The sequence below is a fragment of the Allofranklinella schreckenbergeri genome (assembly GCF_003703475.1).
Lineage (GTDB): Bacteria > Pseudomonadota > Gammaproteobacteria > Burkholderiales > Burkholderiaceae_C > Lampropedia > Lampropedia schreckenbergeri.
The window spans coordinates 57,672-113,912 of record NZ_RDQM01000009.1 but is presented as its reverse complement, the minus strand read 5'-3'; the positions used below and the strand labels follow the sequence as shown (position 1 = coordinate 113,912).

Below are 56,241 nucleotides of genomic sequence, written 5' to 3'. Positions count from 1 at the left end.
CCGTATCCTCGGTCAGCCAGGTTTTGCTCTCGCGCCTCTCGCCCGGCATCGGGTTGAGGTCAAAGGCGGGCGACAAACGCCAGCCGCGCTGGCGCGCGTCGTACAGCAAGCTGGCCGCTGGCCCCCAGATGGACTTCAAGGTCCGGGCGGCGGGCGGGCTTGGGCCTAGCCATCAAAAGCCCTCCAGTTCATCGCCGTGCCCGAGCGCGCCGCCTGCGCCAGCCACCGCCTTCGAGCGGAGCGCCGAGCGTTTTTTGCCTGCCGAGGTGCGCACACGCTGGGGCAACTGCTGGCGCACCAGCTCCATGCCGAGCGCGTCGTGCTCCAGGCTCATCGCCCGGGACAGCTCATCGAGCCGCCCCAGCACGTGCAGGGCACGCAGAAAGGTGTGCAGCGCGGTGCCTGCGTGGCCATCCTCCATGCGCCTGACGGTGCTCAGGGACGTGCCGATGCGTTGGGCCAAATCGTCCTGGCTCAGCCTGCGCATGCGCCGCGCCACCGAAATGTCCTGCCCCAGACGGCGCAGCGCACGCGCCACGGGCTGCGGCATCGCCACCTGCGCGCCGGAGCGTTTTTGCTCGGGAGATGACATGTTTTATTCTCTCAAATATGAATTTTATTTTTAGTTAACCGCTCATATTTGAATTCATGTACAGCAAACGGTCAAGCAAAGCACCCAGCAACCCCCATGAGAGTCCGCAAAGGATCGCAGCAACCCTCAACAAAATCCCGGGCTTGCAACCATGAAAAAAGCCGCCTCAAACGAGGCGGCTTTTTAATATTCAATCAAAGGAAAACCGATTCATTTACCATCATGCCGAAACATGCCTATTTGTTTTCCTTTTGATTGGCAAATCAAACATTCCCCAGCTTATTGCAAAGCCTGCAAGCCGGCCACCAGCCAGCCGGAGCTGCCGTTTTTGGCTTTGGTCATGTTCCAGACTTCGCGGAAGGGGTTGGGGCCTGCGGAGGCGTCTTCACGGATCATGCCGGAGAACTCCACGCTGGCCATGTAGTCGTGTTCCAGCTCCTCGATGCCCAGCAGTTGCGCATCCAGCGTGATGACTTCGGTGTGGTTGGGCTTGCCGCCATTGGCCGCGTCGCGCTCGGCCAGTTGCTGGCGGATTTCGGCCAGCATTTCGTCGGTCATCATGGCGCGCAGGGCGATCAGGTCTTTCTCGTCCCAGGCTTTTTGCAGGCTGACGAAGTTGCGCTTGGCTGCGGTCAAAAAGCCTTCGGTGTCAAAGCCTGCGGGGATGCCCCAGTTTTGCGAGCCGGACAGGGCCGAGCCGATCATGGAGCCGCCTTGCTCGAACGGGCGGGCGGAGGCGTCGTTGCCCACATTGTTGGGGCTGTAGCTGCGTGCAGCGGCTTGCACGGGGGCTTGGGGCTGGTTGCCCGCAACGCCCGCGAAAGGCGATGCGCCCGCGCCTTGCATGGCCGCGCGGTTGCGCGAGCGCATGAAAAACCCGATTGCGGCCAAGGCCACCATGCCCAGCAACATCATCAGCATGATGGAGCCGAACTCCTCACCCAAACCCAGCGAGCTGGCCAGCCAGGCCAGGCCCAGACCAGCGGCCAGGCCGCCGAGCATGCCCATCATGGGGCTGCGCGGGCGCGCTTGCGGGGTGTTGGCGGCGGGCGTGCCGCGCTGCGCGGCCGGGGGCGTGGCCTGGCGCTGCGTCACGTTGCTCGATTGGCGCCCGACCGAACTGCCGCCGCCCATGCGGCGCGCTTCCGCGTCCACATGCGCGAACATCAAAAAGGCCAGGAAAAAAGCCGCCAGCAGCGTGCCTACTTTTTTCATCGTCAAGGTCATCGTCTCTCCTGTATAGATTGGACTTGGGGCGCAGCCAAACCCTTCGGCCAGCGCATGGGGGCGGCATTCTTCCAAAACCTGAATACCCGTTGGTTTTTGGGGAGTTGGCGCCGACTCGGGCGGCCAACGCCCGCTGCATCAGGCTTCGCTGCGGCAGGAGCAAACCTCTGTAGAATCGGCCGGTTTTACCGGGTGCGGCCCGCCCATTGGCTTTTTGGCCTGGGCAGGCAGGCACCGGGAGCAAAGACTTGCGCGGGTGGCGGAATTGGTAGACGCATCAGGTTTAGGTCTTGACGCCGTAAGGTGTGGGGGTTCGAGTCCCCCCTCGCGCACCATCCATACAACGATCATTCGCGGGCGGCCGCACGCGGCGCGCTTGATTCCTTCCTCCCCGCAGCGCGGCTTTTGCCAGCCGCGCCGCAGCCACTCAGGACTACACCCATGACCGTCAACGTAGAAGTACTGGATAAGCTCGAACGCAAGATCACGCTGAGCCTGCCTGTGCAAGCCATCGAACAAGAAGTGCAGGCGCGCCTGAAGAAGCTGGCCCGCAACGTCAAGATGGACGGCTTTCGCCCCGGCAAAGTGCCCATGTCCGTCGTGGCCCAGCGCTACGGCGCTTCCGTGCATTACGAAGTGCTGAACGACCAGGTCGGCCAGGCCTTTAACAAAGCGGTGGAAGAGGCCCTGCTGCGCGTGGCTGGCCAGCCCCGCATCAGCGAAAAAGCCGGCGCTGCCGAAGGTTTTGTGGATTTCGACGCCGTCTTCGAGGTGTACCCCGACGTGCAAATCGGCGATTTGAGCGATTTGGAAATCGAGCGCGTCAACGTCGAAGTGGACGAAGCCGCCATTGAGCGCACGCTGGACATTTTGCGCAAGCAGCGCCGCACCTTTGCCCAGCGCGGCAAGGACGACGCCGTGCAAACGGGCGACCGCGTGACGGTGGACTTTGAAGGCAAGATCGACGGCGACGCTTTCGCTGGCGGCCAGGCCGAGGATTTCGCCTTCCTGGTGGGCGAAGGCCACATGCTCAAAGAGTTTGAAGACGCCGTGCTGGGCATGAAAGTGGGCGAGAGCAAGACCTTCCCGCTGGCTTTCCCGCAGGACTACCACGGCACGGAAGTGGCGGGCAAGACGGCCGACTTCCTCGTCACCATCAAGAAAGTCGAAGCGGCCACGCTGCCCGAAGTCACCGACGAATTCGCCAAATCCCTGGGCGTGCAAGCCGCCACGGTGGACGGACTGCGTGAGGACATCCGCAAAAACCTGGCGCGCGAAGTCAAGTTCCGCGTGCAGGCGCGCAACAAGCAAGCCGTGCTGGATGCCCTGCTGACCAAGGCCGAGATGGATCTGCCCACGGCCGCCGTGCAAGGCGAAATCGCCCGCCTGGAGCAAGGTATGCGCGAAGACCTGCGCCAGCGCGGCTACAAGGATATCGACCAGCAAACCATCCCCGCCGACGTGTTCCGCCCGCAAGCCGAGCGCCGCGTGCGCCTGGGCCTGGTGGTGGCCGAGCTGGTGGGCGCCAATGGCCTGGAAGCCACGCCCGAGCAGTTGCGCGCCCACGTGGAAGAACTGGCCGCCAGCTACGAGAAGCCCGAGGAAGTGGTGCGCTGGTACTTTGGCGACCGCCAACGCCTGGGCGAAATCGAAGCGGTGGTGATCGAGAACAACGTCACCGAGTTCGTGCTCAAGCAGGCCAAGACGGTGGACAAGACCATCAGCTTCGAGGAGCTGATGAACCCCGCCCCTGCGCCAGAAGCCCAAGCCGAGCAGGAACAAGCCGAGGCTTGATTCCCTCCCTCCCCCAGGGAGAGCATGCAGGGCGCCTCAAGCCCATGCAAGGCCCCCACGGGGCTTGGCTCAAAGCCTGAAAAACCGCCGTTTGCGCACTGCGCCACGGCGGTTTTTTCTTTCAATCAAAAGGAAGAACGATTTCCCACCCACCATGCCAAAACAAGGTAGTTTTATTTCCTTTTGATTTATAAAATACCATCTCAAACCGCTTCATCCGCGCCGATCAAGGCCTCCAGGGGCCGACGGCTCAAGCGCAGGCGCAAATCCGCGCCCAACCAGGCGCGATCCAGCCAATGCCAGTCGGGGGCTTGGTCAAGGGCGTCCAAGCGCAGGCCAGCGGCCATCGGGCGGCCTGCGCCCAGCAGCTTGGGGGCCAGGTACAGCAGGCATTCGTCGATCAAGCCCGCGCGCAGCAGGGCGCCGTTGAGGGTGGCGCCCGCTTCCACATGCACTTCGTTGGCGGGCATGCGGGCCAAGTGTTGTACCACTTGGGCCACATCCAGCCCGCGCGGCGCATCGGGCACCAGGATCACGCGCGCGCCCAGCGCCTGGAGCGCCTGCTGGCGTTGGCGCTGGGCTGCGTCGTTGGCGGTTTCGGCGCTGGCAAACAACCAGACCTGGCGGCACGGCACTTGCCACAAGCGCGCGCCGGGCGGGGTGCGCAGGCGGCTATCGACGATGGCCAGATGGGGCTGACGCGCGGCAGGCCCGGCGGCGGCTTCGCGCACGTTGAGCAGCGGATCGTCGGCCAGCACCGTGCCCACGCCGGTGAGCACCACGCAGGCGCGCTGACGCCAGCGCTGGCCGTCGCTGCGGGCCTGGGAGCCGGTGATCCACTGGCTTTGGCCATCGGGCAAGGCGGTGAGGCCGTCGAGCGAGGCGGCGATTTTGCTGCGCAGCCAGGGCCGGCCAGTGCGCATGCGTTGCAAAAAGCCGAGGTTGAGTTCTGCCGCCTGGGCCGCGCCATCGCCCAATTCCACCGCAATGCCCGCAGCGCGCAAGCGGGCCAGGCCCTGACCTGCCACTTGGGGATGGGGATCGACCAGCGCGGCCACCACTTTGCCCACGCGCGCGGCGATGAGGGCATCGCAGCACGGGGGCGTGCGGCCGTGGTGGGCGCAGGGTTCGAGGGTGACGTAGGCGGTCGCGCCCTGCACGCTATGCCCGCGCGCGGCAGCGTCGCGCAAGGCCATGACTTCCGCATGCGGGCCGCCCACGGCCTGGGTGTGGCCCTGGCCGATGAGTTGCCCGTCAGGTGCGATGAGGACGCAGCCGACGGCCGGGTTGGGGTTGGACAGGCCCACGGCCTGCGCGGCCAGCGCCAGGCTGCGCTGCATGGCCGCCGATGGCTGCGGCAAGGGGGATGGGGTATCGGTCATAACGGCAAGGGATGCTGGGGCGCTTTGCTTCCGATGGGCGCTTTTTTGCGCGGGTTCACGCCCACGCTCACCCGTCGAACTTCACGCGCGGATCAACCCAGAGGTAGCACAAGTCGCTGACCAGCTTGGTCAGCAGGCCGATGAGGGTGAACAGATACAGGGTGCCCAGCACCACGGGGAAGTCGCGCCGGATGATGCTTTCATAGCCCAGCAGACCCAGGCCGTCGAGCGTGAACAGGGTTTCAATCAGCAGCGCGCCGGTGAAGAACGCGCCAATGAAGGCGGCGGGAAAGCCGGTGACGATGGGGATGAGCGCGTTGCGAAACACATGCCGCCACAGCACCTGCCCTTCGCGCAGGCCCTTGGCGCGCGCGGTGAGCACGTATTGCTTGCGGATTTCCTCCAGCACGGCGTTTTTGGTCAGCAGCGTGGTGACGGCGAAGCTGCCCGCCACCATCGAGGCCACGGGCAGCGCGATATGCCAGAGGTAATCGACCACGCGCTCGCCCCAGCCCATTTCGGCCCAGTGCGGCGAGGTCAGCCCGCGCAGGGGGAACCATTCCAGTTGCCCGCCAAAAATCACCAGCAGCGCCACGCCCAGCACAAAGCCGGGCACGGCGTAGCCCAGCAGCACCAGCAGCGTGGTGACGAAGTCGAAGCGGCTGCCCGCGCGCACGGCCTTGGCCACGCCCAAGGGCACGGCGATGAGGTAGCTGATGAAAAACGTCCACAGCCCCAGGCTGGCGGAGACGGGGAGTTTTTCCCGAATCAGCGTCCACACATCCTTGTTGTGCATGAAGCTGCGGCCCAGGTCAAAGCGGGCGAACTGGCCCAGCATCTGGAAAAAGCGCTCGTGGGCCGGTTTGTCAAAGCCGTACAGCGCCTTGATTTCGGCCAGGCGTTGCGCGTCCACCCCCTCGCGGCCGCGGTATTGCAGGCCCGCGCCTTCGGCGCCCAGGCCCGAGCGCGCTTCGGCCAGATACTGCTCCACCGGCCCGCCGGGCACGAACTGCACGACGATGAAGGTCAGCAGCAGCACGCCCAGCAGCGTAGGCAGCATCAGCAGCAGGCGTTTGAGGATGTAGGCGAACATGGGCGGCGGGGCATCAATGCCTCATCACTGCGCGAGCGAGGTGTGAGCGAGGTGCAATCGCTACGCAATCAGTGCCCGTCAAATTGCAGCAAGGTCAAGAGCGGATGGCCCAGCTCGCGCACCTTGGCCGAGCCGCCCAGCTCGGGCAAATCGACGATGACGGCGCACTCCATCACCTGCGCGCCCAGGCGCTCCAACAGCTTGATGCCGGCAATCATGGTGCCACCCGTGGCGATCAAATCGTCGATCAGCAGCACGCGCTGGCCGCGCGTGACGGCATCGGTGTGCAGCTCCACCGTGGCGCTGCCGTATTCCAGCTCGTAAGTCTCCTCCACCGTGGTGAAGGGGAGCTTGCCTTTTTTGCGGATGGGCACAAAGCCCACGTTCAGCTCATAGGCCACGACCGAGCCGATGATGAAGCCGCGCGCATCCAGCCCGGCCACCACATCGGGCTGCATGCCCGGCGCCATGTAACGGTGCACGAAGGCGTCGATGAGCACGCGAAACACCAGCGGATCCTGCAGCAGCGGCGTGATGTCGCGAAACTGCACGCCGGGGCTGGGCCAATCGGGCACGGTACGGATGTGCTGGCGCAAAAACTGGGGGACGTTCAAATGCAAGGCGTCTGTCATGGCGGGGCGAGAAGTCAAAAAGCAAGAGGGGCCAGGCGCGCAGCGGCAAGGCGGGCGTAGTGTAAAGTCAGCCACGCTTGGCGCGGGCGCAGGCTTTGGGGGCCACGGCCCGCGCGCCAGGCGTTTTTTGTTTTTTCGATTCCCCCCTCTTATCTCTTCCAGAAAGAAGCACATGAGCATCCAGACAGTAGGCATCATCGGCGCAGGCACTATGGGCAACGGCATCGCCCAGGCGGTAGCGGCTGCGGGTTTACAGGCCATCATGGTCGATATCTCTGATGCGGCCGTCAGCAAAGGGCTGGCCACCATTGCCTCCAGCCTGGATCGCCAGGTCAAGAAAGACAAAATCACCGAGGCCGACAAGGCCGACACCCTCGCGCGCATCAAGGGCAGCACGCGCTACGTCGATTTGCAGCCCGCCCAGCTCATCATCGAGGCGGCCACCGAGAACTACGACCTCAAGGTCAAAATCATCAAGCAAATCGAGGAAGTGGCCACGCCGCGCACCATCATCGCCACCAACACCTCCTCCATCTCCATCACCCGCCTGGCGGCGCAAACCAGCCAGCCCGAGCAGTTCATTGGCATGCACTTTTTCAACCCCGTGCCGATGATGGCGCTGGTGGAAGTCATCCGCGGCCTGCAAACCAGCGACGCCACGCACGACACCGTGGCCGAAATGGCCCGCAAGCTGGGCAAAACGCCCGTTTCCGTGCAAAACGCGCCCGGCTTTGTGGTCAACCGCATCCTCGTGCCCATGATCAACGAAGCCTTCTTCGTGCTGGCCGAAGGCGTGGCCAAGGCCGAAGCCATTGACGAGGCCATGAAGCTCGGCGCCAACCACCCCATCGGCCCGCTGGCCCTGGCCGACTTGATCGGGCTGGACGTGTGCCTGGCCGTGATGGAGGTCTATCTGCAAGAGTTTGGCGACAGCAAATACCGCCCCGCCCCGCTGCTGCGCGAGCTGGTCGCCGCTGGCCGCCTGGGCCGCAAGAGCGGGCACGGCGTCTATAAATACTGATTCTGGCTTTTGCAGCCCCAGAGCCTGCTCAACAGGCTCTCTCGCCTGGCCGCCGCGCCAGGCGTTCTCTTTGGCCCCGGCCGCCCCTCTGCCCCCCTCTTGCCGACCGCCCCATGAACGCTTCCCCCGCCTTCCCCGCCGAGCAGCTTGCCCAATCGCTCACCGAGCTGCTGGACAAAGCCGATCGCCTGCTCAACCGACTGGACGCCCTCATCCCCCAGCCCCTGCGCGCGCCCGACGACTGGGGCCAGGCCATCGCCTGGCGCTACCGCCGCCACGCCAGCGGCGGCGGCGTGCTTGAGGCCGTGCAACACATGGCCGCCATCGCGCTGGAAGATTTGATCGAAGTCGGGGCGCAAAAAGACAAGCTCGTGGCCAACACCGCCCAGTTCGTGGTCGGCCGCCCCGCCAACAACGTGCTGCTCACCGGCGCGCGCGGCACGGGCAAATCCTCCCTGGTGCGCGCCTGCCTGCACCACTTCGCGCCGCAAGGGCTGCGCCTGATCGAAGTCGATAAAGACGACCTCATCGCCCTGCCCGACATCGCCGCCGCCATCGGCCAGGCCCCGTGGCGCTTCATCATCTACAGCGACGATTTGAGCTTTGACGAAGGCGAGCGCGGCTACAAAGCGCTCAAATCCATACTGGACGGCTCCATCGCCGCCGCCTCGCCCAACATGCTCGTGTACGCCACCAGCAACCGCCGCCACCTGCTGCCCGAGTACATGTCCGACAACCAAAGCTACCGCCCCGGCAGCGACGGCGAAATCCACCCCGGCGAAGGCGTGGAGGAAAAAATCTCCCTCTCCGAGCGCTTTGGCCTGTGGATCAGCTTCTACCCCTTCAGCCAGGACGAATACCTCGCCATCGCCGAGCAATGGCTGCGCCACTTGGGCTGCCCCGAGCCGCGGCTGGCGCAGGCCCGCCAGGAGGCGCTGGTCTGGGCGCTCGAGCGCGGCTCGCGCAGCGGGCGCGTGGCCTACCAATTCGCGCGCGACTATGTGGGGCGCGATGGCGCAGACGCCAACACCTGAATTTTCCAATTCAAACCGCAAAAAAATTGGCATGTTTCGGCATATCAATAAAAAATGCTATTTTCCTTTGATTGAAACACCCGTAAAACCCCAGCCATGAGCCAAGCCCCCCGCACCGAAGTTGCCGTCGGCATCCTGCTGCGCCCCAGCCCGGACGATGGGCGCGAACAATTCCTGCTGGGCACCCGCCCGGCGGGCAAGCCCTACGCCGGTTATTGGGAATTTCCCGGCGGCAAGATCGAAGCGGGCGAAACCGTCGAACAAGCCCTGCGCCGCGAATTCCAGGAGGAGCTGGGCATCACCATCGGCGCGGCCGAACTCTGGCGCACCACCGAGCACGATTACGAACATGCCCAGGTGCGCCTGCACTGGTGCAAGGTGCGCGACTGGAGCGGCCAGTTTGAGATGCGCGAAGGCCAGCAAATCGCCTGGCAAAGCCTGCCGCCCAGCGTCAGCCCCATCCTGCCCGGCGCCTGGCCCGTGCTGGACGCGCTGGCCCGCCAAGCGGCTGAAAACACCTGAAAATTATTGATCAAAAAGAAAATAAAATACCCTGTTTTGGCTTGATGACAAACAAGTCGCTTTTCCATTGATTGGTAAAATGCCGCGCCTTGCACGCCCCCCTGGCAGGCCGCCCGAATCGGCCGCACCAGCCGCCCCCATGCCGCCTGGACGCCGCCCCGTGCGCGCCTGGGCCATCTGGCTGGCCTGGATGGCCGTCATCGGCGTGCTGTACCTGTTCATGCAAAACATGTTCGCCAGGCCCAGCGTCTTTATCGCCGAGGCGGGCGAGCTGCAATTGCCGCGCCAGCGCGACGGGCATTTTTACGTCGAGGGCGCCATCAACCGCACGCCTGTGATCTTCATGATCGACACCGGCGCCAGCCTGGTAGCCATCAGCGAAGCCACCGCCCGCGCCGCTGGGCTGGAGGGCGGCGCGCCGCGCACTTTTGCCACCGCAGGCGGCACGCGCCAGGGCCGGGTACAGCGCGCCGACGCCATCAGCCTGGGCGCGCCGGGCGGCTTTGTGCTGCGGGATATCGAAGTGGGCATCGGCCTGGAGATGGGCAGCAGCGGCCAGCAGAGGCAGAAAGGGCAGCGGGGCCAAACCAGCCACGCCCTGCTGGGCCAGAACGTGCTGCGGCACTTTCACATCACCATCGCGGGCGACACCATGCGGCTGCAGCGCAAATAACAGCGCAAATAACAGCGCAAAGGTGCAACAACCGCTGCCGCGCCGCACGCGCCAAAACCCCTGGCCGATGCAGGCTTGAAAGCGGCAACGGCGGCATCACATGTCATCATCACGGCAGCGCCAGGGCCTGCGCCCGCGCGCGCCACACCGCTTTTGTCTCACCATTACTCAAAAAGGACCTCCCACGATGCAGCGCATCCTCTTGTTCGTTGCCACCAACTTTGCCGTGCTGTTGGTGCTCGGCCTGGTCACCAGCCTGCTGGGGCTGGACCGCAATAGCCAGGCGGGCCTGCTGGTCATGGCCCTCATCATGGGCTTTGGCGGCTCCACCATCTCTTTGCTGCTCTCCAAAACCATCGCCATGCGCAGCATGGGCGTGCGCCTGATCAACGAGCCGAGCAACCGCGATGAGGCCTGGATCGTCGAAACCGTGCGCGGCTTTGCCGACAAGGCCGGCATCCAGATGCCCGACGTAGGCATTTACGACGGCCCGCCCAACGCCTTTGCCACCGGGGCGCGCAAAAACGCCGCGCTGGTGGCCGTCTCCACCGGCTTGCTGCAAAGCATGACGCATGAGGAGGTGGAAGCTGTCATCGGCCACGAAGTGGCCCACGTCGCCAACGGCGACATGGTGACCATGACGCTGATCCAGGGCGTGATGAACACCTTTGTCATCTACATCTCGCGCGTGGTGGGCATGATCGTCGATGGCTTTTTGCGCGGCGCCAGCCAGAACGAGCAGCAATCGAGCCACCAAACAGGCATGGGCGTGGGCTATTACGTCACCGTCTTCATCATGGACGCGCTGCTGGGCGTGCTGGCCGCCATCATCGTGGCCTGGTTCAGCCGCCAGCGCGAGTTCCGCGCCGATGCGGGTGCGGCGCAGATGATGGGCCAAAGCCTGTCGATGCAAAAAGCCCTGGCGCGCCTGGGCGGCGCCAGCGTGCCAGACCTGCCCCAGGGCATGGCTTCCATGGGCATTTTTGGCTCTGTGGGCATGCTGTTCAGCTCCCACCCGCCGCTGGAAACGCGCATCGCGGCGCTGCAAAAGCTCTCGGTTTGAAGTCTGCGCCACTCCCATGAAAAAAGGGCCGATTGGCCCTTTTTTCATGGACGGGTGACTCAGAACCTGTTCAAAATCTTTTTGCCAATTTGTTTATGCTCTTTGCATGAGAGCGAAATACCCAAGCGACATCAGCCCAGAGCAATTTGAGCATGTGCGCCCTTTGCTGGAGAGCGCGCGCAAAAGCACCCGCCCGCGCACGGTGGATCTGTATGAGGTGTTCTGCGCCGTGCTGTACCTGCTGCGCACAGGTTGCCAATGGAGAGCTCTGCCGAGTGACTTTCCAAAATGGCGCACCGTACACGCCTACTTCCAGATCTGGAGCCAGCCCAATGAACAAGGCGCCAGCTTGCTGCAGCAGGCTTTAAAAAAATCAAGTTGGCGCGGCCCGCGAGAAACAGGCGCGCAACGCATGCAGCGCCTTCTTGATCGTGGACGCACAAAGCGTCAAGGGCAGTGACACCGCTGGCCACAAAGGCTATGACGCAGGCAAGAAGGTTTCAGGCATCAAACGTCACATCGCCGTCGATACCCAAGGTCTGCCCCACGCCATTGCTGTGACGACTGCAAACATCACAGACCGCCAAGGCGCACTACAGGCACTCCAGCGCTGCCAACCTGCATGCAAGCGCGTGCAAGGCCTGCTGTGTGACAGCGGCTATGTGGGCAAACCTTTTGCGCAGGGCGTGCAAGCCATTTTGGGCGGGCACGTCAACGTGCAGATCGCCAAGCGCAGTCAGTTGCACACCTTCAAGGTGATGCCCAAGCGCTGGGTTGTGGAGCGCAGCTTTGCCTGGCTGGACAAGAACAGACGGTTGTGGAAGAACTGCGAGCGCCTGCTCAATACCAGCTTGCAGTTCATCCACTTGGCTTTCCTGGCGCTCATCCTCAAAAGATTTTGAACAGGTTCTCAGGACTCAGTTGCCCAAGCCAAGGCCCGCCGAATCACGCATGGGCGCGCTTGAGCGCGGCCTGCACGGTTTTGACGACGTTGTCGGGCGTGAAGCCGAAGAACTCGAACAAGTCCGCCGCTGGCGCGGATTCACCGTAGCGATCGATGCCGACGACGGCGGCGCAGCCGTATTTCCACCAGAAATCGCTCACACCCATTTCCACGGCAATACGCGGCAGGCCAGCGGGCAAGACGGAGTTTTTGTATTTGGTGTCCTGGCGGTCGAACGCGGTGGTGCTGGGCATGGACACCACGCGCACGGGCACTTTGCGTTCGGCCAGGCGTTTTTGCGCCTCCAGCGCCAGGCAGACTTCACTGCCTGTGGCCAGGATGACGGCCTGCGCGGGCTGATCCAGCCCCACGTCTTTGGGTTCGCTGAGGATGTAGCCGCCGCGCTTGATGTTGGAGACATCTTTTTTCGGCGCATAGGGCACGGCCTGGCGCGAGAGCAGCAAGGCGCTGGGGCGGTCTTTTTGCAGCAGCGCTTCGGCCCAGGCGATGGCGGTTTCCGCCGTGTCGGCGGGGCGCCAGACGTCCAGATTGGGAATCAGGCGCAGGCTGGCGGCGTGTTCGATGGATTGGTGGGTGGGGCCGTCCTCGCCCAGGCCGATGGAATCGTGCGTGAAGACGTGCACCACGCGGCGCTTCATCAGCGCGGCCATGCGGATGGCGTTGCGGCTGTAGTCGCTGAAGGTCAGGAAGGTGCCGCCGTAGGGGATGTAGCCGCCGTGCAGGGCAATGCCGTTCATGATGGCGGCCATGCCGAACTCGCGCACGCCGTAGTTGATGTGGCGGCCGATCTGGCCTTCAGCGGTTTTGACGACCTGGCCTTGCGCGTCCATGCGCAGCGCAGGGGTGGAGCTGGTGTTGGTGAGGTTGGAGCCGGTCAGATCGGCCGAGCCGCCCAGCAGCTCGGGCAGGGCCTTGGTGAAGGCTTCCAGGGCGATTTGGCTGGCCTTGCGCGTGGCGACTTTCTCGCCCTTGCTCTGGGCATCGACCACGGTATCGACGATGGTTTGATGGATGCTGGCGGGCAATTCCCCGGCCATGCGGCGCTGGAATTCGGCGGCCAGCTCGGGGTGGGCTTGGGCGTAGGCATCGAAGGTTTTTTGCCAAGCGGCTTCGGCGGCCTGGCCTTTGGCCTTGGCGTCCCAATCGGCGTAAACGCTTTGCGGAATCTCGAACGGGCCATGCTCCCAGCCCAGTTGCTGGCGCACCAGGGCGATTTCCTCGGCGCCCAGCGGCTCGCCGTGAGCTTTGGCGGTGTCCTGACGGTTGGGGCTGCCTTTGCCGATGGAGGTCTTGCAAATAATCAGCGTGGGCTTGCCCTGGCTTTGCTTGGCCTGGGCGATGGCGGCGTCCAGCGCCTGCACGTCGTGCCCGTCCACCGGGCCGATGACATTCCACTGGTAGGCGCGGAAGCGCTCGGCCGTGTTGTCGGCAAACCAGGGGGCGATCTGGCCGTCGATGCTGATGCCGTTGTCGTCATACAGGGCAATGAGCTTGTCCAGCTTCCACGCGCCGGCCAGCGAGCAGGCCTCGTGGCTGATGCCTTCCATCAGGCAGCCATCGCCCAGGAAAACATAGGTGTGGTGATCGACGATGGTGTGGCCGGGGCGGTTGAATTCGGCCGCCAGCAGCTTTTCGGCCAAAGCAAAGCCCACGGCATTGGTAATGCCCTGGCCCAGCGGGCCGGTGGTGGTTTCCACGCCGGGGGTGAGGTCCACCTCCGGATGGCCAGCGGTTTTGCTGTGCAATTGGCGGAAGTTTTTCAGCTCCTGCATCGGCAAGTCATAGCCCGTCAAATGCAGCAACGCATACATCAGCATGGAGGCATGGCCGTTGGAGAGGATGAAGCGATCCCGGTTCGCCCATTGCGGATGCGCCGGGTTGTGGCGCAGGTGGCGCGCCCACAGCGCCACCGCCATTTCCGCCATGCCCATGGGCGCGCCAGGGTGGCCCGAGTTGGCTTGTTGGACGGCATCCATCGCCAATGCGCGAATCGCATTGGCCATTGAGGGGGTGTTGGGCATGGGGAAAACTCCAGAATTTGAAATGAAAAGCGGGGCTGCGACACCCCGTGCCAGAGGGAAAAAAGACGGGGCAGCCAGCGGCGGCGCATTGTAGAGCGTGTGGCGAACGCCCTTGCCCCCGTGCCGGGGCCGCCTTCGCCTTACATGCCCGGTCTTGCGATCTGGCATACGCGCCTGAAAGGCGCTTGCGCGTTTTCACCGACGCCCAGGCATGCAAGCGCAGGTAACATCCGCCGCGCATGAATTTCTGGAGACCCCCACATGAGTGCTTACAACCTTGATCTGGATCGCAACCCTGCCAATTTCACCGCCATCACGCCCCTGGACTTCATCCGCCGCAGCGCCGAGGTTTATCCCGGCCGCCTGGCCGTGGTGCATGGCGAGATCCGCCGCAACTGGCGCGAAACCTACACGCGCTGCCGCCAGTTCGCCAGCGCTTTGCAGCAAGCGGGCATTGGCAAAAACGACACCGTCGCCGTCATCCTGCCCAATATCCCCGCAATGGTGGAAGCGCACTTTGGCGTGCCCATGGCAGGCGCGGTGCTCAACACGCTCAACACCCGGCTGGACCCTGAAACCATCGCCTTCATGCTCGACCACGGCGAGGCCAAGGCGCTGATCGTTGACCCCGAGTTCGCCCGGCTGATCGAAAAGGCCCTGCCGCTGCGCAAGAGCAACCACCTCACCACTATCATCACCGTGGAAGACCCGCTCTACGGTCCCGCGCCCGTGCAGCTCGAAGGCGCGATCGACTATGAAGCCTTCCTTGCCGGAGGCGACCCCGAATTCGACTGGCAGCGCCCCGAGGACGAATGGGACGCCATCGCCCTGAACTACACCAGCGGCACCACGGGCGACCCCAAGGGCGTGGTCTACCACCACCGTGGCGCGGCGCTCAACGCCATCTCCGTCGTGCTGGAGTGGGACATGCCCAAGCACCCCATTTACCTCTGGACGTTGCCCATGTTCCACTGCAACGGCTGGTGCTTCCCCTGGGTGCTGGCCGCGCGCGCGGGCGTGAACGTGTGCCTGCGCCGCGTCGATCCGGCCGCCATCTTCGACGCCATGCGCGAGCACGGCGTGACGCACTACTGCGGCGCGCCCATCGTGCACGGCATGCTGGTCAACGCCCCGGCTTCGATGAAGGCGGGCCTGCCCAGCGGCGTCAAGGCCATGGTTGCGGGCGCCGCGCCACCGGCCTCGATGATCGAAGGCATGGAGGAAATGGGCTTTGATCTCACCCACGTCTATGGCCTGACCGAGGTCTATGGCCCGGCCACCGTGTGCGCCAAACACGAGGACTGGCAAACCCTGGACATCGGCGAGCGCGCCCAGCTCAACGCGCGCCAGGGCGTGCGCTACCACCTGGAGCAAGACGCCTGCGTGCTCGACCCCGACACCATGCAGCCCGTGCCCTGGGACGGCGAGACCATGGGCGAGATCATGTTCCGCGGCAACATCGCCATGAAGGGCTATCTGAAAAACCCGCAGGCCACGCAAAAGGCCTTTGCCGGCGGGTGGTTTCACTCGGGCGATCTGGCCGTGCAATACCCGGACGGCTACATCAAGATCAAAGATCGCAGCAAGGACATCATCATCTCCGGCGGCGAGAACATCTCCTCCATCGAGGTCGAGGACGCGCTCTACCGCCACCCAGCCGTGCTGGCCGCCGCCGTGGTCGCCAAGCCCGACCCGAAATGGGGCGAAACGCCCTGCGCCTTCATCGAACTCAAGGAAGGCGCCGACACCACGGTGGAAGACATCATCGCCCACTGCAAAAAGCACTTGGCGGGCTTCAAGGTGCCGCGCGCCGTGGTTTTTGGCACGCTGCCCAAGACCAGCACCGGCAAAATCCAGAAGTTCGCGCTGCGCAAAGAGGTGGGATCGGCGCAGGCCATTGATGTGTGAGGTCGTGCGCCCATAGGCAATTTTTACAAATCAAGGGAAAATAAACCTGTGTGTTCTTCACGCCCATCAAGCCGAAACAGGTTTTTCATTTTTACTTTGATTTAAAAAACAAAGCCGCTTTCAAAGCGGCTTTGTTTTTGCTTTTGTGGCTGGCCTTCCGGCAGGTGGATGGATGAATAGAGGGGCAGATGGGCGAGCCTCAAGCCTTGTGGGGCGGCTCGTCGGGCATTTCGATCTTCACCTCCAGCACCTCCAGGTTGCCCTGCTTGTCGAGGTTGACCTTGATGTCTTGCGGCGCGATGCGGATGTATTTGGAGATCACTTGCAGCAAATCCTTTTGCAAATCGGCCAGAAAGTCCGGCTTGCTGGTGGTGCGGTCGCTGCGTTCGTGCGCGAGGATGATTTTCAGGCGCTCCTTGGCAACCGAGGCGGATTTGTTCTTTTTGCCAAACAGGACGTCGATGAGGGCCATAAATGCTTACCTCCCGCCAAACAGGCGCTTGAGCAAGCCGGGCTTGACCGCCTCGGTAAAGCGCATGGGCTTGTCCTCGCCCAAAAAGCGCGCCACCACATCCAGATAGGCTTCGGCCACATCCGAGCCTTTGAGGTGCACGGCGGGCAGGCCCTGGTTGGAGGCTTGCAGCACCGTTTCCGACTCGGGAATCACGCCGATGAGCGCGATGCGCAAAATCTCCTGCACGTCTTGCAGCGAGAGCATTTGCCCGTCTTCCACGCGATTGGGGTTGTAGCGCGTGATGAGCAAATGCTCTTTCACAGGCTCCTTGCCCTCGATGGCGCGCTTGGTCTTGGAGGCCAGCATGCCCAGGATGCGGTCGGAGTCGCGCACGGAGGAGACTTCGGGGTTGGTCACCACGATGGCCTCATCGGCAAACTTCATCGCCAGCAGCGCGCCGCTTTCAATGCCCGCGGGCGAGTCGCAGATGATGTATTCGAAATCCATCGCGATCAGGTCGTTCAAAACCTTTTCCACCCCTTCTTCGGTCAGCGCATCCTTGTCGCGCGTTTGCGAGGCGGCCAGGATGTAGAGGTTTTCGAGCTGCTTGTCCTTGATCAGCGCCTGGTTGAGATTGGCCTCGCCCTGGATCACGTTGATGAAGTCGTACACCACGCGCCGCTCGGCGCCCATGATCAGATCGAGATTGCGCAGCCCCACGTCAAAATCGATCACCGCCGTTTTATGGCCCCGCATCGCCAGGCCCGAGGAAATGCTGGCGCTGGTGGTGGTTTTACCGACCCCGCCTTTGCCGGAGGTCACAACAATAATCTTGGCCATTCAAACAATCCTGTGGAAGAAAAAAACGGGCTAAAAAAACGGGTCAAGCATCGCAGCGGCTGCTGGTGCGCTGCGGCTCGCGAGCCTCGGGAGCCAACGAGACGCTTTCACCCCCCTCAAGCCTGCGTATTTTGCCGGGTTGTAGGCAGCGCTTCAATGTCGTGGCCCGGTGCAGCGATGCATGCGCGCCCTGCGCGCCTGCGCATGTCCGGCGCGCAAGGCGATGTGGCAAAGCCCAGCCCAAACAGCCCTTCGCGCAAGCGTTGCCCGGCACTGCCAAAGTACCAATATTACACTTCAAGAGAAATAAAATACCCATGTTTTGGCAATATTTGCAGCATTGTATGTTTATTTTGATTTACAAAATTTGCTAACCATTACCCATCGGCTCGATGATGAGGCGCTCGCCTTCCAGCCGCACCTGGGCCGGGCGGCCAGCGACATCGGCAGGCAGTTCGTTTTCCGCCGTACGGTAAATGCCCGCGATGGAGACCAATTGCGCCTGCATGTTCTGGGCAAAAATGCGCGCGTTGGCATTGCCGCGCGCGCCAGCAATCGCCCGCCCGCGCAAGGGGGCATACACATGCACATGCCCATCGGCGATGACTTCGGCGCCGAAGTTGACCACCGTCATCACGATCAAATCCGCGCCGCGCGCGTACACCTGCTGGCCTGAGCGCAAGGGCTTGTCGATCAGCACCGTCTGCGCAGCGGGCACTTCGCGGATGACTTCCACCTCGCGCACCACTTCGCGGATTTGCACGCTGGGCGACTCGCTGGCCTGCGACGGTACGCGCGCGGATACTTCGGGCGCCACCGACAGCCCCGCCGCGCGGGCGAACTCGGTTTGCACCGCATTGCCCCCGCGCACGGCCACGGGCGTCGTTTTCAGACTGCGCAGCGTGCTGAGCAGGCCGGGGAAGTCGATCGCCGCGCTGTCCTCGCGCACGGCCGAGAGGTCGATGAGGATGGGATCGTTGTCAAAAAAATCCGGCTCATGGGCAAAGCGCTCAGTCAAGGCCTGGCGGATGCTGTACATGTCCGAGGTTTTCAGCATCAACGCCACCGCAGGCAAGGTGGCGCTTTTCAGCTCAAAAGGCACTGGGCTGGCAGTCTGGGAAGGGGGAGTTTCGAAGGCCATGCACGCATCGTCCCGTAAGAATTTTTCGAAGCGACGAGTGTACTTGGGATGCCCCGCGCGCAATGCTCACGCGGGGGGCAAGCAAAGGCCAAGCAGGGATCGCGAGAGGGCCAGGCAACAGCCAAGCCAGACCCAACGCCGCCGTATGCATCTGTCCGCGTGGCTCCGGACGCAGCCTGCACAGGCCGATAATCGCGCTCTTGTTTTTTTCTTCCACTCTTTTCTTGTCTTTTTTGCAGCCCTGCGCTGTTGCCGCCATGACCGACTCCCGCCTGCCCTCCTCCGCCTCTCCCGCCTGGCCGCGCCGCCGCTTTTTGCGCGCGGGCGCAGCCTCCATGCTGGCGCCCAGTTTGCCGCTGGCGGCACTGGCAGCCGATGGCAAGCCTGCCGCCGCCTGGCCCAGCCGCCCTGTGACGGTGCTGGTGGGCTTTCCCGGCGGCTCCTCGCCCGATTTGACGGCCCGCCTGCTGGCCGAGCGCTTGCGTGAGGCCACGGGCGCCTCCTTCGTGGTGGAAAACCGCCCTGGCGCTGCGGGCAACATCGCCGCCGCCGCGCTGGCGCGCGCGACCGACCACCACACCATCAGCGTGATGATCAACGGCAACATGACGATTGCCCGCATGCTCAACCCGCAGTTGACGTTCGACCCGCTCACCGCCTTCGCCCCCATTGCCCTGGTGGGCACCGCGCCATACGTGTTGGCCACGCCCGCGGCGCTGGCCCAAGGGCTGGATGCCGCGGGCTGGCTGGCCAAGGCGCGCGCCGAAGGCAGCCGCTGGAACTATGGCTCGCCCGGCGTGGGCACGGTGGCCCATTTGGGCATGGAGCTGATCAAAAGCCGTCTGGGCCTGGCCCCCGTGCATGTGCCCTACCAAGGCAACCCGCAAGCGCTGCAAGCCCTGCTGGCAGGCGAGATCCAGCTCTCGCTGCTGCCGCCTGCGCTGGCCCTGGCGCAGCAAAAAGCGGGCAAGGTGGCGCTGATTGGCATCACATCGGCCAAAGCCAACCCGCTGACGGGCGATTTGCCCACCTTGCAAAGCCTGGGCGCGCAGGGGCTGGATCTGGAGGTATGGAACGCCATCGCCGCGCCTGCGGGCATGCCCGAGGCGGTGCAGGCGCAATTGCGCAAGATCACGGCAGCAGTGCTGGCTGACGCGCCCGTGCGCCAGAAGCTGCTGGAGCAAGGCTGGGTGGTGGGCGGCGCAGAGGGCGACACCAGCGCCGACGCGCTGCGCCGCCGCATTGCCGCCGACACCGAGGCGCTGGGCGCCATCATCCGCGAGCAACACATCCGCATCGGCGGCTGATCCCGGCTGTGGGCGGCTCAGGGTCATCCACAGCGATGGATGAGCACCATTTTTACCATTCAAAAGAAACAAAATTACCCTGTTTCGGCAATTCTGTATTCAAATCAAATTTCCTTTGATTGAAAACAAATGATCTGGCCGCACGCTTGAGCGCTGCGGCGGGCCGCCTCAGGGATGCGCTGCACGAAAGGACGGCCTGCGGGCCGCATTGTCATGAGCTGGTTTGAAGCCCTCGTCCTCGGTCTGCTGCAAGGGCTGACCGAGTTTTTGCCCATTTCCTCCAGCGCGCACCTGCGCATCTTTGGCCCGCTGCTGCCCTCGGGGGGCGACCCCGGCGCGGCCTTTACCGCCATCACCCAGTTGGGCACGGAGGCGGCGGTGCTGCTGTACTTTCGCCAGGATTTGTGGCGCATCGGGCGCGCCTGGCTGGCCTCGCTGGGCCAGCAGCCCTGGCGCAATCTGCCGCAGCTCGATGCCGACGCGCGCCTGGGCTGGTTCATCATCGTGGGCACCATCCCCATCGTGGTGCTGGGCTTTTTGCTGCGCGATGCGATCGAGAGCACGCTGCGCAACCTCTACATCACCGCCACGATGCTGATCGTGTTCGCACTGATCCTGGCCGCGGCCGACGTGCTGGGCCGCAAAACCCGCACCCTGCACCAGCTCAGCGGCCGCCACGCGCTGCTGTTTGGCCTGGCGCAGGCGCTGGCGCTGATTCCGGGCGTATCCCGCTCAGGCGGCACCATCACCGGCGGCCTGCTGCTGGGCTATTCGCGCGAGGCGGCGGCGCGCTACTCGTTTTTGCTGGCGATTCCCGCCGTCATCGCCTCCGGGTTGTACCAATTGTTCAAATCCTGGGGCAGCGCCAGCGTCGCCGCCGGGCCGACGCTGCTGGCCACCCTGGTGGCCTTCGTCAGCGGCTATGCCGTCATCGTCGTGTTCTTGAAGTGGGTCTCCACCCGCAGTTACATGCCCTTTGTGCTCTACCGCATCGCCTTGGGGCTGGCCGTCTTCGGCTTGCTGGCCACTGGCGTGCTGCAACCATGAGCGATTCGGCCATTTTCCTCTCCGGCCTGGCGCTGAGCATTTCGCTCATCATGGCCATCGGCCCGCAAAACGTGCATGTGCTGCGCATGGGGCTGACGCGCCAACATCTGGCGCTGACCGTGCTCACCAGCATCGTGGCCGACATGGCGCTGATCGCCCTGGGCGTTTTCGGTCTGGGCCAGTTGGGCGCGTTGCCGGACAAGATTTACGGCGCCATGATCGGCGGCGGCGTGCTGTTTTTGCTCCACTACGGCCTGCGCGCCTGGGGCCGCTTTTGGCGCACCTGGCGAGCCTTGGGCAACATCGCCAAGCGCTCGCCCGCCGAGCCGCCCGTCATTGATGCCGCGCCGCAAAGCCAGCCGCCCATCGGCCCCGGCCGCGCCATCGCCATGGCCTTGGCTTTCTCCTGGCTCAACCCCCATGCCTGGATCGACACCGCCGCCCTCATCGGCACCGCCTCGCTGGCCTATGGCGCGCAAGCCGGGCTGTTTGGCTGGGGCGCCATGGCTGGCTCCATCCTCTGGTTCACGGGCCTGGGTGCGGCGGCCTACTTTCTGGGCCACGTGCTGCGCGGCCAGCGTTTTTGGATGTGGCTGGATGCCGCCGTTGCCCTGATGATGTGGGCGCTGGCCTTGATCCTGGCGCGCAGCCTTGTTGTCAGCGCCTGAGCCGCCCATCTCCTGGCGCGCCCGCACGGCACGGGAACTTTGGACAGGCTCTTACAATCCCTCGGCTTTGGCCCTGTGGGCCTGTCTTGATTGATTGGATTGATTTCATGGTTCCCCATCTCGTGACTGCGCTGACAGGCCCCATCAGCGAACTCGAACAACGCATTCTCGAATCCGTACCCGCCATTGAGCGCTGGTTCCGGCTGGAGTGGATGGAGCACACGCCGCCCTTTTACAGCTCGGTGGACGTGCGCAATGCCAGTTTCAAAGTCGCCCCGGTGGACACCAACCTCTTTCCCGGCGGCTGGAACAATCTGACGCCAGACATGCTGCCCCTGGCCGTGCAAGCGGCGATGGCTGCGGTGGAGAAAATCTGCCCCGAAGCGCGCAACCTGCTCATCATCCCCGAGAACCACACGCGCAACCGCTTCTACCTGGCCAACGTCGCCCAGCTTGGACGCATCTTCCACGCCGCGGGCTTGAACGTGCGCTACGGCTCCATCAGCCCCGAAATCACCGAAAACACCGCCATCGACCTGCCCAATGGCGAGCAGTTGCTGCTCGAGCCCGTGGTGCGCGATGGCCGACGCCTGGGCGTGGCCAATTTCAACCCCTGCACCATCGTGCTCAACAACGACCTCTCCGCTGGCACGCCCGGCATCCTGGAGGACTTGCACGAGCAATTCCTGCTGCCCCCCTTGCACGCAGGCTGGAGCGTACGGCGCAAAAGCCTGCACTTCAAAGCCTATGACGACGTCTGCAAACGCTTTGGCAAGATGCTGGGCATCGACCCCTGGCTGGTCAACCCCCTCTTTGGCCACGTGCAAGGGGTTGATTTCGCCCAGGGCCAAGGCATCGAAGCCTTGCAAGAGGCCACCCAAACGGTGCTGAACAAAGTGCGCCGCAAGTACAAGGAATACGGCATCAACGAAAAGCCCTACGTCGCCATCAAGGCCGACAACGGCACCTACGGCATGGGCGTGATGATGGTGCAAGACGCCGCCGAGCTGGCCAGCATCAACCGCCGCACGCGCAACAAAATGGCCGTCATCAAAGACGGGCAACAAGTCAGCGACCTCATCATCCAAGAAGGCGTGCCCACCATTGAGCGCATCGACGGCGCCACTGCAGAACCCGTGGTGTACATGATGGACCGCTACGTCGTCGGCGGCTTCTACCGCACCCATGCCGACAAAGGCGCCGACGAAAACCTCAACGCCCCCGGCGCCACCTTCATCCCGCTGGCTTTTGAAGCCGGGCACGCCCTGAACGAACAAGGCCAGCCGGGCAAAGCCTTGCCCAACCGCTTCTACATGTACGGCGTCATCGGTCGCCTGGCCATGCTGGCAGCCAGCTATGAGCTGGAACAAACCAACCCGGAGGCCGAAACCTATTGAACCCAATGCAATCAATGCAATTCAAAGGAAAATAATTCACTTTATTTCGGCATGAATGCATTCAAATCACGTTTATTTTGATTTGCAAATAGAAATCAACACTTGTCGAGTGCGCACACCGCCCCCATGTGGGGCGTCTGCGTTTTTTTGGAGCCCCATCGGAAGGAGTACAGCCCATGTGGAAATTGGCACGCATCTTCGCCCTCTTTCGCAAAGAGTTGCTGCTGGCCTGGAACGTCCTGCGCGATGCGCGCACGCCCTGGCTGGCCAAGCTGACCACCGCATTGGCCGTGCTCTACGTCGTCATGCCCATTGATGTGGTCTCCGATTTCATCCCCATCCTCGGCTGGCTTGACGATGGTTTGATCGCCTGGCTGCTCCTGCGGCTGGCCTTCAAATTGCTGCCGCCGCAATTGCACGCCGCCTTGCGCGCCAAAAGCGGACGGCGCATTTGAGCGGCGCTGCTCTGTATCGAAAAAGGCTTTTGCCCTCGGCATAAAAAAAGCGTTGCGCAAATGGCGCAACGCTTTTTTTATGGAACGAACGGGACAAAACGAGGGGTACAAGGGGCACCCAGCGCCCCAAACCCACCGCGGGCCGATCAACGATCTTGAATCGGCTTGATCGCGCGAGGCGTGTGGCCCGTAAAGAGCTGACGCGGACGGCCAATCTTGTACTCGGGATCGGCAATCATCTCGTTGAGCTGGGCAATCCAGCCCACCGTGCGCGCCAACGCAAAGATGCCGGTGAACAGGTTGACGGGGATGCCGATAGCGCGCTGCACGATACCGGAGTAGAAATCCACGTTCGGGTAGAGATTGCGCTGCACGAAGTAATCGTCCTCCAGCGCGATTTGCTCCAGCTTCTTGGCCAGCGCGAACAGCGGATCGTTCTCCAGACCCAGCTCGGCCAGCACCTCATTACAGGTTTCCTGCATCAGCTTGGCGCGCGGATCGTAGTTCTTGTACACACGATGGCCAAAGCCCATCAGGCGCACAGGATTGCTCTTGTCCTTGACCTTCTCCATGAACTCGCCCACCTTGGCTACGCCACCCATCTTCTGGATATCCTCCAGCATGTTCAGGCAAGCCTCGTTGGCGCCGCCGTGGGCCGGCCCCCACAGGCAAGCCACGCCGGCAGCGATGGCCGCAAACGGATTGGTACCCGAGGAGCCGCACAGGCGCACGGTGGAGGTGGAAGCGTTTTGCTCGTGATCGGCGTGCAGGATGAAAATGCGATCCAGCGCTTTTTCGATCACCGGATTGACCTGATACTCCTCGCACGGCGTACCAAACATCATGCGCAGGAAGTTGCCCGCATAGCTCAAATTGTTTTGCGGGTACATGTACGGCTCGCCTTTGCCGTACTTGTACGCCATGGCCACCAGCGTGGGCATTTTGGCGATGAGCTGAATGGCAGCGCGGTCGCGGTGTTCGGCGTTATGGATGTCGGTGTTCTCATGGTAGAAGGCCGACATGGCGCCCACCAGGCCCGTGAGCACCGCCATGGGGTGGGCATCGCGGCGAAAGCCCCGCAGGAAGAACTGCATTTGCTCATTGACCATGGAGTGGCGCAAGACGCGACGATCAAAATCAGCCTTCTGCTCTACCGTAGGCAAATCACCATAAAACAGCAAATGCGCCGTATCCAGGAAGTCACACTGGGTCGCCAAATCCTGAATCGCATAACCCCGATAGAGCAGCTCACCCTTGTCGCCATCGATATACGTGATGGCCGACTGGCACGATGCGGTGGACAAAAAGCCAGGGTCATAAGTAAACATGCCTGTCTGACCATAGAGCTTGCGGATGTCCATCACATCCGGCCCCATCGTGCCTTGGTAAATGGGCAAATCCACCGAAGGTTTGCCGTCAGAGAACGACAGGGTGGCTTTGTTGTCGGAGAGTTTCATGCTTACCTTCCTCTGGTGTGCCGGATCCGGGGGATGCATCGGCCTTGTTGGGTCAAAAGGGAATACAAAGGGACGCACGTAACGCCCCCGCTGTATCGTCGTCGCTACTTGGTAGATGGCACGGCCGGACGCATGAGCGCCAGCACGTCCCGAATCGCGGGGGTGTCGGTGTCTCCTTGAGGCTCTTTGCGGCGCAGCAACAAATCCAGCAAATCGTTATCGGCCAAATTCATCAAGGCCGTTACCGCCTTGCCTTGCGCGACGTTGAGCTGGGCACCGTACTGGGAGAAAAACTTTTCAATCAGCAAATCGTTTTCCAGCAGGCCCCGGCGGCTGCGCCAGTGCAGTTGGCGCAGCTCCAAAGGAGTCATCAAGCGCTGTTCGTCTGCGTCCTGCTGAAGATGGGCGGATTGCATAGACAGAGATCGGGTTTGCGACCAGGCTTACAGCGCGCGGCGCGCCATCAGCTCCTTGATCTTGCCAATGGCGCGTGTGGGGTTCAGCCCCTTGGGGCACACATCCACACAGTTCATGATGGTGTGGCAACGGAAGAGGCGGTAAGGGTCTTCCAGATTATCCAAACGCGCGCCAGTGGCAGTGTCGCGGCTGTCTGCAATGAAACGATACGCCTGCAACAGTCCGGCCGGGCCGACAAATTTGTCCGGGTTCCACCAGAAGCTCGGGCAACTGGTAGAGCAGCTGGCGCACAAAATGCACTCATACAGGCCGTTCAGCTCCTCGCGCTCCTCAGGCGATTGCAAGCGCTCTTTTTCCGCCGAAGCGTAAATATCGCTTTGCAAATAGGGCTTGATGCTGTGGTACTGCTTGAAGAACTGGGTCATGTCCACGATCAGATCGCGAATAACCGGCAGGCCAGGCAACGGCTTGAGCACGATGGTGCCTTGCAGCGTATTCATATTGGTCAAGCAGGCCAGGCCGTTCTTGCCATTGATGTTCATCGCGTCAGAGCCGCACACCCCTTCACGGCACGAGCGGCGGAAGGCGATGCTGGGGTCTTTCGCTTTGAGCTTGACCAAGGCGTCAAGCAACATGCGCTCGTGGCCGTCTAGCTCCACTTCAATATCCTGCATGTAAGGCTTGGCGTCCTTGTCAGGATCGTAGCGGTAGATCTTGAATTTCCGGATGGTCATATTTTTGGACTCTTCGTGAGGCTGCTATCAGGCCGGTAATCAGAAGGTGCGCACTTTGGGCGGCACGCTCTCAACTGTGAGGGGCTTGAGGTTGACGGGCTTGTAATCCAGGCTGTTGGTTTCGCTGTACCACAGCGTGTGCTTGAGCCAGTCACGGTCATTGCGCCCCAGCGGGAATTCGGGGTGATCGGCCGGGTGTTCGTAGTCGTACACCGTATGGGCGCCGCGGCACTCGTGGCGCGCTGCGGCAGACGTCATGGTGGCCTGCGCAACTTCGATCAGGTTATCCACCTCCAAAGCCTCCATACGCGCGGTATTCCAGACCTTGGACTTGTCGTCCAACGTGATATTGCCCACTTTCTCACGGATGGCATTGATCTTGACCACGCCTTCGTCCATGCCTTTTTGCGTACGGAAAACGCCTGCATGCTGTTGCATTGATTTGCGGATATCGTTGGCAATGTCCTGCGAATAAAAACCCGAAGTAGCCGACTGCAGGCGATTGAGACGCGCCAATGTGCGATCGGCAGCGTCTGCTGGCAGCGGCTTGTGCTCTTGCTGATTGCGCACGGTTTGCACAATGTGCTTGCCGGCCGATTTGCCAAACACCAGCAAATCCAGCAGCGAGTTGGTGCCCAAACGGTTCGCGCCATGCACGGAGACGCAAGAGCATTCGCCTACGGCATACAAACCGCCCACGACTTCGGCATTGTTGGTGGGCGTCTTCACGACAACCTGACCGTTGATGTTGGTGGGAATCCCGCCCATTTGATAGTGGATCGTGGGCACCACCGGGATCGGCTCTTTCGTGATATCCACGTTGGCAAAGTTGATACCGATCTCGTACACCGAAGGCAGACGCTTATGGATGGTTTCTGCGCCCAGGTGATCCAGCTTGAGCACCACGTAGTCTTTATTCGGGCCGCAACCACGCCCCTCTTTGATTTCCTGATCCATGGAGCGGGAAACGAAGTCACGCGGAGCCAAGTCTTTCAGCGTGGGGGCATAACGCTCCATGAAGCGCTCACCATGGCAGTTCAGCAAAATGGCGCCCTCGCCACGGCACCCCTCAGTCAGCAGTACGCCAGCGCCGGCGACGCCCGTGGGGTGGAACTGCCAAAACTCCATGTCTTGCAGGGGAATCCCCGCCCGCGCAGCCATGCCCAAGCCATCGCCGGTGTTGATGAAGGCATTGGTCGAGGCCGCAAAAATGCGGCCTGCACCGCCTGTAGCCAGCAGCACGGCTTTGGCTTGCAACACGTACAAATCGCCCGTTTCCAGCTCCAGCGCCGTCACGCCAACAACATCGCCGTGCTGGTCACGAATCAAGTCCAGCGCCATCCACTCCACGAAGAAGTTGGTTTTTTCCTTGACGTTTTGCTGGTAGAGCGTATGCAGCATGGCATGGCCCGTGCGGTCGGCCGCTGCACAAGCGCGTTGCACCGGCTTCTCGCCATAGTTGGCCGTGTGACCACCGAAGGGGCGCTGGTAGATGGTGCCGTCAGGGTTGCGGTCGAACGGCATGCCAAAGTGCTCCAGCTCGATCACGACGTTAGGCGCCTCACGGCACATGAATTCGATGGCGTCCTGATCGCCCAGCCAGTCACTGCCCTTGATGGTGTCGTAGAAATGGTAGTGCCAGTTGTCCTCGCTCATGTTGCCCAGCGATGCAGAAACACCGCCTTGAGCCGCCACAGTATGTGAGCGGGTGGGGAAGACTTTGGACAGCACGGCAACGCTCAGGCCCGCACGGGAGAGCTCCAACGCAGCGCGCATGCCGGAGCCGCCTGCGCCGACAATCACAGCGTCAAACTTGCGGGTGATGATGTTCTCTTTTGTATAACTCATGATGGGTAGTCTTAAAGTGGGGACTTATCTTTGTTCTACTGGACGGGATATTTACCAAGCCATCACAGGCGCCACAGCGTCTGGAAAACCCAGCCAGCGCAACCGATCAACCAGACCAGCACACCCGTATATGCCAGCAGGCGCAGGCCAGCGACAGAGACGTAATCCATCAAGATTTCACGCAAACCGATCCATGCGTGCCAGAGCACGGCCACAGCAGCCACGAAGGTCAGCAAACGCATCCATTGCGGCGCAAAGAGGTTTTTCCACTCTGCATAATCGATAGCGCCATCAATCATGCAAACCCGCGCCATCAGCACGAGCGCAAACAAAGCAATCAAAATCGCCGTGAGTCGCTGGGCCAGCCAGTCGCGAAGACCGTAATGGGCGCCGACGACAAGGCGCTTGGAACCGTAGTTGACGGACATAGTTAAAACTCCTTGGCGCAGCGGTCAGAACAAGATCTTGAGGCCAAAAATAGCAGTCAGGCCCAAGCTGATGGCAAATGAGGCAATGGCGGTCTTGCGCCCTTTGTGCTTGTCAACAGCATGGTGATCCACATCCATATGAATGTGCCGAATACCTGCACACAGGTGATGCAAAAAGGCCCACACCAGCACCAGCACACCCAACCGAACCATGAAGCCGGGGAAGATCCAAAGCCCCTCGCGGAAAATGCCTGCTACTTGCTCAAAAGTCTGTGGCGAACGCACCGACATATCGAATAACCAGAGCAGAAAGGGCAGCAGCAAAAACATGATGCCGCCGCTGATACGGTGCAGGATGGAGAGGATGGCCGCTGGGGGCATACGGTAAGTGCGCACATCATGGAAGACATTGATGTTGCGAAACTCCGGCCTTTTCTTTGCAACTTCATTCATGGGTTTTTTGGCTTTCTCAGTGGAAACAGGGTTCGCCGCTGGCGGGCAAACCCGGCGATTTTAGTCTCAACGGGCTAAACCAAGACAAATGTGCGACAAATTGTCAGCCACGCAGCAGTTGCGGTTCATTGCAGCTCATTGAGATAGTGATGGGTGTCTGTCCGATACAGGCCACGGCGCACCTCCATGGGCACATCGTTGTAGGTGTAGGCAACACGCTCAACGGCCAGCAAAGGCGTTGAGCTTTCCACTTCCAGCAATTGCGCCGATTCTGCATCTGGCGCAACGATGGCTTTGATCTTTTCCACCGCACGCACCATGCGCACACCAAACTCTTGCTCCAGCAAGGCATAGGTCGGTCCTTGGTAATGCATGATTTGTTCGGCATGGATATTTTTAAACGCATGGCCGGGCAGCCAAATATCCTCCAGCACCGAGACCACTGCCCGCATGGCCAACGTGCGGCGGATGTGCATGACCGCATCGCCACTGCGCAGGCCCATTTGCGCAGCCAGCTCCGCCGTGGCGCGCTCGCGCCGACAAAACAAGATATGGCGTTGCGCTGGCCCCTCCCCATCCAGGCTGCCCTGATCGGGGCGCAAGCGCAGAAAACGGTACTGGACTTGGCGTTCCGTATGCGTGGCCACGAAAGTGCCTTTTCCCTGCCGCCGCACCAAAAGATTTTCCGCCGCCAATTCATCAATGGCTTTGCGCACCGTGCCCTGGCTGACGCGCAATTGCTGCGACAGCTCCATTTCACTTGGAATGGCCTCGCCCGGCTGCCATTGACCCGCCTGCAATTTCTGCAACAGCAGCCCTTTGATTTGGCGATACAAAGGGCTGAAAGAAGGGGCTGCCAAATTTGCAGCCTCGGCCGCCTTGGGTATGCCCTGGATCTCATTCATGGTGCTTCGTGGCTTTCGGTGGCTTTCAATGGCATTCGCTGGGGCACACCCCTGCGGGAACAAACCGCTCAACGGGCTGGCACCCTAACGATTCTAAGCGCTCAGCCAAGCCTTGCCCCAATGTCTTATATAAGATATAAATTGAACTGAGAATTCTATTTTTCAAATCGAAAGGAAATAAATCTACCCTGTTTTGGCAATTCCAGTATTAATCACTATTTACTTTTGAAGAAGAATTCATGGCAGAGACGCGCCGCATACCGTCGCGATCAAGCAGCGGATGGAGCGATGAAGGCCCATTAGCGCGTCGGGCGCTTCATGGCACAGCGATGCGCCATCTGCGCCTCATCGGGCTTGAGCAAACGAATCACCTCAAAGCCATAGCCCGAGCCTTCCACATCAAAAGGCACAGAAGCACTGCCCGCCTTTTGCATCAAACCCACCATCAAGGCTTGCTGGAATTGGTGGTCATCAGCGCGCATACGCCCGGCCTGACCAGAGAGCGCCACGGCCAAATCCTCCAAGGCGAAGGCCACCGCTTTGGGCTCGGCGCTGCCCGCCTTTTCCATTGCCTTGACCAAAGCCTCTACCAGAAGCTGCATCCGCATGTGGACGTAGTCGTCACCGGGCTTGGGAAAACGCTCACGGAAGGAAGCATAAAAAGCCCGGCCTTGCTCCGAAGGGGCATTGGGAAACCAGTCCGCCACTGCAATGACTTTGCCCACACCCGCATCACCAATGGCCGCAGGCGCACCCAGCGCATTGCCGTAAAACGTGTAGAAGCTGCCATCAAAGCCAACCTCCGCGCTGGCTTTGATGAACAAGGTCAAATCATTGCCCCAGTTCCCCGTAATCACCGCCTGAGCGCCACTGGCTTTGATCTTGGCTCCATAAGGCGCGAAATCCTTGACGCGACCAATCGGATGGTATTCCTCGGCCACGATCTCGATATCCGGACGGCGCTCGGCCAACTGACGCCGCGCCTCCTTCAATACAGCGTGACCAAAACTATAGTCTTGCCCGAATAAATAAACTTTCTTGATAGCCGCATCACGCTCCAGCACATCCATCAATGCATTCATGCGCATATGGGCGTGTGCATCAAAACGGAAATGCCAAAAACTGCACCTCTCGTTGGTCAGACTGGGATCGACGGCCGAGTAATTGAGAAACAACAGGCTTTGCTCTGGCGTGCGTGCGTTGTTTTTTTCAACCGCCCCCAAAATCGCCTCTGCCGTAGCCGAGGAGTTGCCTTGCAAAATGTAACGCGCCCCTGCATCCCGGGCCGCTTGCAATGCGGATAGCGCTTCTTCCGTTTGCCCCTTGCTGTCAAACCGCACCAACTGCAACAGACGAGCGCCGCCCTCTTCAGCCGACAAAGCCACTCCGCCACGGGCATTGACACGTTCTACGGCCCAAGCCAAATTGCGAAACACCGCCTCCCCCGTATTGGCAAAGGGGCCAGAGAGACTTTCCACCAACGCCAATTTAATCGGCTCCTGCGCTGGCGGCTTCGCTTGCGCCACGGCCATGCATATTGCTGCCGCCCCGAAAACGACCGTACCCAACCACTTCTTTGCCACCGGACTACCGATCATCTGCCCTATCTCCATCATCAGCGAAACCTTCCAATTGATCGGCAAGCATTATCAATGCCGCATGCGATTTCCTTGGCCGAGCGCATGCTTCAAAACGACAAAACGCCCCCGAAGGGGCGTTTTGTTTATCCAGTAAAAACCGGATTAGAAGTTGTGACGCAGACCAACCGAGAAGTTGTTCTTGCCAGTGTTGCTGTCACGTGTGAACTTCTTGCCGTCGTTCAGGTACATAGCGTACACGAATGTGCGCTTGGACAGAGCGTACTTGCCTTCCACCACGAAGTCGGTGTCCTTGAACTCGCTGTTACGAGCCACGTCGAACGTCAGGCTGAAGTTGTTGAAAGGAATCGATGCGCCGACAGAGAAACCGTCGAACGAAGCATTGCGCATGTAGTTGTAGTGACCGTCAAAGTAAGAGGCAGCAACCTTGGCGAATTTGAAGTCGTAAGAAGCGCCGACGGAAGCGTTGGCCTTGCCTTCGCCAGTGTTGGCGTAAGTCAGAGCAGCCTTGAACGGGCCATTGCCGTAGATCAAAGCCAGGTCGTACTTCTCATCCGTACCACGGTTGTCTTCCAGCACGTAAGCCAGATGCGCCTTGAAGCCACCGAAGTTCGGTGTGATGTATTGAATCATGGCGTCGTCACGCGAGCCAGCGCCAGCGTAACCGAACTGGTTTGCCACCACAGAGTAGTTGGCGGTGCCGGTGATTTCCCAAGCAGCAATACCGTTGAAAGAGGGAGTCAACTGACGGCCCAAACGCAGCGTACCGAAGTCACCAGACAGACCAACCCAAGCTTGACGAGCAAAAGTCTTGGCTTGAGTAGAACCATCAGCCAAGCTCACACCTTGTTCGAATTGGAAGTTGGCTTTCAGACCACCGCCCAGGTCTTCCACACCGCGGAAGCCGATGCGGCTGGTGCCATTGTTGAAAATGCTGTTTGCACGAGCTGCTGTCTTTTTCTCGATATTGGCGTTGGGGCCTTTATCAGAGTTGTAGCCAACAGCAACGTCAGCCACACCGTACAGCGTCACAGAAGATTGAGCCATTGCGAAGCCAGAGGCAGCAACGGCAGCCAATGCGATAAGGGATTTTTTCATGCGAATACTCCAAGGTTAAACATAGGGCTCCGGTACGGGGGGTCTAGGGCTTATGCCGGATTACAGTCCCGCCGGTTCCCCGAGCCAACCTCCTGGTGGGGAAGTTGGGCGTATTGCAGCAGACAGGCTTGCGATTGGCAAAGAGTATTTGCAATCTATCGAAGATTCGCTCCATTTTCGTTGCTACCCAGCAACACGACAACCATAGCGGGGGGGGTGCAAGGCACCAAGCCCAGCCCTCTAAAAACAAAGGGTTGCGCAACGCATTTCATGCAATGCCTTCCATCAATCCTGTCCGCCAGAGCTGGCAGCCGTTGGGAGCTTGGTGCCCGCAATAGCCCTTTCATAAGCCACGTCATTGCGAAACCTGAACAGCTTGGCCGGCCGGCCAGCCTGCCCCACTGCCAAATGCCCCGTTTCTTCAATCAAATGTTGCTGTTCAATTAGTCGGCGGAAGTTCTGCTTGTGCAGCCAACGCCCCGTGATGGCTTCGGCCGTTTGCTGTAGCTGCAACAAGGTGAACTGGGGAGGCATCAACTCAAAGACCACCGGCCGGTATTTGATCTTGGCGCGCAACCTGGCCATCCCCGTCGCCAATATACGGCGATGATCCAGCAACATGGTCAGGCCCGGCAGTAACGACTGCCCGCCATCCGTTGCTGCAATCGCACACGCGCGGCGCGCTTCCTCGACCAAGGCCGCTTCGTAGAGCAGCTCATAGCGTTGCAGCACCAAATCTTCGTTCCACTCATGCAATGCAAAGCAGCTCTCGATACGTTGCCAGCGCTGACGCGCCACATCCGACGATTGCGCTTGGCTAGCCCATTGCGACAGACGAGGCACGATGGATTCACGCACCAACTCCGCTGCCCACTCGCTGCGAAGATCCTCCCAGGGGAAGAAGTCATACCAATTGCGCCAACCGGCATGCTCCGCGGCCGCGTTGAGCGTATCGTGCGTATTTTTTTGAGCGCACGTCAAGCTCAGATAGCTGATGGAGATGCGCCTGGGCCCAGCATCGGCTTGTCGGCCAGGATCGGCGAAGGTGTAGAGCTGCTCGATATACCCAATCGGGTGATGGGTTTCCGATTCCACCCAGGCGCGCATGCCAGCTTGGAGCGAGAGATGGGTCGTCGTAAACGGCCCGCACGGCAACGATTGGCCATGGCGCGTCGTCATCACGCGCACTTGCCCATTTGCCACAGACGCCAAAACAGCCACCAACTCCACCTGAACCGCGTGCGAAGCCGGGGGCATGCTGGATATCGGCGCACTCACAGCGCCACCCCCTGCGCCAACCAGCGTCTTAACCCCTCACGCACGCCAGCGCGCGATGCATCCTGCGGACGGTACTCCAGCCCCAACCAGCCGTCGTAGCCGCTGGCCTGCATCTGCGCCAGCAGCGGGCCATATGGCAGCACGCCGACATCCGGCTCATGCCTGCCTGGCACGCCCGCGATTTGCACATGCTTGATCCAGCCTGTGGCCGCGTATTTTTGCCACTGCGCCAGCACATCCCCCTCTACCTTTTGGCAATGGTATGCATCGAACTGCATCGCCAGCCTGGGGTGCCCCACCTCAACCAGCGCCTCGTAGGCCTGTTGCTGTGTGTGCAGCCAGTAGCCGGGCATATCCTCCCGGTTGATCGCTTCAATCAGCAAAGTGACATCCGGGCACCGCGCCGCGCGCTCAGCCGCCCACGCCAACTGCTTCAGCCAGAGCAAACGATCCCCCCGATTGGCCGACGGGTTGATGCCGGACATGACATGAACGCGTCGGCACGACAGGGCCTGCGCGTATTCCAGCGCCAAATCAATGCCATAGCGAAATGCCTCCTGCTCGCCCGGCAGGCTGGCGGTGCCGCGCCAGCCCTCATCCCAGGCCCTGCGCACCTGGGCCAGATGGCTCCCGCCTGCTGGTGCATTGAATAAAACCTGCTCCAGGCCATGGGCTTGCAGCAATCCCGCCAGCCGATGCGGCTCCATGTCGTAGGGCGAGAGGTATTCCACCCCTTTAAAACCATCCTCCGCAGCGGCAGCCAGCCGCGCTTCAAACGGCATGTCCTGGTAAAAAAAACTCAAATTGGCGGCAACGCGCAGCATAAGCACATGAAAAGCAAATAAAGCGGGCATTTTGACAGCCTACCCTGTCCCCCAAGCCCAGATCCAAACCAGCAATGCACGTATTAAAAATGCATATCGCTCTCATTATTTTGGAGAGTAGAATTTGCCTCTCTTTCAAAAAGTTTCTGTTTCTCACAGAAAGAATCTGTCCGAGAGAGAAGGTTTGAAGCGCCGCCTGTACTCATTTCGCCTGGACGGAAGCTTGAACGAAAGGCGCCTTACTAGCTGTTTGGAGTTTGCCTGGTCATGAAAAAACACCTTCTTTGCATCGCCGCTTCTGTGGCCCTGCTGGGCCTGTCCTCATCCGCGCTCGCCCAAAGCTCTGTCACGTTGTACGGTCGGGTCAACACCACGGTGGAGCACACCAAGCTCACCGATGCTAAGGCCCGCACCCACATGCTCAACAACGGCTCCAACCTGGGCTTTTTGGGTGAGGAAGACCTCGGCGGCGGCCTCAAGGCCGGTTTTCAGTTCGAGATGGATATCGACAGCACCGACGGCGCTGCCGAAGACGGCTACGCCAGCAATGCCGAAGTCTGGCTGGCGGGCGACTGGGGCCGCGTGCGCCTGGGCAACTACGGCGGCCAATCCATGAAGACCATCGTGGAGGAAACCAGCCTGCACAACGACAACGTGGGCACATCGGCCGATTGGCTGTTTGCCGACCTCATGCCCGCCGACCATCGCTTCTCCTACGTCACCCCCGAGTTCGGCGGCTTCACCCTGGAGCTGGGCATGAGCCTGAAGGACGATCGCAAAACCGTCGATGGCGTCAATGCCCACGCCTACGAGCTGGTGGCCAATTACGACGTGGGCGATCTCTCCCTGGCCGCCTCCTACGTGCATTACGACCAGGCCAAGCAGCTGAGTCTGCGCGGGCTTTACACGCTGGGCGATTTCCAGTTTGGCGGCTATTACCAGCGCGATGAAAACGGCTGGATCGAGGGCGCTGGCGCGCGCAACAACTACCGCCTGGTGGGCATTTACACCTTCGGCAACAACGAAATCCACCTCAACGCCGGGCATGCCAGCGCCTACAAACACGTGGCCGATAGCAGCGCCACGCAGTGGACGCTGGCCTGGAATTACAACCTGAGCAAACGCACCAAGTTCTACGCGCTCTACACCCATCTGGACAACGCCAAAGGCGCAACCTACGGCAAAGATCTCGGCGTCGAGCGCGCCGGGCAAGACTTCCGCTCCTTCGGCATCGGGTTGCGTCATTACTTCTAAGAGCATCCATCGTCATGCCGCAGAGGCGGCATGACAACATGAATTACAAATCAAAAGGGAAAGAAATAACCATAAAATGGCAACCTATGCAATAGATCATATTTCTATTTGATTTATAAATAAACCATGCTCGCACCATTTCTCATCATGCTGCGCGAGGGGCTGGAGGCGGCCCTGATCGTGGGCATCATCGCCAGCTACCTGCGCCAGACGGGGCGCGCGCAATGGCTGCCCGCCATCTGGGTGGGCGTGCTGCTGGCCGTGGCGCTGTCGCTGCTGGCCGGCGCTGCCGTGCTGCTGGCCGGGCGCGAGTTCCCGCAAAAAACGCAAGAGCTGTTCGAGGCCATCGTCGGCCTGGTGGCCGTGGGCGTGCTCTCCTACATGGTGCTGTGGATGCGGCGCGCGGCGCGCTCGCTCAAGGCCGAGCTGCACGCGGGCATCGACGCCGCGCTGGATGCCAGCCGGGGCCAGGGCGGCGCCTGGGCGCTGATCGGCATGGCGTTTTTCGCCGTCGCGCGCGAGGGGCTGGAATCGGTGTTCTTCCTGCTGGCCATCTTCCAGCAAAGCCCCGGCCCGGCCGCGCCGCTGGGCGCGCTGGCGGGCATCGCCGTCGCCGTGGCGCTGGGCCTGGGCATTTACTGGGGCGGCGTGCGGCTGAACCTGCACAAGCTCTTCCGCTACACCGGCATCTTCATCCTGTTCGTGGCCGCAGGCCTGCTGGCGGGCGTGCTGCGCAACCTGCACGAAGCGGGCGTGTGGAATTGGCTGCAAGCGCCAGTGTGGGATTTGAGCCGCACCCTGCCCAATGCCAGCGTGGCGGGCACCGTGCTCTCGGGCCTGCTGGGCTACCACGAGTCGCCCACCTGGGGCGAGGCGCTGGCCTGGCTGCTCTACCTCGCGCCCGCACTGGCGCTGTTCCTGCAGCCGATGAAAGAGGCCCCGCCCCGCTCTACCTGAATCGACCACCCTGAGCCGACCCGCCTGAAGCGACTGCCCCCCACCAGCCCACTTTTTTCAAACCGCCCATGCAGCCCACCGCCGCCCCTCAAACCCCGGCCAGCGCCCCTGGCCCCGGCAAATTCATCTACATCGCGCTGGCGCTCTCGGCCTTGCTGGTGGTGGCCGCCATCGCCGTGTTTTATTACGCCACGCGCACGGCCAAGGGGCCTGAGCGCGGCCACACGCACAAGGTCATCGTCAACGACGCCACCTGCGAGCCGGCCGACTTCACCCTGCCTGCGGGCGTGACCACGTTCGAAATCCACAACGCCTCGCGCCGCCCGCTGGAGTGGGAGATCCTCGACGGCGTGATGGTCGTCGCCGAGCGCGAGAACATCGCGCCGGGCTTTCACTCGCTGCTGACCGTCAAGCTGCGCCCCGGCAGCTTCGCCATCACCTGCGGCCTGCTGTCCAACCCGCGCGGCAGCCTCACCGTCACGCCCACCGCATCGTCCGAGGCCGAGCGCCTGCGCCCGCCCATCGAAGCCTTCATCGGCCCGCTGTCGGAAAGCCGCGTGCACCTCATCATGCAATCGGGCGCGCTGCACAAACAAGCCCTGGCCCTGGCCGAAGCCGTTGCGGCAGGCGATGTGAACGCCGCTCGCGCGCACTGGCTACAAGCGCGCGCGGCCTACAAGCGCATCGAGGGCGTGGCCGGGCGCTTTGCCGATCTGGAGGCGCGCATCGACCCGCAGGCCAGCTACCTGGCCCAGCGCGAGGACGACCCCGCCTTCACCGGCTTTCACCGCCTGGAAAAAGCCCTGTTCCAACAAGGCAGCACCGCTGGCCTGAGCAACGCAGCCCAGCAACTGGCCGCCGATGCCGATGCCCTCAAAACCCGTCTGCGTGAGCTGCAACAAAAGCCCGAGGACTTGAGCGACAGCGCCCTCTGGCTGATCCACCGCCTGCAAGAAGGCGCGCTGGCTCAAGGCGAAAACCCCTACGCCCAGACCGACCTGGCCGATGTGCACGCCAACCTGGAGGGCATGGAAAAAATCGTCCTGCTCACCGGCCCGCTGCTGCAAGGCGCGCAGCCCGAGCTGGCCGCCCAGGTGCAGCAGCGCTTTGCCGCCGTGCGTAACGCGCTACAGGCGCACCAAGTGCAGGCGCAAGGCGAAACAGATTCCGAACCCAGCTGGCCGCCCTACGCCCAAATCACGCCCGAGCAGCGCGCCCGGCTCGCCGCCCTGCTGGGCGAGCTGGCCGACGCCATCGCCCAGATCAACCCCGCACTGGGGCTGGAGTAACCCGGCCATTACCAACGGGCACGCGAGCCAGCCAGCGCACCCATTTTTCATACCCACGGATCCATGCCATGACACGCGATACATCCCAGGCAAACCCCGACAACCCCACCCCCAGCAACGACCGACCCGCCCTGCCGCGCCGCCAGGCGCTCAAGGGCTTGGGCCTGGCCGGGCTGGCCGGGCTGGCCGGGCTGGGTTCGGCCGCCTTGGGCAGCTGCGCCCACCAGGCCGCCGCCAGCGCAGGCGCTGCGGCCAGCCCCAAAGGCTCGGGCAAAGTCACCGATGCGCCCGTCAGCCACCGCGCCTCCCCGCAAGACCGCGTGGCCTTCTTCGGCCCGCACCAGGCGGGCATCACCACCGCGCGCCCGGCCAACGGCATGATCGCCAGCTTTGCGGCCCTGGCCGAAACGCCCGATGAGCTTGAGCACCTGCTGCGGCGCCTGACCGAGCGCGCCCTGTTCCTCACCCAGGGCGGCACGCCGCCCGAGCTGGACCCGCTGCTGCCGCCGGCCGATTCGGGCATCCTCGGCCCCGACATCGCGCCCGATGCGCTGACCATCACCGTCTCGCTGGGCAGCTCGCTGTTTGACGATCGCCCCTGGCTGGCGCCGCACAAGCCCGTGCAATTGCAGCGCATGACGCGCTTTCCCAACGACGCGCTGGACGCATCCCTCTGCCACGGCGACATCAGCCTGCAAATCTGCGCCAACACGCAAGACACCACCATCCACGCCCTGCGCGACATCATCAAGAACTTGAGCGACCAGCTCGTGCCGCGCTGGAAGCAAGAAGGCAACGTCCCCGTCATCGCCCCCGGCCCCGACGGCAGCGTCGAGAGCGCGCGCAACTTCCTGGGCTTTCGCGACGGCTCGGCCAACCCCAATGCCGACGACGACGCGCTGATGCGCCGCATCGTGTGGGTGGACAGCCAGCGCCAGCAAGAGCCGGCCTGGGCGCACGGCGGCACCTACCAGGCCGTGCGCATCATCCGCAACTTCGTCGAGCGCTGGGACCGCACCCCGCTCAACGAGCAAGAGCAAATCTTCGGCCGCACCAAGATGAGCGGCGCGCCGCTGGACCAGCGCGACGCCACCGAATTCCAGGTGCCCGACTACAGCAAAGACCCCGAGGGCGACATCACCGCGCTGGACTCACACATCCGCCTGGCCAACCCGCGCACGCCCGAATCGGACAAGCACCTCATCCTGCGCCGCCCCTTCAACTACTCCAACGGCATCGCCAAGAACGGCCAGCTTGACCAGGGGCTGCTGTTCATCTGCTACCAGGCCGATCTGGAGCAAGGCTTCATCGCCGTGCAGCGCAAGCTCGACGGCGAGCCGCTGGAGGAATACATCAAGCCCGTCGGCGGCGGCTACTTCTTCACCCTGCCCGGCGTGCAGGGCAACAGCGACTACCTGGGCAGCGCCCTCATCGCCGCCGTGCGCCAAGGCACGCAAAAAGCCAGCTAAGGCCAGCTAACCCACCCTGGCCAAACCATTTTTCCCACCCCAACGGCTGCACGCCAGCCAGGAGACTTGACCATGACCTTCAAACACCTCATCGCCACCGCCGCACTGGCAGCCCTGGCAGGCAACGCCTTCGCGCAAGCCAAGGCTGCCGCGCTCGACCTCGTGGCCCCCATTGCCGAATACAAGCTCTACGTCAGCGAGAACGTTGACCAGCTCGTCAAGGACACCACCGCCTTCGTCGAAGCCGTCAAGGCCGGCGACATCGAAAAAGCCAAAACCCTCTACGCCCCCACGCGCGTGAGCTATGAAAAAGTCGAACCCATCGCCGAGCTGTTCAGCGATCTGGACGTGGCCATCGACTCGCGCGCCGACGACTACGAAGGCGCCGAGAAAGACCCCGCCTTCCCCGGTTTCCACCGCATCGAATACAGCCTGTGGGAGAAAAAAACCGCCGACGACGTCAAGCCCGTGGCCGACAAGCTGCTGGCCGACGTCAAGGAGCTGCAATCGCGCATCGGCAAGCTGACCTTCCCGCCCGAGATCGTCGTCGGCGGCGCGGCCGTGCTGATGGAAGAAGTGGCCGCCACCAAAATCTCCGGCGAGGAAAACCGCTACAGCAAGAAAGACCTGTGGGACTTCAAAGCCAACGTCGATGGCTCCTACAAAATCGTCGAACTCGTGCGCCCGCTCATCGCCGAGAAGGAAAAAACCTTCCTGGCCGAAGTGGACAAGAACTTCACAACCGTTTTCGACATCCTGAAGAAATACGAGGCCAAGGACGGCAAGGGCTATGTCGATTACGACCAGCTCAGCGACAAAGACCGCACCGTCATGGCCGCCGCCATCAACAAGCTGGCCGAAGACCTCTCCACCCTGCGCGGCAAGCTCGGCCTGAACTGATCGACAGCCCTCAGCCGCATCGCCCACTGCACGGGCCGCGCGGCCCGTGCCTGCCAAACGCCCTCACGGCCTGCCCCAGCGCCGTGAGGGCGTTATTTTCTAAATCAATAGAAAATTTTTCACCCATATTTGGGCTTGATATTGCTAAATCCATTTTTATATTGATATGTAATTCAGCACCGGGCCGAATCACTCCTGCGCCTGCGCATCCTCCTCATGCAGCGCATGCAGGATTTCGTCGTACGCCTGCCACAGCGGCTGGCGCTGCTCGGCGGCAACGGCGTGGGCCTCCAGGCAGCGCTCGAACACCTCGCGCGCATCCAGCTCTTGCGGCTCCAACGTCAGCGCCTGCGCGCTGTGCGCCAGCGCTTGGGCGCTCAGGCGGGTGTTTTTCACCCGCAGCACCTGCAAGCGCGTGCCCGCCACGGCCTCGTCCAGCCGCGCGCGCAAATCGGGCATCAGGGCCACGCCGTCGTACACCACCTCCAGCCACGCGCCGGGGGGCGCGGGGGCCGCTGCGGCAGGATCGGCGCTGGCTTGGGCCAGGATGTCCGCATCGGCCTGAGCCAGCTGCGCCAACCGGCTGGCAATCGCAGGCCAATCGCCGCTGACACGCACCAGGGGCTGGAAGGTGGGCACGGGCAGCAGCTCGATGCGCTCGGGTGCGGTCGAAACAGCTGCCGAAACAGCTGCCGAAGCAGCGCTCTGCCCGGCGGGCGATGGCCTTGCCCACTGCACCAGGCACACACTTTTGGCCTGCCCCGCTTCACCAAAGCCCATGGGCAAGGGCGAGCCGCTGTAGCGAATGGCTGGCGCGCCGCCCACGCTTTGCGGCACATGCAAATGGCCCAGCGCCACGTAATCGAACGCGGGCGGGAAGGCGCTGGCATCGACGCGCCCGAGCGAGCCAACGTACAAATCGCGCACACCTTCCCCCTCGCGCGCCTGCACGCTGCCGCCCTCGGCGTACAAATGCCCCATAGCGACAATGGGCACCGGCGGCCCGCCTTGCGCCACCAGCGCCGCGCGCTGCGCCAGAGCGTGCTCGGCCACGGCGGCGTAGTGCGCGTGCAAGCCTTCGCGCAGTTTCTGCTCCTTCTCATGCAGGCTCTCGCCCGGCTCGGCGCTGCGCAAATCGCTGCTGCGCAAATACGGCACGGCGCACACCAGCAGCTCGGGCTGGCCCTGGGCATCGCGCAGCAGCAGCACCTCATCGGCCGGATTGGCCCGCGCCTGGCCGATGACGTGCACATCCAGCGCCGCCAGCAAGTCGCGCGGCGCATCCAGAAAGGCGGGCGAATCGTGGTTGCCCGCCACCACCACCACGTGGCGGCAACTGGGCAGCGCGGCGATGCGGTGCAAAAAGCGGTAGTACTGCCCCTGGGCGCGGTTGCCCGGCGTGCTGGTGTCGAACACATCGCCCGCGATGAGCAGCGCGTCCACCTGCTGCTCGGCCACGGTGGCGACGAGCCAGTCGAGAAACGCGGCAAATTCTTCATGGCGCTTGCGCCCATACAAGGCGCGGCCCAGGTGCCAGTCGGAGGTGTGCAGGATTTTCATGAGAGAAACGGCTCCAGATCCAGAATGTGCCGGGTTGTGCAAAGGCGCTGCGTCGTTGCCAGCCGCCGCCCATCATCACGCGACCATCACGTGGATGGGGTGCACGGCCCGGCCCCTTCATCCGCATTTATTACATATCAAAAAGAAACAAAATGTCCTTGTTTTGGCAACATTGGCAATGCTTGCAATTTCCTTTTGATTGAAATAATCAAATCGCCTGCAGTCGCCTTGCCATACAGCCCAGCTCAACCCATTGTGCCTGCCCAGGCCGCCCACGCTCGCCATGCTGGCCATGTGGGCGCGCCTACAATGCCCCGGCCTTGCGCTTTGCCCTTCCGCCCTTTCCCCTTGCCCCCACTCCTTCCCATGCACCGCACTTTCTGGCGCGCCAGCCGTGGCTTTACGCTGATGGAGATCATGGTCGTCACCGCCATCATCGCCATCGCCACGGGGCTGGCCGTGGTGGGCTGGTCGGGCGGCGCGCAGCGCCAATTGGCCGACGAGGGCGAGCGCCTGGCCATGCTGCTGGAAGCGGCCCGCCTGCACGCACGCGCCAGCGGCCAAAGCGTGCGCTGGCGCGCCACGCCCGAGGGCTTTGTGTTTGAAGGCCGCACGCGCCATTGGCTCGATCGCCTGCCCACCGCGTGGGAGCGCGCGGGCACCGTGGTGCTGCAAGGCGGCGATCTGCAACTGGGCCCCGAGCCGATCCTGCCGCCGCAAAGCGTCACCCTGGGCGACCGCCGCCACCCCAGCCTGCGCGTGACCATCGCCACGGATGGCCTGGCGCCCTTTCAGGTGCAAGAGGCCACGCCATGAAGTCCCCCACTCCCCTCTCTGCTCTGCGCACCGCCACGCCGCCCGCACGCGGTTTCACGCTGGTGGAAGTGCTGGTGGCGCTGGCCGTCGTCGCCATTGCGCTGGCGGCAGGCACGCGCGTGGCGGGCGCTTTGCTGCACAGCGCCGAGCGCCGCCAGGATGTGCTGCTGGCCCAGTGGTGCGCGGAAAACGCGCTGGTGGAGATGCGCCTGCTCGCGCGCGGCCAGCTCCCTTCCATCGGCGCCACGCGCAGCCCATGCGAGCAAGCCGGGCGCCGCTATGAGGTGGAGCTGGTGACCAGCGGCACCATCAACCCCTCGCTGCGGCGCGTCGATGCCCGCGTCAGCACGCCCGAGCACTTCGTGCTCTCGCTCTCCACCCTGGTCGGGCGCTTTTGAGCATGCTGGCACGACCTGTCTCGCCCCCTGCGGCCCCTACAGCGACAGTCCCTGCGGCCCCCTGGCCCGCCGCGCCCGGCTTCACGCTGGTGGAAGTGCTGGTCGCCCTGGCCCTGTTGGCCGTCATGACCGCGCTGAGCTGGCAAGGCGTGGACAGCCTGCTGCGCGCGCAGCGCTACACCCACGACAGCGCCACGCACCAGGCCACCCTCCAAACCGCGCTGGCGCAATGGAGCCGCGATCTGGACGAAATCGCCCTCACCCCCGCGCTGCCGCCGCTGGACTGGAACGGCAAAGTCCTGCGCATCACCCGCAACGCCAGCGTCGCCCCCGGCCAGCCGCCCGCCCTGCGCGTCGTCGCCTGGAGCGACCGCAGCCAGAGCGGCCAAACCTACTGGGCACGCTGGCAATCCCAGCCGCTATACGACCGCGCCCAATGGGCCGCCGCCTGGCAAGCCGCCTCCGCCTGGTCGCAAGGCCAATCCAGCGCCCTGGGCCAAGGCCTGGAGCTATTGCCCCTGGCCCGCTGGCAACTGCATTACGCGCTGGAAGGGCGGTGGAGCAACCCACTCTCCAGCCAGCAACTGCAATCGGGCGGCCTGCCCGGCGCGCCGGACGCGCCAGACAGCGCCAACCCGCCCAGTACACCCAACGCACCCGGCAACCCCAACACCCACCACAACCTGGAAAACCGCCCGCGCCTGCCCGACGCCATCCGCCTGCAACTGCACCTGCCCGGCAACGCAGGCCCCTTCAGCCACACCTTCAGCGGCCAGATCACACGCGACTGGCTCGCCCCCACCTTCGGCAGCGCCCGATGATCGCGCGCTGAGTGCCCATTGATCGCCCGTTGATCGCCATGCCCACTGCGCCCTTTGTGATCGCCCCGCCCGCCGCCGCATCCGCCGCGCCGCGCCCGCAACGCGGCGTCGCCCTGCTGCTGGCCATGCTCATCGTCGCCCTGGTCGCCAGCCTCGCCGCCAGCGCCAGTTGGCAGCAATGGCGCAGCGCCCAGGCCGAAGCCGACGAACGCGCCCAGGCCCAAGTGCACTGGCTGGTGCGCGGCGCGCTGGACTGGTCCAAAATCATCCTGCGCATCGATGCCACCGACGACCGCCGCAAAGCCCAGCAAGCCGACCACCTGGACGAACCCTGGACCGTGCCGCTGGCCGAATCCAAACTCGGCGCCTTCCTCAGCGCCGAGCGCAACATCGCCACCGACGCCAATGCCGACCTCGGCCAGGCCTACTTCAGCGGCGGCATGCTCGATCTGGACGGACGCCTCAACCTCAGCAACCTCATCCGCCACCAAGCCATTGACCCCGCCGCGCTGGCGCAATGGCAGCGCCTGTTTGAAGCGCTGGGCCTGGGCGGCGATCTGGCGCAGCAAGTCGCCCAGAAATACCTCGACGCCACCCGCCGCGACCTCGACGCCCCCGTGCCGCTGGCGCCGCGCTGCATCGAACAACTGGGCTGGCTGGGCCTGAGCGCCGAGCACATCGCCCTGCTGCGCCCGCACGCCACCATCTTGCCCGGGCGCACGCGCCTGAACCTCAACACCGCCAGCGCCCGCGTGCTCGCCGCTGCCCTGCCCCCGCAAGCGGGCGCGGCCACGGCAGAAAAACTCGCCGCCGTGCGCATGAAACCCTTTACCTCGCTGGCCGACGCACAAGCCTTCATGCCCGAAGGCGTGCAACTGGACGCCAACCTCTTTGGCGTAGCCAGCCAATACTTCCTCGTCGCCGGCCGCCTGCGCATCGACGAGCTGGAAATCCAGGACCAATTCCTCGTCGAGCGCCAAGGCCAAACCCTGCAAACCCTCGGCCGCGCCTGCCCCGTGCCGCCGGGCACGCCGCTGGAGGCGCTGATGCAGGCCAGCCCGCAATAGGCCTCATTATTCCAATCAAAGGAAAATCAAATCAAACACCAATTTACCGAAATAAGGCAGTTTTATTTCCTTTGATCGATAAAACATCCATGCACGCCGCTACCCAAAAGCAAAATTGGCCATGCGCGAGGCTGGATCTTTCTTTTTTCTAGAGGCTTGCCCCACTATTCAGAACAAACCTTTTCAGGCATAACCGGGGCCATCGCCCGGCCAAGGATTTCACACAGAATCCCCAAGCCAGTTCAAAAGACAACCCCACATATAGTCCGAAGGCCAGCGGGCGGCGGCAGGGGTAAGTGCCGCACCCTCCTTTCAGGCGTAGCTGCGCGCCTTTTCAGGCCAGCAGCGAACGGCGCGGATGGTGATCCGCCTCCCACCGGCCAGCGGGTGGTTGATGCCTCTGGCGTTTCAGGCTGCATCAAACTGCGGCCAGCAGCGGCCAGACGGGCCGCACACGCCAGCATCCGCCCCATGCGCCGGGGCGCTTGCAGGCCAACCCTCAAAACACAAACCAAAGAAAAATCCACTCGAACACCAACTTGCCCAAACAAGGGCATTTTATTTCTTTTTGATTGGCAAAAATACCAAAAAGGCTGCCCGCCAATGCGACGCGGCAGCCCCGTTGACGCTCAACGCCCTTGCCCAAGCGCTCAGAGCCTGTTCAAAATCTCGGCACGAGTGGGCAAGAAGCGGGGTGGGATGGGCTGCAAGGCGCAAAACACAGCCATAGCCCCCGCTATGGCGAGGCTTTGCAACACCGCAGACCGCCCAACCCCGCTCTCTTGATCGCCGTGCAGAGAATTTGAACAGGCGCTCAAGCCTTCCAGCCGTCTTTCAAGCCGCAGGCGCGGTTAAAGACCAGGCCGTCACCGACCGGCGCGCGGCGGTCGCGCACGAAGTAGCCCAGGCGCTCGAACTGCCAAGGGCGCGGCTGTTCGCCTTCGGCCTGCACGGCTTGCAGCAGGCCCGCCTCCACGTAGCCGCGGGCGATTTGCAGGCTGCCAGGGTTGAGTTCTTCAGCCAGCTCGGCCTGACCGGGGTGTTCCACTTTGAACAGGCGCTCGTACAGGCGGAACTCGGCCGCTGCGCCGTCGTGCGCGCCCACCCAGCCGATCACGCCCTTGACCTTGACGCTGTCCGCGCCGGGCGTGCCGCTCTTGGTGTCGGGGATGACTTCGGCCAGCACTTTGGTAACGCGGCCATCGGCGTCTTGCTCAAAGCCAGTGCATTGCACGACGTAGCCGTATTTGAGGCGCACTTTGTTGCCTTCCTTGGGCTGGCCGTCGCCGCCGGTGTGCGGCGGGTACAGGCGGCGAAAGCCTTTGCTGGGCACGGCCATGAAGTCTTCGCGCTCGATCCAGCTCTCGCGCCCGAGGGTGAACTGGCGCTGGCCAGCGGCCTCGTCGTGCGGGTTCAGCGGGGCCTGGCAAGGCTCCAGGTGGCCCGCGCCAAAGAGGGCGTCCCAGTTGGTGAGTTCGAGCTTGAGCGGATCGAGCACGGCCAGAGCGCGCGGAGCGATGGGGTCAAGCACGTCGCGCAGCGCGCCTTCCAGCGCGGAGTAGTCGATCCAGCCGCCGGCCTTGGAAATGCCCGAGCGCTCGCAAAAGAGCTTGAGTGCATCGGGCGTGTAGCCGCGCCGGCGCAGCCCGGCCAGGGTGGGCATGCGCGGGTCGTCCCAGCCGTCCACGTGGGCTTCTTCCACCAACTGGCGCAGGCGGCGCTTGCTGGTGATGACGTGGGTGAGGTTCAGGCGCGCAAATTCGTACTGGCGCGGCGGGGGGCTTTGCAGCAGGCCGCCTTCACAGAGGCGCTCAAGCAGCCAGTCGTAAAACGGGCGCTGGTCTTCAAACTCCAGCGTGCAAAAGCTGTGGGTGATTTGCTCCAGCGCGTCCTCGATGGGGTGGGCAAAGGTGTACATGGGGTAAATGCACCATTTGTCGCCCGTGTTGTGGTGGGTGGCGCGGCGGATGCGGTAGATGGCCGGGTCGCGCATGTTGATGTTGGGGCTGGCCATGTCGATCTTGGCGCGCAGCACCATGCTGCCATCGGGGTGTTGGCCATCGCGCATCTCGCGAAAGCGCGCCAGGTTCTCGGCCGGGCTGCGGTCGCGCCAGGGGCTGTTGATGCCAGGCGTGCCGAAGTCGCCCCGGTTGGCGCGCATTTGCTCGGGCGTTTGCTCGTCCACGTAGGCGTGCCCGGCCTCGATCAGGTACTCGGCAGCGCGGTACATGAAGTCGAAATAATCGCTGGCGTAATACACATGCGGCTGCACCACGCCGGGCTGGCCGGGCACGTCGGCGTAGCCGGTGTCGTAGCCCAGCCACTGCACCAGCTCGCGGATGGAATCGACGTATTCCTGCTCTTCCTTCTCGGGGTTGGTGTCGTCAAAGCGCAGGTGGCATGCGCCACCATAGGCTTGCGCCAGCGAGAAGTTCAGCCAGATGCTTTTGGCGTGGCCCAGGTGCAAATAGCCGTTGGGCTCGGGCGGAAAGCGCATGCGCACCGGCGCGGGATCGGCCATGCCCGCCGCATGGTGCGCACCATCGCCCGGGCTGCCGCCCCAGCGGCGCTGGGCGTAGGTGCCTTGCGCCAGATCGTGCTCAATGGCCTGGCGCAGAAAGTTGCTGGGTTTGGTCTCTGCGCCCTCGTTCTGACCAGGCGCAGCGCTTTCAGGGGAAGTGGATGTGTTCATGGGCGCCGATTGTAGGGACGGCGCCCGCTCTGTTGGGCCGGGCGAGAGGCAGCGCAAACTGTTTCGTCCATGCCCACGCAGGTCGAGCGCGCGACAAAAGGCTCAAGGCAGCCGCTGTTCGATCTGCTGCAAGGCCTCCAGTGCGCCCAAGGCCAGACCCACGTCCTGCGGATCCGACACCCGCGGCGCACGCAAGTTGATGCGCACCAGACCTGCGCCCTGCTTCGACAGGCGCTGACGCGCCCGCTGCGCAAAATGCCGTACCGTGGCAATGGCCGTGCCTGCGCCCAGCTCGATCACCACCAGGCGACGCCCAGCCTGCTGTTGCTGCGCCAGCCAGGCATCCAGGCGGCGGCGCTGCGCATCGCTCCGCGCGCTGATCCACTGCCAGTCATCAAACATCAGCACATTGGGCCGCAGCACCGCGCCGCAATCCGGGCACAGCGGCAAAGGCCCCAGCCAGCGGCACGCGGCTTCATCGACACGCGCTTGCAGACCATCGGCCGGCAAAATCCTCTCCGAACAAGGTCGACTGCATTGCAGGTGGTGGATGGAGCCGTGGCATTCCTCGATCGCCTGGGTATCGAAGCCAGCTTTTTGAAACTGCCCGTCCACATTGCTGGTGAACACAAAACAGCCGCCAGGCAGGCGCTGGCCCCATTGGCGCAGCAGCGCAAAGCCCGCATGCGGCTGCGTCGCCCGGTACAGCGCCAGGCGGTGGCCGTAAAAGCCCCAAGCCAGCGCCGGATCGCGCGCAAAACGCCGCGCATTGGCAATCTCGGTAAAAGACAGGCGCGCCCGCCCCAACGCCGGGTAAGCGCGCCAAAACCCTTCATCGCCACGGAAATCGGGCAGCCCCGAATCCACCCCCATGCCCGCGCCCGCGCACACCAGCAGCGCATCGGCCTGCGCTACCAGTGCGGCGGCGCGCGCCAGGTTTTCATTGCAGTCTTTCATGCCTTGTATCTGCGTCATATGCATCCCATCTTGTCTCGCTGCGGAGTGCCCAACGGGGAAAAGATCCAGCACCCCGTTTTGGCTTTCCGTGCAGCGCGCCCTTCTCACATCCCCATGCTGTAGCGCCTCTGTTCAAAACTGCTACGCGGCGCTCGAGAAAGCGGATTTGGGCGCTCTGAGGCGGGGGGCCGCCTTGCAACCCATCGCCAACCGCTTCTTGTCCCCCCTCGTGCCAAGATTTTGAACAATCTCTTACGCACACCATGTTCGACCTTGCCCTGTTCCAACACGCCATCGCCGCCTGCCAATTACCCCACGGCAAGCACCCGACCATCCAAGACGCCCTAGCCTTCCAATGGGCAGGCCAATGCCAAGTCTGGCAAAAGCAAAACGCCACTCTACCCGCGCTGCCCGTTGCAGGCGGTGCGCTCTGGCTGTCGGTGGCCGATGGCGTATCGGCCAGCCCGCATGCCGCTCTGGCCAGCCGCAGCTTGCTGCACACCCTGCACCACCGGGCCGACCTGCTGCCCGGCAGCGCATCGGCCCTGCCGGCCCTGGTGCGCGCAGCCGTCTCGGCATGGCAATCGCGCTACCTCAGGCCCGCCACGCAAGGCGCCTCCACCACGCTGGCCAGCCTGATGATCCAGAATGGCCAAGCCTGCGCCGTCAACTGCGGCGACTCGCGCATCTGGCGTCTGCGTCCAAACGCCACGGGCGGCATGGCCTGGCAACAACTCAGCCGCGACCACACCATCTGGCAGCACATGCTGGACGAAGGCGAAGTCAGCCCCGAACAGCACGGCGCCAGCGCATCCATCTACCAGGGCTTGTTGCATTGTTTGACCTTGGGCAGCGACCAGGGCGACGAGCCCGACTTGCTGGACGACCCGGCAGACGACGACACCCCGCCGCCAACGCCTGAAAACTGGCTGCACATCTGGCATGGCCAGGTGCAAGCGGGCGACGTGTTCATCCTGGCCACCGATGGCCTGCACGACAGCCTGGGCGATGAGCGCCTACCACTGCTGTGGCAGCGTCAGACCAGCCTGGATGCCAATGTGCAGGCCCTGAAGGCGGCCTACTTGCAGGCCGGCGCATCGGACGACTGCTCGGTAGTGGTGGTGAGGGTGCAAAATTGTCGTGTTTGATTTTTAATTAAAAGTTCGAAAAATCAGAAAAACAACAACATGAAGAAATTGCATCACACCATCAAATATTTTCAATTATTGGCATTCAGCATCCCTACCAAAAACTCACCAAGCCTTTGCCGCGCAGCATTGCTTAGCAGACCACCTGAAGGAGATGTCGGAAATGGCGCCACTGCAACAAGCGTCCTATGACGCTCATCAGAGTACTGAACATATATTTCAAATTTACAGCCATCAACCTTTTTCTTTTCAAATAACCTATCCCCCATCAGAAATGCACGCCTAAAATCTTCCGGATATCTTCCACTAACACCGAAACAAATAATCAGCCTTGGCCTCTTTTCCTGCACCCAGGATCTCATTACAGGAAACCTATTCTTCGCAACCCACTCAACATAATCATTCTTGTTGCTGAATTTTGTTGCCTGCCTATGAACTTCAGTCCACAACTCTTTTCCTATATTCCTGAAAGCAAGAGGGTAAAGATTGATCTTGGCATAACCTCTGCACCCCTTGACAAAAGGGCGAACCCTATGAGCGAAATCTTTGTATTGTTCAGCCCTTCCAACCTCACGGAAACCATTACCTCTCTCATCGAGAGCATGAATTGCAGAAAAAATTTTGAAGCAGGCCCTATTGTATGAATACACCCATTGCTCCTCGACATTATCATAGCCTTCCGCATTTACGGGACTCCTGAAGCACTCCCTCATTGCATCCACATCCAGATTGCCATCAATATTCCTCGGGCTACCCCACTCTATGCCACACACCCAAATAGATGGATTTCCCGGATCACCCCAATCCCCGCCATCACAGCCAGAGTAATTCAGCGCCCAGTTTGCAAAGTCCCTATCCACTCCATCGTTCACGGCATCATCCTTTCATAAAAAATAGGCGCCATAAAAAACCAAACCAGCGTTAGAGTATATATGCACCTTGTGCTCCCCCGCGCTGGCCGCAAAACCGTTTAATCGCAAGGCGGGGCGCTCTCGCAGGGGGCGAAAAGTGCATAACACACTCTAACAATAATTAATTCAAAAAAGCAGCGCATCTCTGCGCTGCTTTTTTGTTTCTTACACCCCGCTTACACCGCCCTGCTCTGCGGCCTTGAAGCGCAGTTCCACCATCAGGCGGCGCAGGTATTGCTCTGCGCTCAGGCTTTCACCCAACAACTGGCGCTGCCGCGCCACGTTGGCGAAGTCGCCTGCCGTCAGCCCTGGCATGTGCAGCAGCCGCTCGGCCACGGGCGCGGGCAGCTCGCTGGCGCGGTCGGCGTCGCCCAGGGTTTCGCGGGCGAGCAGGCGCAGGCGCTGCTCGGGCTTGAGCGGGCGGAACTCCAGCTTGAAGTCAAAGCGCCGCAATGCGGCGGCGTCCAGCTTGTCGGCCAGGTTGGTGGCGGCAATCAGGATGCCGGGAAAGCTTTCCATGCATTGCAGCAACTGGTTGACCTGCGTGGCTTCCCAGCTTTTTTCTGCCAGCGTGCGGCTGCGCAGCAGGCTGTCGATCTCGTCGAGCAGCAGGATGCTGCGCTGCGGGTCGATGCTGTCGAACAGGCGGGCGATGTTTTGTTCTGTCTCGCCCACCCATTTGGACATCAGCTCGGCGCTGGTGCGCACGATCAGCTCGCGCTCCAGCGCCTCGGCCAGCACGTGCGCAAACTCCGTCTTGCCAGTGCCTGGCGGGCCGAAGAAGCACAGCCGCCCCTGGCCGCTGCGCTGCAAGGCCGCCATGATCCGGCCCGGCGCCAGTTCGCCGGCCAGGTTCAAGAATTCCAGATCGAATTCCGTGGCCGACTGGCGCAGGTGCGGCTGGCCGCTGCCATGCAGCAAGCGACGACTGGCGGCAATGCCTTGGCGCACCGCATCAGCGGCGTCGGCGCCGGGCAGCAGCTTGAGCAGGCGGCTGGCCATGCCGAACTGGGCCGGTTGCAGCTTGTCGTCGCGCGCCAGTTGCTCGCGCAGCGCCTGGGGCACGCGGTCGTCGGGCAGGTGCACCTGGGCAATGCGCTGGCGCACGACCAGCGGCGGCGTGCCCACGGCCATGGGCAGCATGAAGCGGCGCAGAAAGGCCTGATCCATGCCGCGCACCTGGTTGGTGATCCAGATGGCAGGCACGAGGTTTTCCTCCAGCGTGCGGTTGATCCAGCCTTTGTTGCTGCCGGCCCGCTCGCCATTGCCCAGCAATGCGGCCAGCATGCCTGCTGCGTCATCGAACACGTCTTCCACCTCATCAAATACCAATACACATTGCCGATCGTGGCGCAACAGGCGTTGCAGCAGCACGTAGGCCGACAGCCTTTCCGAGCGATCCATGAGCTCGCCCTCGTCGGTTTCGGTGCGCACGCGGCAGGCCCGCAGGCCTGCGGCAGCGGCCAGACTGTAGGCCAGCTCTGTCTTGCCGGTGCCCGGCGGCCCGTAGAGCAAGGCGTTGACGCCGGGCTCGGCCATAGTGGCGGCTTGCCGCAGCGCCTGCGCCGCACGCTGTGCTTGGTCCAGCAGGTGCGGGAAATCCTGCAACTGCCACGGGCTGGCGCTGGCAGGCTCCAGAAAGACGTCCAGCAGTTCCTCCCGCGTGGCAGGCTCGGCCACCAGCACCATGTGCAGCTCATCGCCACTCTCCAGCATGTCATCCAGGTCGCGGGAGTATTTGCGGAATTTCAGCAGCTTCATCGTCACCAAGGGCGACTGGGCGCTGACGGCCTGCATGACTTGCAGGGGCTTGCAAGCCAGCACCTTGGCCAGCAAGAACATGGCGGTATCCATGCCGTTGCAATCGATCCCTCGCAGCAGCCCGTCGAAGGCAAGCACGGCATGCCTTTTTTCGGCCATGTCCAGCAAGCACTGCTCCACCCGGTTAAACCCCGCCTGCTCAGCCAGCAGCCGAACGCTGGGGTGCGTAGGCTCCTGGCCATCGGCCAAGGCCAACGCTTGCCAATCGGCGCTCGAAAGCTGCTCGCGCATCAGGCCCAACATGTCTACGAGCAAATCCATCAAATCCCCACATTGACGGCCACTCAGCTGCTTGTACGCCATCAGCCGCGCGGCCTCCTGGGCTGCATCGCCCCCTTGGCGGATACGCATGACGCTGGCCCTCAGGATGTCCGAATACATGCCTTCGCCCGTGGATAGTCGCTGGAGCCTGGGCGCCATCTCAGCGATCAGCACATCGCGCTCCCACAGGGGCAGGCATACACACCACAGATGGCGCACCAGGTCGTGATTTCGAGACAAATCCAGCTCGTCCTGGCACATCCAAAAACGCAGCGCCAAGTGGGCAGCGCGCAACTCGACTGGATCGATTTTGTCCATATCAGCACGCAAAATACGCTTATTTGTTCCATTTTTTGTCATTTAAAAATCCTTCCATTCCATTCATTTCCAGTGCCCAAAACGGCGGCTGTCGAAGTGCCAGGCCAACAAATTGCCCCGCTGCTCCCCCTCCTCCAGCACCAGGCCCAGCACCAAATCCAGCGGTTCGCGGAAGTAGTTCGAGCCTGAGTTGAGCTCCTCATCGAAGACAGGTTCTGTCAGCACCTGCAAGACAATGGCGGGGCGGCCATCCACGGGGTAGCGGCGGTTGCGCAAGCCGGGTTTCCAGGTCACCAAATCGCCCGGCTGAAAACACTGCCTGCGCCGCAGGGCCTGAAAGCGCGTTTGCAGGGCCTGGACCAACTCCTCATGACTGCACCCGTAAGGCAAGTCTTCATCCGCCAACGGCATGGAAGATTCGACATCTATCTGCAATTTGCTCAATAAATCCTTGGCTGAGCCTTGCTTGGATCGATCGTTTTTCATATTCATCCTTTCAATCAATTGCTGCGGACGCACTGCCGCAGGGAAGAATCCGACGAGGGGCGTCTTAAGCGTGGATTTGCAGAAAAAAAACCGGCGCCGCGTGTGCGAGGCCGGTTTTGAGATGGCGCTTAGCGAAGAGTGCTTTGGTTCAACAAGGTAACGCGGCGGCAGGTTTCATAAGCAACGCCAACGAGAGACTGTTGCCGTGCGGGCCGCGCGTGTCGCAGACTTGCACGACCCCGTCATCTTCGATGCAGCCCACGGCAATGCCCGCTTGTTGCAAGAAGTGCGTGTGCCGGATAGATCTGCACTCACCACATTACATATCAAAATAAATATTTACCCATATCCAACTTGCCGAAACAGGGCGATTTTATTGCCTAATGATTTATAAAAAAACCGGCCACGCAAAGCGCAGGCCGGTTTCCGTTGCGTCAAAGACAGAGGCTGGCTGTTACTGCGCAGCTTTCACGCCTTCGGCCACTTCCGCGTACTCGGGGATCTGGTCGAAGTTCATGTAGCGGTACACGCTGGCCTTGTCGGCGTCGATGATGCCCATTTCCTTGAGGTATTCCTCGGGCGTGGGCAGGTAGCCCAGGCGCGAGGCGATGGCGGCCAGCTCGGCGCTGCCCAGGTAGACGTTGGTGTTCTTGCCCAGGCGGTTGGGGAAGTTGCGCGTGCTGGTGGAGATCACCGTCGCGCCCTCGCGCACCTGCGCCTGGTTGCCCATGCACAGCGAGCAGCCGGGCATTTCGGTGCGCGCGCCAGCGGTGCCGAAGGCGGCGTAGTGGCCTTCCTTGATGAGCTCGTTCTGGTCCATCTTGGTGGGCGGGGCCACCCACAGCTTGACGGGGATGTCGCGCTGGCCGCCCAGCAGCTTGGCTGCGGCGCGGAAGTGGCCGATGTTGGTCATGCACGAGCCGATGAAGGCTTCGTCGATCTTCTCGCCCGCCACTTCGGAGAGGAACTTGGCGTCGTCCGGGTCGTTGGGACAGCAGACGATGGGCTCCTTGATCTCGTTCATGTCGATCTCGATCACGGCGGCGTATTCGGCGTCGGCGTCGGCCTCCAGCAGTTGCGGGTTGGCCAGCCATTGCTCCACTTTCTCGATGCGGCGCGCCAGGGTTTTGGCGTCCTCGTAGCCATCGGCGATCATGTTTTTCATGAGCACGATGTTGGAGGTCAGGTACTCGATGATCGGCTCTTTGTTGAGCTTGATGGTGCAGCCGGCGGCCGAGCGCTCGGCGCTGGCGTCGGAGAGTTCAAAGGCTTGTTCCACCTTCAGGTCGGGCAGACCTTCAATTTCCAGGATGCGGCCGGAGAAGATGTTTTTCTTGCCGGCCTTGGCAACCGTCAGCAGCCCGGCCTTGATGGCGTACAGCGGGATGGCGTGCACCAGGTCGCGCAGGGTGACGCCTGGTTGCAGCTCGCCCTTGAAGCGCACGAGCACGCTCTCGGGCATGTCCAGCGGCATCACGCCGGTGGCGGCGCCAAAGGCAACCAGGCCGGAGCCGGCAGGGAAGCTGATGCCGATCGGGAAGCGCGTGTGGCTGTCGCCGCCCGTGCCCACGGTGTCAGGCAGCAGCAGGCGGTTGAGCCAGGAGTGGATCACGCCATCGCCCGGGCGCAGGGCCACGCCGCCGCGGTTGCTGATGAAGGCGGGCAGCTCGCGGTGGGTTTTCACGTCCACAGGCTTGGGATAGGCAGCGGTGTGGCAGAAGGACTGCATCACCATGTCGGCGGAAAAGCCCAGGCAGGCCAGGTCTTTCAGCTCGTCGCGCGTCATGGGGCCGGTGGTGTCCTGGCTGCCTACGGTGGTCATGCGCGGCTCGCAGTAGGTGCCGGGGCGGATGCCCTGACCTTCAGGCAGGCCGCAGGCGCGGCCAACCATTTTCTGCGCCAGCGTAAAGCCCTTGCCGGTATCGACCGGGGCCTTGGGCAGGCGGAATTCGGTGGAGGCGGGCAGGCCCAGTTCCTCGCGCGCCTTGGCCGTGAGGGAGCGGCCGATGATGAGGTTAATGCGGCCGCCGGCCTGCACTTCGTCCAGCAGCACTTCGCTCTTGAGCTGGAAGTCGGCAATCTTCTGGCCGTTTTTCTCGATCTTGCCCTCGTAGGGGAAGATGTCGATCACGTCGCCCATTTCCATCTGGCTCACGTCCACCTCGATGGGCAGCGCGCCGGAGTCTTCCTGCGTGTTGAAGAAGATGGGCGCGATCTTGCCGCCCAGCGTGACGCCGCCAAAACGCTTGTTGGGCACGAAGGGGATGTCCTGACCCGTGGCCCAGATCACGCTGTTGGTGGCGGACTTGCGCGACGAGCCGGTGCCCACCACGTCGCCCACGTAGGCGACCAAGTGGCCTTTTTTCTTCAGGTCCTCGATGAACTGGATGGGGCCGCGCTTGCCGTCTTCCTCGGGCTTGAAGGCCGCGTCAGGCCGGGTGTTTTTCAGCATGGCCAGGTAGTGCAGCGGGATGTCCGGGCGGCTCCAGGCGTCGGGCGCGGGGGAGAGGTCGTCGGTGTTGGTCTCGCCGGGCACCTTGAACACGGTGACGGTGATCTTCTCCTCCACCTTGGGGCGGCTGGTGAACCACTCGGCATCGGCCCAGCTTTGCATGACTTCCTTGGCCTTGGCGTTGCCGGCCTTGGCTTTTTCGGCCACGTCGTTGAAGAAGTCGAACATCAAGAGCGTCTTCTTCAGCGCCTCGGCGGCCACGTCGGCCACGTCGGCGTCGTCCAGCAGCTCGATCAGCGGATGCACGTTGTAGCCGCCCACCATGGTGCCCAGCAGCTCGGTGGCCTTGGCCTTGGAGATCAGGCCAACCTGGATGTCGCCATGCGCCA

53 protein-coding genes and 1 tRNA gene (2 of these 54 running past the window's edge) are annotated in these 56,241 nt (G+C 62.5%); 26 read left to right on the top strand and 28 right to left on the bottom strand.

Features of this window, described 5'->3' with window-relative positions:
• From EBQ26_RS08390 to EBQ26_RS08380, 3 genes are all read right to left on the bottom strand, one after another.
• Positions 1–139, bottom strand: partial view of a HipA domain-containing protein gene (locus EBQ26_RS08390; RefSeq protein WP_238944248.1) — the 5' end (the start) only. Its footprint begins 200 nt before the window's first position; 139 of the gene's 339 nt are visible here — the first part of the coding sequence; its start codon is at positions 137–139; its stop codon lies off the left edge, out of view.
• Between the two features lie 33 nt (positions 140–172).
• Positions 173–592, bottom strand: a complete 420-nt coding sequence (locus EBQ26_RS08385; protein ID WP_122238565.1) for a helix-turn-helix transcriptional regulator — start codon at positions 590–592, stop codon at positions 173–175.
• Between the two features lie 279 nt (positions 593–871).
• On the bottom strand, positions 872–1,807 hold the full coding sequence (locus EBQ26_RS08380) for a Tim44 domain-containing protein (protein WP_122238564.1): 936 nt from the start codon (positions 1,805–1,807) through the stop codon (positions 872–874).
• 262 nt (positions 1,808–2,069) lie between these two features.
• Here EBQ26_RS08380 and EBQ26_RS08375 point away from each other — a divergent pair.
• Positions 2,070–2,154, top strand: a tRNA-Leu gene (locus EBQ26_RS08375).
• Between the two features lie 106 nt (positions 2,155–2,260).
• Positions 2,261–3,613: a trigger factor gene (tig, locus tag EBQ26_RS08370; RefSeq protein ID WP_122238563.1), complete on the top strand. Its 1,353-nt coding sequence runs from the start codon at positions 2,261–2,263 to the stop codon at positions 3,611–3,613.
• A 203-nt stretch (positions 3,614–3,816) separates the two neighbouring features.
• Here tig and ribD read toward each other — a convergent pair whose 3' ends face one another.
• The 3 genes from ribD to EBQ26_RS08355 all read right to left on the bottom strand — a co-directional run bounded on the left by ribD (position 3,817) and on the right by EBQ26_RS08355 (position 6,720).
• Entirely contained in the window at positions 3,817–4,995 is a 1,179-nt protein-coding gene (gene ribD, locus EBQ26_RS08365) for a bifunctional diaminohydroxyphosphoribosylaminopyrimidine deaminase/5-amino-6-(5-phosphoribosylamino)uracil reductase RibD (RefSeq protein WP_238944247.1), read from the bottom strand.
• A gap of 67 nt (positions 4,996–5,062) precedes the next feature.
• Entirely contained in the window at positions 5,063–6,088 is a 1,026-nt protein-coding gene (locus EBQ26_RS08360) for an ABC transporter permease subunit (protein ID WP_122238562.1), read from the bottom strand.
• 68 nt (positions 6,089–6,156) lie between these two features.
• The gene (locus EBQ26_RS08355) at positions 6,157–6,720 is read right to left on the bottom strand and encodes an adenine phosphoribosyltransferase (RefSeq protein WP_122238561.1); all 564 of its coding nucleotides are present in this window, start codon (positions 6,718–6,720) and stop codon (positions 6,157–6,159) included.
• Positions 6,721–6,892: 172 nt separating this feature from the next.
• Between EBQ26_RS08355 and EBQ26_RS08350 the strand changes: the two genes are divergently transcribed.
• From EBQ26_RS08350 to EBQ26_RS08325, 6 genes are all read left to right on the top strand, one after another.
• Positions 6,893–7,741 carry a 3-hydroxybutyryl-CoA dehydrogenase gene (locus EBQ26_RS08350; protein WP_122238560.1) on the top strand — a complete coding sequence of 283 codons (849 nt, stop codon included), beginning with the start codon at positions 6,893–6,895 and terminating at the stop codon, positions 7,739–7,741.
• 113 nt (positions 7,742–7,854) lie between these two features.
• Positions 7,855–8,775, top strand: a complete 921-nt coding sequence (locus tag EBQ26_RS08345) for an ATP-binding protein (RefSeq protein ID WP_122238559.1) — start codon at positions 7,855–7,857, stop codon at positions 8,773–8,775.
• Between the two features lie 96 nt (positions 8,776–8,871).
• Positions 8,872–9,297: an NUDIX domain-containing protein gene (locus EBQ26_RS08340; RefSeq protein WP_122238558.1), complete on the top strand. Its 426-nt coding sequence runs from the start codon at positions 8,872–8,874 to the stop codon at positions 9,295–9,297.
• 139 nt (positions 9,298–9,436) lie between these two features.
• Complete coding sequence (locus EBQ26_RS08335) at positions 9,437–9,970, top strand: retropepsin-like aspartic protease family protein (protein WP_238944246.1); 534 nt, start codon at positions 9,437–9,439, stop codon at positions 9,968–9,970.
• A gap of 187 nt (positions 9,971–10,157) precedes the next feature.
• Positions 10,158–11,033, top strand: coding sequence for a protease HtpX (gene htpX, locus EBQ26_RS08330; RefSeq protein ID WP_122238556.1), 876 nt, complete (start codon positions 10,158–10,160; stop codon positions 11,031–11,033).
• 106 nt (positions 11,034–11,139) lie between these two features.
• Positions 11,140–11,935 (top strand): IS5 family transposase gene (locus tag EBQ26_RS08325; protein ID WP_122238555.1). Its coding sequence is split into 2 segments (ribosomal slippage): positions 11,140–11,402 and positions 11,401–11,935, totalling 798 coding nucleotides; the frame shifts between segments, so codons are not numbered across the junction.
• 43 nt (positions 11,936–11,978) lie between these two features.
• On the opposite strand, the gene tkt is transcribed toward EBQ26_RS08325, so the two are convergent.
• Positions 11,979–14,018, bottom strand: coding sequence for a transketolase (gene tkt, locus EBQ26_RS08320; RefSeq protein ID WP_122238554.1), 2,040 nt, complete (start codon positions 14,016–14,018; stop codon positions 11,979–11,981).
• 261 nt (positions 14,019–14,279) lie between these two features.
• Between tkt and EBQ26_RS08315 the strand changes: the two genes are divergently transcribed.
• On the top strand, positions 14,280–15,926 hold the full coding sequence (locus tag EBQ26_RS08315) for an acyl-CoA synthetase (protein WP_122238553.1): 1,647 nt from the start codon (positions 14,280–14,282) through the stop codon (positions 15,924–15,926).
• 50 nt (positions 15,927–15,976) lie between these two features.
• Entirely contained in the window at positions 15,977–16,102 is a 126-nt protein-coding gene (locus EBQ26_RS13155) for a hypothetical protein (protein WP_275265347.1), read from the top strand.
• A gap of 23 nt (positions 16,103–16,125) precedes the next feature.
• On the opposite strand, the gene minE is transcribed toward EBQ26_RS13155, so the two are convergent.
• The 3 genes from minE to minC form a co-directional block, all read right to left on the bottom strand.
• Positions 16,126–16,398 carry a cell division topological specificity factor MinE gene (gene minE, locus EBQ26_RS08310; protein WP_122238552.1) on the bottom strand — a complete coding sequence of 91 codons (273 nt, stop codon included), beginning with the start codon at positions 16,396–16,398 and terminating at the stop codon, positions 16,126–16,128.
• A 6-nt stretch (positions 16,399–16,404) separates the two neighbouring features.
• Positions 16,405–17,220 (bottom strand): septum site-determining protein MinD, encoded by an 816-nt coding sequence (gene minD, locus EBQ26_RS08305; protein ID WP_122238551.1) that lies wholly within the window; start codon positions 17,218–17,220, stop codon positions 16,405–16,407.
• A gap of 370 nt (positions 17,221–17,590) precedes the next feature.
• Positions 17,591–18,361 (bottom strand): septum site-determining protein MinC, encoded by a 771-nt coding sequence (minC, locus tag EBQ26_RS08300; RefSeq protein WP_122238550.1) that lies wholly within the window; start codon positions 18,359–18,361, stop codon positions 17,591–17,593.
• A 257-nt stretch (positions 18,362–18,618) separates the two neighbouring features.
• On the opposite strand from minC, the gene EBQ26_RS08295 reads away from it, so the two are divergent.
• From EBQ26_RS08295 to EBQ26_RS08275, 5 genes are all read left to right on the top strand, one after another.
• Entirely contained in the window at positions 18,619–19,668 is a 1,050-nt protein-coding gene (locus EBQ26_RS08295) for a Bug family tripartite tricarboxylate transporter substrate binding protein (protein WP_122238600.1), read from the top strand.
• A gap of 213 nt (positions 19,669–19,881) precedes the next feature.
• Positions 19,882–20,715 (top strand): undecaprenyl-diphosphate phosphatase, encoded by an 834-nt coding sequence (locus EBQ26_RS08290; protein WP_122238549.1) that lies wholly within the window; start codon positions 19,882–19,884, stop codon positions 20,713–20,715.
• Positions 20,712–21,383, top strand: a complete 672-nt coding sequence (locus EBQ26_RS08285) for a LysE/ArgO family amino acid transporter (RefSeq protein ID WP_122238548.1) — start codon at positions 20,712–20,714, stop codon at positions 21,381–21,383. The genes EBQ26_RS08290 and EBQ26_RS08285 overlap by 4 nt, the downstream gene beginning before the upstream one ends.
• Positions 21,384–21,490: 107 nt before the next feature.
• Positions 21,491–22,780, top strand: a complete 1,290-nt coding sequence (gshA, locus tag EBQ26_RS08280; protein WP_122238599.1) for a glutamate--cysteine ligase — start codon at positions 21,491–21,493, stop codon at positions 22,778–22,780.
• A 176-nt stretch (positions 22,781–22,956) separates the two neighbouring features.
• Positions 22,957–23,235, top strand: a complete 279-nt coding sequence (locus EBQ26_RS08275) for a YkvA family protein (protein ID WP_122238547.1) — start codon at positions 22,957–22,959, stop codon at positions 23,233–23,235.
• A 146-nt stretch (positions 23,236–23,381) separates the two neighbouring features.
• Here EBQ26_RS08275 and EBQ26_RS08270 read toward each other — a convergent pair whose 3' ends face one another.
• The 11 genes from EBQ26_RS08270 to EBQ26_RS08220 form a co-directional block, all read right to left on the bottom strand.
• Positions 23,382–24,692 (bottom strand): citrate synthase, encoded by a 1,311-nt coding sequence (locus EBQ26_RS08270; protein ID WP_122238546.1) that lies wholly within the window; start codon positions 24,690–24,692, stop codon positions 23,382–23,384.
• A gap of 104 nt (positions 24,693–24,796) precedes the next feature.
• The gene (locus tag EBQ26_RS08265; RefSeq protein WP_238944245.1) at positions 24,797–25,108 is read right to left on the bottom strand and encodes an FAD assembly factor SdhE; all 312 of its coding nucleotides are present in this window, start codon (positions 25,106–25,108) and stop codon (positions 24,797–24,799) included.
• A 27-nt stretch (positions 25,109–25,135) separates the two neighbouring features.
• Positions 25,136–25,843 (bottom strand): succinate dehydrogenase iron-sulfur subunit, encoded by a 708-nt coding sequence (locus EBQ26_RS08260; protein WP_122238545.1) that lies wholly within the window; start codon positions 25,841–25,843, stop codon positions 25,136–25,138.
• A gap of 39 nt (positions 25,844–25,882) precedes the next feature.
• Positions 25,883–27,691, bottom strand: coding sequence for a succinate dehydrogenase flavoprotein subunit (gene sdhA / locus EBQ26_RS08255; RefSeq protein ID WP_122238544.1), 1,809 nt, complete (start codon positions 27,689–27,691; stop codon positions 25,883–25,885).
• Positions 27,692–27,753: 62 nt separating this feature from the next.
• Positions 27,754–28,119, bottom strand: coding sequence for a succinate dehydrogenase, hydrophobic membrane anchor protein (sdhD, locus tag EBQ26_RS08250; protein ID WP_122238543.1), 366 nt, complete (start codon positions 28,117–28,119; stop codon positions 27,754–27,756).
• A 24-nt stretch (positions 28,120–28,143) separates the two neighbouring features.
• Positions 28,144–28,572, bottom strand: coding sequence for a succinate dehydrogenase, cytochrome b556 subunit (gene sdhC / locus EBQ26_RS08245; RefSeq protein ID WP_122238542.1), 429 nt, complete (start codon positions 28,570–28,572; stop codon positions 28,144–28,146).
• 125 nt (positions 28,573–28,697) lie between these two features.
• On the bottom strand, positions 28,698–29,477 hold the full coding sequence (locus tag EBQ26_RS08240) for a GntR family transcriptional regulator (RefSeq protein ID WP_122238541.1): 780 nt from the start codon (positions 29,475–29,477) through the stop codon (positions 28,698–28,700).
• Between the two features lie 299 nt (positions 29,478–29,776).
• Positions 29,777–31,075, bottom strand: a complete 1,299-nt coding sequence (locus EBQ26_RS08235) for a branched-chain amino acid ABC transporter substrate-binding protein (protein WP_122238597.1) — start codon at positions 31,073–31,075, stop codon at positions 29,777–29,779.
• Between the two features lie 144 nt (positions 31,076–31,219).
• Positions 31,220–32,173 (bottom strand): porin, encoded by a 954-nt coding sequence (locus tag EBQ26_RS08230; RefSeq protein WP_122238540.1) that lies wholly within the window; start codon positions 32,171–32,173, stop codon positions 31,220–31,222.
• A 285-nt stretch (positions 32,174–32,458) separates the two neighbouring features.
• Positions 32,459–33,430: an NUDIX hydrolase gene (locus tag EBQ26_RS08225; RefSeq protein WP_122238596.1), complete on the bottom strand. Its 972-nt coding sequence runs from the start codon at positions 33,428–33,430 to the stop codon at positions 32,459–32,461.
• 17 nt (positions 33,431–33,447) lie between these two features.
• Positions 33,448–34,275, bottom strand: a complete 828-nt coding sequence (locus tag EBQ26_RS08220) for a hydroxypyruvate isomerase family protein (RefSeq protein WP_122238539.1) — start codon at positions 34,273–34,275, stop codon at positions 33,448–33,450.
• Between the two features lie 267 nt (positions 34,276–34,542).
• On the opposite strand from EBQ26_RS08220, the gene EBQ26_RS08215 reads away from it, so the two are divergent.
• The 5 genes from EBQ26_RS08215 to efeO (EBQ26_RS08195) all read left to right on the top strand — a co-directional run bounded on the left by EBQ26_RS08215 (position 34,543) and on the right by efeO (EBQ26_RS08195) (position 40,144).
• Positions 34,543–35,529 carry a porin gene (locus EBQ26_RS08215; RefSeq protein WP_122238538.1) on the top strand — a complete coding sequence of 329 codons (987 nt, stop codon included), beginning with the start codon at positions 34,543–34,545 and terminating at the stop codon, positions 35,527–35,529.
• 126 nt (positions 35,530–35,655) lie between these two features.
• On the top strand, positions 35,656–36,486 hold the full coding sequence (gene efeU, locus EBQ26_RS08210) for an iron uptake transporter permease EfeU (RefSeq protein WP_122238537.1): 831 nt from the start codon (positions 35,656–35,658) through the stop codon (positions 36,484–36,486).
• Positions 36,487–36,554: 68 nt separating this feature from the next.
• Positions 36,555–37,775 carry an iron uptake system protein EfeO gene (gene efeO / locus EBQ26_RS08205; RefSeq protein ID WP_122238536.1) on the top strand — a complete coding sequence of 407 codons (1,221 nt, stop codon included), beginning with the start codon at positions 36,555–36,557 and terminating at the stop codon, positions 37,773–37,775.
• A gap of 68 nt (positions 37,776–37,843) precedes the next feature.
• A complete protein-coding gene (gene efeB / locus EBQ26_RS08200) occupies positions 37,844–39,244 on the top strand; it encodes an iron uptake transporter deferrochelatase/peroxidase subunit (RefSeq protein WP_122238535.1) in 1,401 nt (466 codons plus the stop codon).
• A 27-nt stretch (positions 39,245–39,271) separates the two neighbouring features.
• Complete coding sequence (gene efeO / locus EBQ26_RS08195; protein ID WP_275265349.1) at positions 39,272–40,144, top strand: iron uptake system protein EfeO; 873 nt, start codon at positions 39,272–39,274, stop codon at positions 40,142–40,144.
• A gap of 189 nt (positions 40,145–40,333) precedes the next feature.
• Here efeO (EBQ26_RS08195) and EBQ26_RS08190 read toward each other — a convergent pair whose 3' ends face one another.
• On the bottom strand, positions 40,334–41,704 hold the full coding sequence (locus EBQ26_RS08190) for an exonuclease SbcCD subunit D C-terminal domain-containing protein (protein WP_122238533.1): 1,371 nt from the start codon (positions 41,702–41,704) through the stop codon (positions 40,334–40,336).
• Here EBQ26_RS08190 and EBQ26_RS12700 point away from each other — a divergent pair.
• The 5 genes from EBQ26_RS12700 to gspK all read left to right on the top strand — a co-directional run bounded on the left by EBQ26_RS12700 (position 41,703) and on the right by gspK (position 44,806).
• A complete protein-coding gene (locus EBQ26_RS12700; RefSeq protein ID WP_147474034.1) occupies positions 41,703–41,903 on the top strand; it encodes a hypothetical protein in 201 nt (66 codons plus the stop codon). The genes EBQ26_RS08190 and EBQ26_RS12700 overlap by 2 nt on opposite strands.
• A gap of 167 nt (positions 41,904–42,070) precedes the next feature.
• Positions 42,071–42,520, top strand: a complete 450-nt coding sequence (locus EBQ26_RS08185) for a pilus assembly FimT family protein (protein ID WP_122238532.1) — start codon at positions 42,071–42,073, stop codon at positions 42,518–42,520.
• Positions 42,517–42,918, top strand: a complete 402-nt coding sequence (gene gspI, locus EBQ26_RS08180) for a type II secretion system minor pseudopilin GspI (RefSeq protein ID WP_122238531.1) — start codon at positions 42,517–42,519, stop codon at positions 42,916–42,918. Before EBQ26_RS08185 ends, gspI begins: the two co-directional genes overlap by 4 nt.
• 2 nt (positions 42,919–42,920) lie before the next feature.
• Positions 42,921–43,739 (top strand): prepilin-type N-terminal cleavage/methylation domain-containing protein, encoded by an 819-nt coding sequence (locus EBQ26_RS08175; protein WP_122238530.1) that lies wholly within the window; start codon positions 42,921–42,923, stop codon positions 43,737–43,739.
• A 38-nt stretch (positions 43,740–43,777) separates the two neighbouring features.
• On the top strand, positions 43,778–44,806 hold the full coding sequence (gspK, locus tag EBQ26_RS08170; protein WP_147474033.1) for a type II secretion system minor pseudopilin GspK: 1,029 nt from the start codon (positions 43,778–43,780) through the stop codon (positions 44,804–44,806).
• A gap of 814 nt (positions 44,807–45,620) precedes the next feature.
• On the opposite strand, the gene EBQ26_RS08165 is transcribed toward gspK, so the two are convergent.
• Together EBQ26_RS08165 and EBQ26_RS08160 are read right to left on the bottom strand one after the other, a co-directional pair.
• Positions 45,621–47,498, bottom strand: a complete 1,878-nt coding sequence (locus tag EBQ26_RS08165) for a glutamine--tRNA ligase/YqeY domain fusion protein (RefSeq protein ID WP_122238528.1) — start codon at positions 47,496–47,498, stop codon at positions 45,621–45,623.
• Positions 47,499–47,600: 102 nt separating this feature from the next.
• A complete protein-coding gene (locus tag EBQ26_RS08160) occupies positions 47,601–48,455 on the bottom strand; it encodes an SIR2 family NAD-dependent protein deacylase (RefSeq protein ID WP_122238595.1) in 855 nt (284 codons plus the stop codon).
• A gap of 263 nt (positions 48,456–48,718) precedes the next feature.
• Between EBQ26_RS08160 and EBQ26_RS08155 the strand changes: the two genes are divergently transcribed.
• Entirely contained in the window at positions 48,719–49,603 is an 885-nt protein-coding gene (locus EBQ26_RS08155; RefSeq protein WP_122238527.1) for a PP2C family protein-serine/threonine phosphatase, read from the top strand.
• A gap of 71 nt (positions 49,604–49,674) precedes the next feature.
• Here EBQ26_RS08155 and EBQ26_RS12695 read toward each other — a convergent pair whose 3' ends face one another.
• The 4 genes from EBQ26_RS12695 to acnB form a co-directional block, all read right to left on the bottom strand.
• On the bottom strand, positions 49,675–50,475 hold the full coding sequence (locus tag EBQ26_RS12695; RefSeq protein ID WP_147474032.1) for a hypothetical protein: 801 nt from the start codon (positions 50,473–50,475) through the stop codon (positions 49,675–49,677).
• Between the two features lie 204 nt (positions 50,476–50,679).
• Positions 50,680–52,914 carry an AAA family ATPase gene (locus tag EBQ26_RS08150; RefSeq protein WP_238944243.1) on the bottom strand — a complete coding sequence of 745 codons (2,235 nt, stop codon included), beginning with the start codon at positions 52,912–52,914 and terminating at the stop codon, positions 50,680–50,682.
• A gap of 63 nt (positions 52,915–52,977) precedes the next feature.
• On the bottom strand, positions 52,978–53,400 hold the full coding sequence (locus EBQ26_RS08145) for a hypothetical protein (protein ID WP_122238525.1): 423 nt from the start codon (positions 53,398–53,400) through the stop codon (positions 52,978–52,980).
• A 454-nt stretch (positions 53,401–53,854) separates the two neighbouring features.
• Positions 53,855–56,241 carry the 3' portion of a bifunctional aconitate hydratase 2/2-methylisocitrate dehydratase gene (acnB, locus tag EBQ26_RS08140; protein WP_122238524.1) on the bottom strand. It continues 211 nt past the right edge of the window, so the window shows 2,387 of its 2,598 coding nt (coding positions 212–2,598); the start codon falls outside the window, past its right edge; the stop codon is at positions 53,855–53,857.

Excerpts from the sequence above, each read along its gene's own strand:
- EBQ26_RS08385 (WP_122238565.1), bottom strand. The coding sequence starts at position 592 with ATGTCATCTCCCGAGCAAAAACGCTCCGGCGCGCAGGTGGCGATGCCG.
- EBQ26_RS08380 (WP_122238564.1), bottom strand. The coding sequence starts at position 1,807 with ATGAAAAAAGTAGGCACGCTGCTGGCGGCTTTTTTCCTGGCCTTTTTG.
- tig (WP_122238563.1), top strand. The coding sequence starts at position 2,261 with ATGACCGTCAACGTAGAAGTACTGGATAAGCTCGAACGCAAGATCACG.
- ribD (WP_238944247.1), bottom strand. The coding sequence starts at position 4,995 with ATGACCGATACCCCATCCCCCTTGCCGCAGCCATCGGCGGCCATGCAG.
- EBQ26_RS08360 (WP_122238562.1), bottom strand. The coding sequence starts at position 6,088 with ATGTTCGCCTACATCCTCAAACGCCTGCTGCTGATGCTGCCTACGCTG.
- EBQ26_RS08355 (WP_122238561.1), bottom strand. The coding sequence starts at position 6,720 with ATGACAGACGCCTTGCATTTGAACGTCCCCCAGTTTTTGCGCCAGCAC.
- EBQ26_RS08350 (WP_122238560.1), top strand. The coding sequence starts at position 6,893 with ATGAGCATCCAGACAGTAGGCATCATCGGCGCAGGCACTATGGGCAAC.
- EBQ26_RS08345 (WP_122238559.1), top strand. The coding sequence starts at position 7,855 with ATGAACGCTTCCCCCGCCTTCCCCGCCGAGCAGCTTGCCCAATCGCTC.
- EBQ26_RS08340 (WP_122238558.1), top strand. The coding sequence starts at position 8,872 with ATGAGCCAAGCCCCCCGCACCGAAGTTGCCGTCGGCATCCTGCTGCGC.
- EBQ26_RS08335 (WP_238944246.1), top strand. The coding sequence starts at position 9,437 with ATGCCGCCTGGACGCCGCCCCGTGCGCGCCTGGGCCATCTGGCTGGCC.
- htpX (WP_122238556.1), top strand. The coding sequence starts at position 10,158 with ATGCAGCGCATCCTCTTGTTCGTTGCCACCAACTTTGCCGTGCTGTTG.
- tkt (WP_122238554.1), bottom strand. The coding sequence starts at position 14,018 with ATGCCCAACACCCCCTCAATGGCCAATGCGATTCGCGCATTGGCGATG.
- EBQ26_RS08315 (WP_122238553.1), top strand. The coding sequence starts at position 14,280 with ATGAGTGCTTACAACCTTGATCTGGATCGCAACCCTGCCAATTTCACC.
- minE (WP_122238552.1), bottom strand. The coding sequence starts at position 16,398 with ATGGCCCTCATCGACGTCCTGTTTGGCAAAAAGAACAAATCCGCCTCG.
- minD (WP_122238551.1), bottom strand. The coding sequence starts at position 17,220 with ATGGCCAAGATTATTGTTGTGACCTCCGGCAAAGGCGGGGTCGGTAAA.
- minC (WP_122238550.1), bottom strand. The coding sequence starts at position 18,361 with ATGGCCTTCGAAACTCCCCCTTCCCAGACTGCCAGCCCAGTGCCTTTT.
- EBQ26_RS08295 (WP_122238600.1), top strand. The coding sequence starts at position 18,619 with ATGACCGACTCCCGCCTGCCCTCCTCCGCCTCTCCCGCCTGGCCGCGC.
- EBQ26_RS08290 (WP_122238549.1), top strand. The coding sequence starts at position 19,882 with ATGAGCTGGTTTGAAGCCCTCGTCCTCGGTCTGCTGCAAGGGCTGACC.
- EBQ26_RS08285 (WP_122238548.1), top strand. The coding sequence starts at position 20,712 with ATGAGCGATTCGGCCATTTTCCTCTCCGGCCTGGCGCTGAGCATTTCG.
- gshA (WP_122238599.1), top strand. The coding sequence starts at position 21,491 with ATGGTTCCCCATCTCGTGACTGCGCTGACAGGCCCCATCAGCGAACTC.
- EBQ26_RS08275 (WP_122238547.1), top strand. The coding sequence starts at position 22,957 with ATGTGGAAATTGGCACGCATCTTCGCCCTCTTTCGCAAAGAGTTGCTG.
- EBQ26_RS08270 (WP_122238546.1), bottom strand. The coding sequence starts at position 24,692 with ATGAAACTCTCCGACAACAAAGCCACCCTGTCGTTCTCTGACGGCAAA.
- EBQ26_RS08265 (WP_238944245.1), bottom strand. The coding sequence starts at position 25,108 with ATGCAATCCGCCCATCTTCAGCAGGACGCAGACGAACAGCGCTTGATG.
- EBQ26_RS08260 (WP_122238545.1), bottom strand. The coding sequence starts at position 25,843 with ATGACCATCCGGAAATTCAAGATCTACCGCTACGATCCTGACAAGGAC.
- sdhA (WP_122238544.1), bottom strand. The coding sequence starts at position 27,691 with ATGAGTTATACAAAAGAGAACATCATCACCCGCAAGTTTGACGCTGTG.
- sdhD (WP_122238543.1), bottom strand. The coding sequence starts at position 28,119 with ATGTCCGTCAACTACGGTTCCAAGCGCCTTGTCGTCGGCGCCCATTAC.
- sdhC (WP_122238542.1), bottom strand. The coding sequence starts at position 28,572 with ATGAATGAAGTTGCAAAGAAAAGGCCGGAGTTTCGCAACATCAATGTC.
- EBQ26_RS08240 (WP_122238541.1), bottom strand. The coding sequence starts at position 29,477 with ATGAATGAGATCCAGGGCATACCCAAGGCGGCCGAGGCTGCAAATTTG.
- EBQ26_RS08235 (WP_122238597.1), bottom strand. The coding sequence starts at position 31,075 with ATGATCGGTAGTCCGGTGGCAAAGAAGTGGTTGGGTACGGTCGTTTTC.
- EBQ26_RS08230 (WP_122238540.1), bottom strand. The coding sequence starts at position 32,173 with ATGAAAAAATCCCTTATCGCATTGGCTGCCGTTGCTGCCTCTGGCTTC.
- EBQ26_RS08225 (WP_122238596.1), bottom strand. The coding sequence starts at position 33,430 with ATGCCCCCGGCTTCGCACGCGGTTCAGGTGGAGTTGGTGGCTGTTTTG.
- EBQ26_RS08220 (WP_122238539.1), bottom strand. The coding sequence starts at position 34,275 with ATGCTGCGCGTTGCCGCCAATTTGAGTTTTTTTTACCAGGACATGCCG.
- EBQ26_RS08215 (WP_122238538.1), top strand. The coding sequence starts at position 34,543 with ATGAAAAAACACCTTCTTTGCATCGCCGCTTCTGTGGCCCTGCTGGGC.
- efeU (WP_122238537.1), top strand. The coding sequence starts at position 35,656 with ATGCTCGCACCATTTCTCATCATGCTGCGCGAGGGGCTGGAGGCGGCC.
- efeO (WP_122238536.1), top strand. The coding sequence starts at position 36,555 with ATGCAGCCCACCGCCGCCCCTCAAACCCCGGCCAGCGCCCCTGGCCCC.
- efeB (WP_122238535.1), top strand. The coding sequence starts at position 37,844 with ATGACACGCGATACATCCCAGGCAAACCCCGACAACCCCACCCCCAGC.
- EBQ26_RS12700 (WP_147474034.1), top strand. The coding sequence starts at position 41,703 with ATGAGAGAAACGGCTCCAGATCCAGAATGTGCCGGGTTGTGCAAAGGC.
- EBQ26_RS08190 (WP_122238533.1), bottom strand. The coding sequence starts at position 41,704 with ATGAAAATCCTGCACACCTCCGACTGGCACCTGGGCCGCGCCTTGTAT.
- EBQ26_RS08185 (WP_122238532.1), top strand. The coding sequence starts at position 42,071 with ATGCACCGCACTTTCTGGCGCGCCAGCCGTGGCTTTACGCTGATGGAG.
- gspI (WP_122238531.1), top strand. The coding sequence starts at position 42,517 with ATGAAGTCCCCCACTCCCCTCTCTGCTCTGCGCACCGCCACGCCGCCC.
- EBQ26_RS08175 (WP_122238530.1), top strand. The coding sequence starts at position 42,921 with ATGCTGGCACGACCTGTCTCGCCCCCTGCGGCCCCTACAGCGACAGTC.
- gspK (WP_147474033.1), top strand. The coding sequence starts at position 43,778 with ATGCCCACTGCGCCCTTTGTGATCGCCCCGCCCGCCGCCGCATCCGCC.
- EBQ26_RS08165 (WP_122238528.1), bottom strand. The coding sequence starts at position 47,498 with ATGAACACATCCACTTCCCCTGAAAGCGCTGCGCCTGGTCAGAACGAG.
- EBQ26_RS08160 (WP_122238595.1), bottom strand. The coding sequence starts at position 48,455 with ATGAAAGACTGCAATGAAAACCTGGCGCGCGCCGCCGCACTGGTAGCG.
- EBQ26_RS08155 (WP_122238527.1), top strand. The coding sequence starts at position 48,719 with ATGTTCGACCTTGCCCTGTTCCAACACGCCATCGCCGCCTGCCAATTA.
- EBQ26_RS08150 (WP_238944243.1), bottom strand. The coding sequence starts at position 52,914 with ATGGACAAAATCGATCCAGTCGAGTTGCGCGCTGCCCACTTGGCGCTG.
- EBQ26_RS08145 (WP_122238525.1), bottom strand. The coding sequence starts at position 53,400 with ATGAAAAACGATCGATCCAAGCAAGGCTCAGCCAAGGATTTATTGAGC.